The sequence below is a fragment of the Porphyrobacter sp. AAP82 genome, assembly GCF_000331285.1.
Lineage (GTDB): Bacteria > Pseudomonadota > Alphaproteobacteria > Sphingomonadales > Sphingomonadaceae > Erythrobacter.
In genome coordinates this window covers 1-55,241 of record NZ_ANFX01000029.1, presented here as the reverse complement: position 1 = coordinate 55,241, position 55,241 = coordinate 1, and the positions used below count along the sequence as shown (strand labels likewise).

Sequence of the window (55,241 nt, the reverse complement as noted above, 5' to 3'; positions counted from 1 at the left end):
CGCCATTCCTCGGCGATGCGTGCGCGAAAAGTGTAGACGGCGGTGCGCTCGATCCGCACCGCGCCCGCGACGTTCCAGGGGGCGAGCAGGCGATCGACATGGGCGGGCGCGGCGACCGCTTCGGGGCTCTCGCCGGGGAGGATCATGAACTCCCAGCGATGCCGCCCCTCGCCCATCAACACGCAGGTGGTGGGGCGGGCGGGGTCGCAGATCTGGAGGTTGGCGGTGGGGAGGCGCGAGGGGTCATCGACCAGCACGTCGACCACCAGCCAGGGCTCCTCGAAGCCCAGGTCCTCGAAGGTGATGCCGCAGGCCTTCCTGACCGGGCTGCGCGCGCCATCGGCACCGACGAGGTAGCGCGCGCGCAGGGTCTGCTCGCCCCCGGGCGTGGCAAAGCGCGCCGTGACCCCGTCCGCGTCCTCATCGAAGGACAGCATCTCCCACTCGCTGCGCAACGCGCCCGGCGCGCGGCCGGCGAGCGCCGTGCGCAGCGCCGCCTCGACCGAGGGCTGGTGGATCATGTTGGCGACGGGCCAGCCGCCCGGGCCGATCCCGCTCGCGCCGCCGAACGCCATCAGCACCTTGCCGCGCGCATTTCGGAACTCGTAGGCATCGGCGCTGCGGCTGGTCGCCATCACCGCCCCGGCCGCGCCCGCTTCCTGGAGGATGCGCATCCCTTCGTGGTCGATATGCGCCGCGCGCGGGAGGGGGAAGACCGCCGCTTCCTTCTCGGCGACGATCACGCCGACCCCGCGCCGCGCGAGCAGGGCGGCAAGCGTCACCCCGGTCGGTCCGCCGCCGATGACAAGGACGTCGCAGTCGAAGGCGCCCCCCGCGCGCATCTGCCTCAGCCCTCGGCGATCATCGTGCCTTGGATGTGACCGATGGAATCGATTTCGGTCCGCACCACATCGCCGGCCTTCAGGAACTGGCGCGGGTCCATCGCCGCCCCGATCCCGCCGGGCGTGCCGGTGAACAGGCAGTCGCCCGGCTCCAGCGTCATGCCGACCGAGAGGTGTTCGACCTGGTCCCACACATTGTAGACGAGGTGCCGCGTGTTCGAGTTCTGCCGCTCATCGCCGTTGACGTAGCAGCGGATGCCGAGATCGTGCGGATCGCCCAGCTCGTCGGCGGTGACGATCCACGGGCCCATGGGGGCGTGGGTGTCGAAGCTCTTGCCGAGCGACCACTGCGGCACGGCGTGCTGCCACATGCGTTCGGTGACGTCATTGCCCACGGTGTAGCCGAAGATCGCCGCAGGCGCGTCGGCTGCGGCGATGTGCTTGCCGCCCCTGCCGATCACGGCAACCAGCTCCGCCTCGTAATCGGGGGTCATGGTGCCGCGCGCGATCAGGATCGGATCATAGGGCGCGTTCACCGACGTCTGCGCCTTGGTGAACCACACTTGTCGTTCCGGCGTGCCGAGGCCGCTTTCGGCGATATGGTCGGCATAGTTGAGGCCGATCGCGAAGATCTTGCCCGGGCGCGGGACGGGGGCTTCCAGCTTCACCTGCGCCAGCGGGATGCCTGTCCCCGTCGCCGCCTTGGCTTCGAGGCCGGGCTTCAATGCCTCCCAGTCGCGGATCAGGTCGATCATCGTGCCGGGCACGCCGGTCTCGACCACATACTCGCCGGCGACGATGCCGGTGCGGGTCTTGCCGTCATGGGTGAAGGTGCACAGCTTCATGGGCTCAGGCTTCCTTGGGAGTGCGGGAGAGCAGGCGGCGGATGCGGATTTGCAGCGCGGTGATCCAGGCGACGAGGCCCGGGGGCGGGGCGATCTTCCCCGCGAACATCGGGTGCGGTGCCCCCCATTGCACGGCGAGCAGCGCCTGCATGGTCTGCCGGGCGGGCGGATCGGCGGCGGTGAACAGGTCGCCGTCGGTCCAGTGCTCCAGTTCGTTGCCGAAGGGGTCCTTCCAGTAATCGAAGATCTGGCTGCCCATGATGTGGCGCCCCACGCCCCATGCGGCCTGCCGTTCGCGCGCCTTGAGCCATTCATGGCCGAGCATCAGGTCATCGAGGCTCTCGACCTCGAAGGCGGCGTGGAGCAGTCCGAGCGGGCCCGGCAACTGGGCCAGGAAGATGGTGTGGTGATCGGCCGGCACATCCCCCCGGTCGCAGCGCATGAAGGCGCCCAGCGCCACGTTCGGCGCGGCCTCGATCTCGTCGGAGGTGAGGAGGCCGAAGCGCTCCTTCCACCAGCGTTCCGAGGCGCGGAAGTCGCTGACCTTGAGCACCGCATGGCCGATCCGGCGCACATGGGCGGGGGCGGGCGCGAGGCGGATCGCGCTGCGTTGGCGCGGCTTGGCATCGGCCGAGTTGAACAGCGGCGTCTGGCAGGCAAGCGGCGCAGCGCAGTCCTGTCCGGCGATGACTTCGACCACATAGCCATCGGGATCGGTGAGGCGCACCACCATCCCGCCGCCCGGCGCGTTCAGGGGTTCGACCACCACGCCTTCATGCGCGGCAAGGGCTTCGAGATCGGCGACGCTTGCCGCGCGCAGGCCGACCGCGAGGAACTTCGCTTCACCCGGTTCGCTCACATGAACGAAGGGCCGCCCGTCGCTGCCCTTGCCGTAGAGCCTGCCGCCATCTTCGAAACAGGCGAGGCCGAAGTCCTCGAGGAAGCCGCGCATTGCGGACAGATCGGGACACGCGAAGCGCACATGGGCGATGTCTTCGACCTTGATGACGGCCATGATCCCTCCGGTGACTCTTCGCTCTTGCGGCGATTCGTTTTTGACTATTTGGTCAGATAGCTTGAATTTGACCATCTGGTCAAGTATGCTTTTCGTATGAGCTCCCCCGCCGCCACACCTTCCGCGCGCTTGCAACGCACCCGCGCCGCCCTGATCGCTGCCGGGCTCGATCTGCTGGTCGAGCGCCCGATCGACGCAATCCCGATCGACGATCTCGTCGCTCACGCCGGCGTCGCCAAGGGCAGTTTCTTCAATCACTTTGCCGACAAGCACGCCTTCGCCGCGGCGGTCAGTGCCGAGGTGCGTGCCGACGTCGAAGCCGAGGTGGCGCGCTTCAACGCCGGGGTTGCCGATCCGGTCGAGCGGGTTGCGGGGGGCATGGCGGTCGCCGCGCGCTTCGCGCAGGCCGAACCGCGGCGCACGATGGTGCTGATGCGCAGCCTCGGCCCGGCGACACGCTGGACGCACCCGCTCAACCGCGGGCTCAAGGAGGATCTCGACGCCGCCCTGGCGACCGGCGCGGTGCGGCCCGAGGCGCGCGAGACCGGACTGATCTACTGGCTCGGCCTGTGCCAGGTGCTGATGGTGCACGTCCTCGAAACAGTGCCGAGCCGCGATGGCGCGGCCGAGCGGCTGGCGGCGATGCTGGCGATGGGGTTGGCCGGACTGGGCGTGAGCGAAGCGCGGGCGCAGGTCGCGATCGGGAGGGTGCTGCTGCGCACCGACGCCTAGGCTTAGCCGCCTGCCGCGATCAGCCCGCGCCCGCTCGCCTCGGGGGCCTCGCGCGATACGGTGAGGCTGGCCGATGCCTGCCCTGCCGCCTCGGCGCGGTAGGTGCCGAAGGCGAGGCCCTCGAACAGCACGAAACCGTCAAAATCGCTGCGCGCCCGCGCCGTCTCGCGGCGCTCGGCATCGCGCAGGATGACCGGCCCGCCGCTGCGCGCGGTGCGCTCGTCCCTCGCCACCAGCAGCACCTGCACCGCGATGCTGGCCGTAGGGCGCAGGGGCAGGGCCACGTGGCGCGCTGGCCGCGATCGCTGCTGCTGCGCCGCCCTATGACCTGGTGGTGCTCGATTGCGGGGTGCCGGGGATGGATGGCCATGCGGGCCTCGACAAGGCGTTTGCGGCGAGCTTCGGGCGGCCGGTCGCGCTGATGAGCGGGCTGGCTCCGCCGGGCGTGGCGGAGCGTGTGGTCGCCTCGGGCGCGGCCGGATACCTCATCAAGACCGTCCCTGCGCGCTCGCTGGTCAACGCGATCCGCTTCATGGCGACGTGCGAGGTCTACATGCCGATCCATCTCCACCGCCCCACCCCGGCGCAGCCGGCTGCGACCGGCAGGCTTTCCGCGCGCGAGCAGCAGGTGCTGGCGGGGCTGTGCGCGGGGCAGGCGAACAAGGAAATCGCGCGCGATCTCGACCTGCGCGAGCCGACCATCAAGCTCCACGTCAAGCTAATCTGCCGCAAGCTGGGCGCAAGGAACCGCACCCACGCGGCGATGATCGCGCGCGAGCGGGCGCTCTGCTAAAGCACTCGCCCCGCGCCATCGCCGCCCGCCGTGCCGCCGCGCGCGTGCTCGACATCGGGGGCGGCATGGATCCTGCGCCTCAACCGTCCCCGCGCCGCGCCGCGTCGATCGCGGCGACATCGATACGGCCCATCTCCATCATTGCGGTGAAGGCGCGCGCCGCCTCCTCGCCGCCCGCCGCCAGCGCCTCGGCGAGCGTACGCGGGGTGATCTGCCAGTTGAGACCCCAGCGGTCCTTGCACCAGCCGCAGGCGCTCTCCTGCCCGCCATTGCCGGTGATCGCATCCCAGTAGCGGTCGGTCTCGGCCTGGTCCTCGGTCATCACCTGGAAGCTGAACGCCTCGTTGTGCGGGAAGATCGGCCCGCCATTGAGGCCGACGCACGGGATGCCGAGCACGGTGAACTGCACCGTCAGCACATCGCCCGCCTTGCCGCCGGGGAAATCGGCCGGCGCGCGGTGGACGGCATCGAGGCTGCTGTCGGGGAAGGTTTCGGCGTAGAAGCGCGCAGCCTCCTCCGCCGTGCCATCATACCACAGGCAGATGGTGTTCTTGGCCGTCATGTCTCGTCTCCCATGTCGACCACCGGGACAAAGCCGCCGAAGATCATGCGCTTGCCATCGAAGGGCATGGCGTTGGTGGCCTGATCGATGCGCGGGTCCTTGAAATCCTCGCTCATCATCGTGGCGAAGGCCGCATCGCGGGTCGGTTTGTCGGGCCATTCGATCCAGCTGAAGCACACGCTTTCCTCAGCCGCCGCATCGACCGCGCGGCGGAAGTCGGTGACCTTGCCTTCGGGGACATCATCGCCCCAGCATTCCACCACCCGCAAGGCGCCCAGTTCCATGAACAGGCTGTCGGCAGTGGTGGCATGATCGATAAAGGCCTGGCGGTTTTGCGCCGGCACGGGAATGACGAAACCGTCGATATACATGATCCTCTCCTCCTCCATGGCGGGGTGTGACGCCTGGCGCGCCCTTGCGCCACCCCTTTCGCGCCGGACCCGCCCTGCCTGCCTTTCCACGCCCGGACTGTTGCATCCTCCACAACATAAGTGAGGGCGCATCCCTTCCACCCTGTCAGGCAGGGACCCGTCGAAGCCAAGCGGCGCGCGGCCGGAAAGCGGGCGCGGGCGGGCAAGGCCTTTGTCGGCAAGGAGACACCAAATGAACCTGATCCTGATCATCATCGTCGGAGGCATCCTTGGCTGGCTTGCCAGCATGGTGATGCGCACCGATGCCCAGCAGGGCATCTTCCTCAACATCGTCGTCGGCGTGGTCGGCGCGCTCGTCGCCGGCTTCCTCATCAATCCGCTGATCGGCGGGGGCAACATCACTGCGGGCGATTTCTCGATCAGCGCGCTGATCGTCTCGTTCCTCGGCGCGGTGGTGCTGCTGGCGATCGTCAACCTGCTGCGCCGGGGTTCGGTGCGATGAAAGGAGTACGCAACAGCATGAAAAAGCTCAACACCCTCGTCGCCGTGGTCGCTCTGGCCGGGGCCAGCCTTGCGGGCTGCGACAGCCCTGCCGAAGAACAGGCCGAAGAAACCGCCGATGCCATCGAGGCGCAGGGCGAAGCCACCGCCGATGCGATGGAAGAGCAGGCCGACGCGCTCGACCAGACCACCGACGGCGTCGACAGCACTGCCGAACAGAACCTCGAGAACAAGGCCGATGCGGTGCGCGACAACGCCGATGCCAAGGCCGAGCAGATCGAGGAGCAGGCCGAAACGCCTCCGCAATAGTCTTGTGCCAATAGGGGCCGGCGCGGGGTCCGAGGCACACCGTCCCGCGCCACCTCCATGCGGGCCCGTTCCCATCCGGGAGCGGGCCCGCAGCTTGTTCAGGCTCCGGGCATTCAGGCTTCGGGCAGGGCCTCGCCGCTGGCGATGATCGCGCGCATCGCCGCGCGGCCGCGATTGATCCGGCTCTTGACCGTGCCGAGCTTGCAATCGGCGACCTCGGCGGCCTCCTCGTAGCTCAGCCCGGCACCCGCGATCAGCATCAGCATTTCGCGCTGGCGCTGCGGCAATTGTGCCAGGGCCCCTTCCAGATCGGCAACGTGGATGCGCTCCTCCTGATCGGGGGCCTGCACCAGCAGCCGCTCGGCCGCTTCGGGCTCCCAGGCAACCTGCCGGCCCTGCTTTCGCACCGCGTTGTAGAACTGGTTGCGCAGGATCGTGAACAGCCACGGACGGAACTTGCTGCCGGGCAGGAAGGTATGGCGCGAGACCCATGCGCGCACCATTGTCTCCTGCACCAGATCATCGGCCATCGCCATGTCGCGCTGGCGGCACAGCGAGCGCGCGAAACTGCGCAGCGCCGGGAGCGATGCGGTCATCTCGGTGGTGAAGCATTGCGGCTGCTGCTGCGGCGGCGGGCCGTAGGCGGTCTTGCAGGCTGGTCTGGGCATTGGCACCTTGTCCTTGTGTCCCTCCCCCCCCAGCCTTGTCGGCGAGCTTGGCGGCAGGTTCCCTAAACTCGGCAAGGATTTGCGCCGGGCAGCCCGCCGCCCGAGGCCCGGCTAAAGCGGGTCACTGGCCTATGTGAATTCGCCTCCCGCTGCCCCGGCCTATCACCCGGCCCGAACCCGGCGCCGACAACGTTGTTGCGCTCGGCCGCTTCCTCGTGACGACCCCGCGCCGCCGGTTCGGCCCGGACGAGGGGGACCAGCCCGGGGCAGGATCGCGGCTCGAGGTGCGCCTGCGCATCGCCGGGCTGCCGCATTTCGATTACGCCGAGGACGGCGAGGCGCTGGTGGTGCCGACCCGGCAGATTGCCAGCCTCGCGCAGTGGCTGAGGCAAGCGGACAGAAGCGCCGCCCAAAGCGAGAACTGCGAGGATCGGGATTGCCCCGGGGATGTGCCGGCCTTCGCCGCGATCCACCTCGAAATGCCGCTCGGTGCGGGCGCCATGTCGCCGGCTGCGGCGCAGCGCCGTGCCGATTGGCTGGCAATGGTCGCGCGCGAGGTGCGCCGTGTCTATGGCGGCCCGGTGCCGATCGTGGCGGTGCAATGCCCCGCGCCCTGGACCCCGCTGGCAGCGGCCGGGAGCGATTATGCCCCCGATGCCGACCGCGTCACCATCGCGGTCCGCCCATCCGGCCTGCGCGATCTGCTCGACACCTGTCCGGCCGAAGACGGGCAGGAAGACTGATCGGGGCAACCCGCGGCTGCGCTTTTCGGGGCCTGCTTGTCAGAAGGTGAAGGTGGTGTTGAGCGAGATATACTTTGTCCAGGCACCCGGCGGGGCATTGGGTGCCTCGCGCAGAAAACGGCCCTTGGCGAGCAGCACGACATCGGCCTCCAGCCGGATCTTGGAGGTCAGGCTGTAGCGCAGCCGCGCATCGAGCTGGTGCCCGGCGAAGCGGCCTGACCGTCCGGTCGCATCGCGCACCCCGGTCGACGAGAACGCATCCTCGCGCGCGGCCAGCCAGAACGGGCGGTAGCTGACCATCAGATCGGTCTTCTTGCCCGGCACCGCCTCCAGTCTGACGCCCGGGCTGATGAGATTGGAGCGCAGGATCGCGTTGTAGAGCGCGCCGGGGGCAAGGTCTGCGCGGCGCATGCCGAGGATGGGGTCGAAGCGGCCATAGCTGCCGCCGCGGCCATCGCCGCTCGCATGGTCATATTCGAGCGCGACGCGCGGTCTCCATCCGCCTGCGAAGGTGTAGCCCAGATCGCCATGGACGAACCACGCGCGCACATCCTGCGCCGACGCACTGGCGGCAAGGCTGGTCGATACGGTTCCGCGCTGGACGATGCCCTCGACCTCGAAATCCCATGCGGCGGGCTTCGGGTCTCGGATCAGCCGGGCAAAGACCGTGTCGAGCGAACGGTCACGGGTCGGGCGGCCGGGTGCATCGCGCTCGCCGAAATGGATGAAGCCGACCTCGGCCATCGCCCCCGCGAGCGTGTTGGTGCGGGTCACCAGTCCGCCCCACAGCACAGCATCGAAGCTCTCGCGGTCCAGTGCGACGTCGTTGTCGAGCAGGCTCGCGCGGTCATCGGGCAGGCGCTGCTGGGGCAGAATGTAGACCAGCGTCGCCTTCCACCCGCCCGGCGCGGCAATGTCGGCCCTGATGCCGGTCGAGCTGTTGGTGGTGTTGCGATACTCGTCCGCCGCCACCAGCCGCCGCGAGCCGAGCGCGAGGAGGAAACGGCCCGCTTGCAGGTCGACCTTGGTGCCCGTGCCCAGCGCTCCGGGCAGCGCGACGCCGAGATAGGCCTGCGCAGGTTCGAGTGTATTCACCTCGCCGGTGGAGACGGGCGTGCCTCTATTGCCGCCATAGGCGCGGCTGTCCCACAGCTCGGCGACGACATGGACCTCGGGGGTTATGTGGTAGTCGGCGGTGAGAATTGTGCGGAAGCTCGCCAGCTCGTCGGCGGAGTTGAACCCGGCGCGCGCCTGTCCGTCGATTGCCTCGAAACGCGCGCGCACCGAGGCGCCGAGTTCGAGTGGCTGCTGCTTGGGCGGGCGCGGCGGCGGGTCTTCCGCGCGTACCGGCGCGGGCATGGATAGGGCAGCGGCAAGCGCCAGCGCGGCGCTGCGCGAAAGGCGGGAATTGCTGAAGATCACGTCCGGTCTACCTCGCACAAGCTCTGGCCGCGGCAAGCACGGCCCGACGAGGCAACACTTGAGCACGCGGGCGCGCTTGGACGGGAGGTTGCGTGACCCCATTGCGCCGGAATAGCGCGCCGCGCGCCGGGGTCAAGCACGCCGCAAGCCTTGGCGGGCGGCGTAAGCGGGCCATACGCCCGCAAGCGCTGCGGCCGGGATCACGCCGTAGTTGGCCCCTCGACAGATACGAGATTTCCCCGGGGTTCAGGCGGGAGGTGGCGGTGGAAGGGAGATGGTGACGCCGCGCCGGGAGATGGCGGCATGAGCGTCGCGCCCACCACCATCAGGGTCATTATCCCGCTGGCCATCCGCAAGCGTAACGGCCGACCCAAGATCATGCCGCCGTCAAATCCGGTGGAGGCCAATGAGGCCGCTGTGGAGGCCCATGTGCTGCGCGCCGTCGCCAAGGCATGGAGCTGGCGGCGCAAGCTGGAGGCCGGAAAGGCCAGCACCAATTTCGACCTGGCCCACGCCGAAGATGTCTCCGACCGCTACATCGGCCGGATGATCAAGCTGGCCTATCTGGCCCCGGCTGTTCTCGAGAAACTGCTGCTACAGCGATGCCCACTGGCGGTGTCGCTCAAGGACCTGACGGTCATTGCCGACCTGCCGTGGGCAGAGCAGGTTGCTGCCGCCTTCGGCTCTTCAGAAGCCTAAATACCGCCTTGCAGGCTGGCGTTTGCCGTCCATGCGGACAGGCCAGGTGCGCCCAGAATTGCGCGCCAACACCTCCACCTCGGGTTCTCTAACTGCACATTCGAAGGAGTTTCTCCGACGAACTGCCGAGCCAGCTTATTGGCCAAATGCCTGTAAAACATATCTATTTGAAATCCGAACGACCGGCGGTGAGGTTCGGGTGATCAGAGACAAATTGCGTTCAGAGACAGCTTTGACCGCGTCCGCCAGTCTCCGGGGTTCGGACGGCATCGGAAAAACGGCGCGACTACTGGGGGCTTTGCGCCCCTGCGGTCGCCCGATTGCGGGTTCGCGACAGGGGAGTGGCGGAGACGGAGGGATTCGAACCCTCGGTACCCTGATAGAGTACGGTTCCTTAGCAGGGAACTGGTTTCAGCCACTCACCCACGTCTCCGGGCATCAGCTTGGGCTGCGAGGGCGGGGCTATAGTCGGGCATTGGGCAAGCGGCAAGGTGCTTGGACAAAAATCCTTGCCCCCGCTTGCCCCGATGCCCCCGCAAGGGGACCGGCGCGCGGTTCGGGAGAGGTTCAGCCTTGCGCCGCTAGCCACCGGAGCGGTTCGTCGCAAATCGGATTCGCCTCGGCGACGGATGGTTGCGGCCCGCAGCAGAAGCGAATCTCCTGTGATGCGCAGAAAACCGGGGCTGACACTGACATGCGAAAGGTCGCAAATATGAGCATGATGACCGCCCGTTTCCCCGAAGCCCCGCTTGCCGGATGGGCCCGCCGCGCGGCGGGCTATGCCCTGGGTGCGCTCGCGGCGCTGAGCCTTGCGGTTCCCGCACTCGCGCAGTCGCAGGATCTCGAGACGGTCGATCCCGATGCGGCCTGGAGCGAGCAGAGCGGCGCGATCGACGCCGATCTGGCTGCGCCCCAGGCGCCGCCGGCGGGCACCGCCCAGCAAACCCCGCCGCCTGCCGATCCGGCCACCGACCCGGGTGTCGATGCGACCTTCGGCGATTACGCCGCCCCGCCGGCTGCGCAGGACACGGCTCCCCCCGCCACCCAGACATCGCCGGTCGCCACCGCCCAGACCTATGGCGAGGATGATCTGATCGGCGCGGCCGAAGGGGTGTTCGGCAAGGGCGCGGAAGGCCTTGCCAAGATGATCGAGGACCTGCTCAGGAAGCAGGGCGAACCTAACGGCTACATCGTCGGGCGCGAGGCGGGCGGGGCGTTCATCCTCGGCGCACGCTATGGATCGGGCACGCTCCACCACAAGATCGAGGGCGAGCAGAAAGTCTACTGGACGGGCCCCTCGATCGGCTTCGATGCCGGGGCCAATGCCGCCAACACCTTCGTCCTCGTCTACAACCTGTTCGACACCGAGGACCTCTTCAAGCGCTTTCCGGCAGGCGAGGGGCAGGCCTATTTCGTCGGCGGGCTCCACGCGAGCTATCTGCGCCGCGACGATGTGGTGCTGATCCCGATCCGGGTCGGCGCGGGGCTGCGGATCGGGGTCAATGCGGGCTACATGAAGTTCTCCAAGGAGCAGAAGTGGCTGCCCTTCTGAGGGCGCATTTCCCCGCCTGAATACGAAAAGCCGGTTGCGATCTGCGCGCCCGCGCGCCATGCGCCCGCGCATGCTTGACCGACTCAGCCCCCAGGCGCCCGACGCGCTGCTCGCCCTGATCCGCCTTCACGCCGCCGATCCGCGCAGCGACAAGATCGACCTCGGCGTCGGCGTCTACCGCACCGAGGATGGCGCGACCCCGGTGTTCGCCGCGATCAAGGCGGCCGAACAGGTGCTGCTCGATACCCAGGAGAGCAAGTCCTACCTCGGCCCGGAAGGCGACATGGGCTTCGTCGCCGCGTTGATGCCCCATGTGTTCGGCGCGGGCGGCCCGGCGATGGGCGGCCGCATTCAGGGCATGCAGACCCCGGGCGGCACGGGTGCGGTGCGGCTTGCGCTGGGTCTTGCGCAGAAGGCCGGGGTGAAGCGTGTCCACATGGGCGTGCCGTCATGGCCCAACCACGCGCAGATCCTTGCCGATCTCGGCATGGAGCTTGCGCCCTTCGAACACGCCAATGCCGACGGCACCGCCAACCTCGACGCCGTGCTCGCGGCGATCAACGGCGCTGCGGCCGACGAGGCGGTGCTGCTCCACGCCTGCTGCCACAACCCGACCGGCATCGATTACACCGAGGGCCAGTGGGCCGCGATTGCCGATGCCTTTGCGACCTCCGGCACCTTCCCGATCATCGACGCCGCCTATCAGGGCCTCGGCCACGGGATGGAGGAAGACGCCGCCGGGATGCGCGGCGTTCTCGCCAGGGTGCCCGAAGCCTTCATCGCCTATTCCTGCGACAAGAATTTCGGCCAGTATCGTGACCGCGTGGGCGCGTTCTACGTGCTGGCGAAGGACGCAGGCGCGCTGGGCACCGCCTTTTCCAACGCCAATGCGCTGGCGCGCGCGGGCTGGTCGATGCCGCCCGATCACGGCGGCGCGGCGGTGCGGATTATCCTCGGCGATCCCGGCATGACCGCGCAGTGGCTCGCCGAGCTTGACACAATGCGCGCACGGATGCGGCAGGTGCGCGATGCGCTCGCCAGCGCGGGCAGTGCGGGACGGATCGACCTCACGCCGCTCGGCCACCAGAACGGGCTGTTCTCGATGCTGCCGGTCACCAAGGAAGAGGTCGCGAGCCTGCGCGAGGAGCACGGCATCTACATGGCCGCCTCGGGCCGCATCAACATTGCCGGCCTCACGCCGGGGAACCTCCCCAAGTTCATCGCCGCGCTGGCGGCGGTCGCGGGGTAGGGCCGATGCTCGACCGCCAGCCGGTGCTGGAGGGCGAGCATGTCCGCCTGCGTCCGCTGGAGCCGGGGGACTGGGAGGCGCTCTTCGCGGTCGCCTCGGACCCGCTGGTCTGGGAGCAGCACCCCGCGCATGACCGCTGGCAGGAGCCGGTGTTCCGCGCCTTTTTCGCCGACGCGCTCGCCAACAGGGGCGCGCTGGTGACGATTGACCGCGCGACCGATGCGATCATCGGCTCCTCGCGCTTTCAGGGGCTGGAGGAAGCAGGCGGCGGCTCGGTCGAGATCGGCTGGACCTTCCTCGCGCGCTCGCATTGGGGCGGGCGCTGGAACCACGAGATGAAGCGCCTGATGCTCGCCCACGCCCTCGCCAGTGTCGCCGAGGTGCGCTTCCTTGTCGGCGAGGCCAACACCCGCTCGCGCACCGCGCTAGAGCGCATTGGCGCAAGCCTCACCGACCGGTGCGAGGAGCGGGTGATGGCGGGCGGCACGGTCGTCCCGCACCTCACCTATGCGATCACGCGGGAGGGGTTCGCGGAAGGGCCGCTGGCGCTCCGCTAGATCTCTACCGGGTGAACACTGCACCGTGCGGCTTGGCTGCGCCGGTGAATCCATGCGGCCATGCGCGCGCGTCGAAGCTGAAGCCGGGCTTGCCGTCGGCATCGCAAAAGGCGGTGTCGATCGCCAGCGCGCCGGTCTGTTGGTCGAGGGTCAAGAGGTAAGTGCGGTCGCCGTCCTGCCCGGAGGTCACCACTAGCCGCTGCGCCTTGGCGTCCCAGCCGGTCCAGTGCGACCTGTATCGCCCGTCGATCACCAGCCGCGAAACCTCGCGCACATTCTCGCCGTCGGCGATGTCGAGAACGACGAAACCGTGGATCGCGGGAACGGACTGGACAAGGTAATGGCCCACGATGGTCGGTACCCCGCAGCGGTCGCCCTCGAACTTGTGGACCATTCGCGCAGCTGGCCGGTGGGTGTCGACCCCGGTCACCCGCTGCATCCCGCAGGACAGGGTCTGGATATAGACTGATCCGTCTGCCGCGACGCGCGGCTCCTCGGGCGCGACATGGCCGTTGAGCGTGGGGCCAGGATCGAGCCGGTGGGTGCCCAGCAGCGCGAGGTCCGACAGGCGGAAGATCTGGTAGGTGTTGCTCGTCAGCATGTGCTCGTTACCCATCGGCGAATTGGTGACGAGAACGCGGTCGATCGTGGGCAGCACGGCAAGGCTGTAGGGCAGCAGGCCTTCCTCGCCAAAGGCCGGATCGGCATTGCTGGCCGACCGCACCGCGCGGCCGGTCTCGTCGATCTCGACGATCCCGCCACTGGTGCCGCTCATCGCCATCATGTCGTGACCGCTATGGCCGGTGTACTCTCCGGGCGCGGCGAGCTGGAAGCTCGAGAGGACATTTCCATTCGGCAGGCGCAGGAAGGAATGGGGCATGGCAAAGCCTGCCAGATTGCCGAACACCGCGATCTGGCGGATGTCCAGCGGATTGGTGACGTCGAGGATGACGGTGCGCCCTGCGTCGTGATCATTGGCGAACAGCTTGCCGCTTTCCGGCATGGTGTATTCAGTGTGATGGGGGTTGTTGCTGGTCTGGTCGGTCGCGGCGCTGGTGACGAGCCGGCCATAAGTGGGCGAGGCCGGATCGGCATCGATCACCGCGACGAAATCCTTGTCGGCTTTTGCACGGTCGCCCGCCCAAACGATCAGGTGATGGCCTGCGGGCGTGGTGTCCTGCGCCAATGCCGCGCCGGGCACCATCGCGCTGGCTGCAAGGGCTGCGGCCAATGTTCTGATTGTCATGCGATCCCCCTACCAACCTTGTGTACGGGCAGGAGATAACGTGCCGCTAGTAGCAAGACCAGCAGCGTCTGTCGCCCGCCCTCACCGCGCCGCAGCGAGGCTCTGCATGCGCTTCAAGTAGCGCGCGAGCACGTCGATCTCGAGATTGACCGCGTCCCCCTCCTTGAGCGCCCCCAGCGTCGTCACCGCGGCGGTGTGGGGGATGATGTTGAGCAGGAAGTCGCAGGTGCCGTCGGGCCGGTCGCGCACGTCGTTGACGGTCAGCGACACGCCGTTGACGGTGATCGAGCCTTTCTCGGCGATGAAGGGGCTCATCTCGGCCCGCGCGCGGATCGCGATGTGCCAGCTGTCGCCGGACTGCGCCACCATCACCACCGCGCCGACCGAATCGACGTGGCCGGTGACGATGTGCCCGCCCAGTTCGTCGCCGAGCCTCAATGAGGGTTCGATGTTGAGCCGCGCGCCTGCGTTCCACATGCCCGGCACGGTGCGGCTGACGGTCTCGCCCGAGAGGTCGACATCGAACCATGCATCGCCTCGCCCGCCGCCGCGCTCGACCACGGTAAGGCACACGCCCGAACACGCGATCGAGGCGCCGATGTCGATCCGCGCCGGATCGAGCGGGGCGGTGATGCGCAGCCGCAGGTCGCCGCGCTGTTCGGCGGCGGCGATGGTGCCGATGGCGGTGACGATGCCAGTGAACATGGGGGCGGGTTCCTTGCGAGAGCTATCGGGTGCGCAGATAGGCGGCGAAGGCGTCGCTGCCAAGCTGGCGGCGTTCGGCGATGTGCCAGCGCCCGTGCGCCTCGCCCAAGGACGCGAGGCCCAGCGGGCCGAGCGCCCTCAGACCATCACCGATCACGATCGGGGCGGTATAGAGGTGGAGTTCGTCGACAAGGTCGGCGGCAAGGAAGGCGGCGGCGGCTGCGGCCCCGCCTTCGACATAGAGATATTGCACGCCTTCGAGGCTGGCGATGGCATCGGGCGCGGGGAGGGCGGCGGCACCCTCGGGCGCCGCTCGCCGGGTCAGCACCACCCGCTGCGGCGAGCGCGCCTCCAGCCCGGGCAGGCGCACGTCGAGGCGGGGGGAATCGGCGCGCCATGTCCCGCCGCCCACGAGGATCGCGTCATGGCGCGCGCGCTGGGCATGGACATGGGCGCGCGCCGCTTCGCCGGTGATCCACTGGCTGGTGCCATCGGCCAGCGCGATGCAGCCGTCGAGCGAGGTCGCGAGCTTCAATGTCACCCACGGCCGCCCCGCGCGCTGGCGGGTGAGGAAGCCCGCAAGGCTCGCGGCCGAGGCGTCATCGCCGAGCAGCGTCACAGCGATCCCCGCCGCCTCGAGCCGCGCCATGCCCTGTCCGGCAGTGCGCGGGTCGGGGTCCAGCTGGCCGATCACCACGCGCGCGGGCCTCGCGGTGCAGATCAGGTCGGCGCAGGCGGGCCCGCGCTCCGAGAGGTGCGCGCAGGGCTCGAGCGTCACGTAGAGCGCCGCGCGGCCCAGCACCTCAGGCGCGAGTCCGGCGAGCGCCGCCGCCTCGGCATGCGGGCGCCCGCCGGCCCGGGTCCACCCGCGCGCGATCACCCGGCCGCCTGCCACCACCAGCGCCCCGACCCCCGGATTGGGACGGCTTGAGGGGCGCGCACGGGCCGCGAGCCGCGCGGCGGCGGCCATCCAGTCGTGATCGGAAGGTGCGCGTGCGGCGGCTATTGTCCGGCGCTTTCGGCTTGCTTCGCCTTGGCGGCAGCCGCGATTTCGGCGCGGCGCTTGTCGGCGGCGGCCTTCTCGGCCGCGCGCTCGGCCTCGGCCTTGCGCTCGATTTCCTCGACATCCATGCCGGATGCCCGCCCGATTTCCTTGTAGATCCGGCGCTTTTCCTCGGCGATGCGCGCTTCCTCGGCCGCGCGCAGGTCCTTGATTTCCTGGTTGGCGCGGTTCTCGGCCATGATCTCGGCCTCGGAGCGGGCGGGATCGAGCGTGGTGATGTATTCGATCGTCGGGCGCTCGGGCTCGCCATACTGGGTGCTGCTCGCGCCCCACCAGATCATGAGCGCCGCCGGCAGGATCGAGACGATCAGGATCGGCCAGCGATGGGGGTGGGGCCGCCGGATCTCTTTCCAGAAATCGGCAAACCCGCCGACCGGATTGAAGCGGGAGGGGAGAATGCGCATCGTGACAGTATAGGCGCGGGGGCGCCGAGGGGGAAGGGGGTGAGGGAGCCTCGCTGCGATGGGGCGTGTGCTGCGGGCCGCTGACAGGCCCACCCCTAACCCCTCTCGCAAGCGGGAGGGTGACGATTGGCGTCGACCCACCCTCCCGCTTGCGCGAGGGGAGCGAGACTTGGTCGCGAAGCGGCCTAGTCGCAGCGGGGCGGGCCTGCGAGCGGCCCGCAGCACACGCCCGAGCGCAGCGAGGCTCCCTCGGCCCGGCTCCTACCCGAAGCTTGCGTAAAGCCCGCGGCCGTGATCCCTGAGCCAGCGGTCGGCCGCGGCGATCTCGCCTTCGAAGATCCGCGCGAGCAGCGCATGGAACGCGGGCGAGTGGTCGAAGTGGACGAGATGCGCGACCTCGTGCGCCACCACCGAGCGGCGCACCCAGTCGGGCGCCTGCACCAGCCGCCAGTTGATGCGGATGCGCTGCCGGTCCGAGCAGGAACCCCAGCGCCGCTGCGCACGGGTCAGCCCGATCGCGACCGGTGCAAGGCCGGCGGCGGCGCAATAGTCGTGCATGTCGGCCTCCGCGAGGCGCAGCGCCTCGGCCTCGAGCCAGCGCCTGAGGCGCGTCTCGAGCCCTGCTTGCGGTCCGCCGATCCTGAGGCCGTCACCCTCCACCGCCGGCCGGCGCGGAGCACGCGGCTCCCACACGAGGCGCAGCGCCTGCCCGCGGTAAAGCACCTCGCCGCCGGGTTCGGGCGCGGCGCGCTTGGGCAGGCGCGCCATCTGCTCGGCGAGCCACTGGCTGCGGGCATGTGCAAAGGCGATCGCCTCGCGTCCCTCGGCCCAGGCGGGAAGCGTTATGCGCACCTCGCTGCCATCGGGCGCGAGCCGCAATGTCAGCCGCCGCGCGGTCTTCATGCGTTTGAGGACAATCGGCACCTGCCGCCCGCCGAGGTCGATTTCCGGATCGAGCGCATGGCGCGCCGAGGCACCGCGCAGCCAGTCGATCATGCGCCCGCCCCCTCGTCCCAGTCGCGGCGCGGTGCCGGCCATTCGGTGATATGGTGTTCCATCGGCCCGGCATCGACCTCGCTCACCACCCGCCCGACGATCGAGACGCCCGCGCGCCGCACCGCATCGCGGTCACCCGAGACGAGGTAGTGCCAGCCGGGCAAAGCGCGGCCATCGGCGCGCAGGCGGTAGGCGCAGGTGGCGGGCAGCCAGCGCACCTGCTCGACAATCCGCAAGGTCAGCCGCAGGCAATCGGGCACGAAGGCCTTGCGGTTGCGATAGTCGGAGCACTGCGCGGTCTTGGTGTCGAGCAGGCGGCAGGCGATGTTGGTATCGACCACCTCGCCGGTGTCCTCGTCTTCGAGCTTGTGGAGGCAGCAGCGGCCACAGCCGTCGCACAGCGCTTCCCATTCGGCGCGGGTCAGCTCGCCCAGCGGCAGCTCCCAGAAGCGGTCCCTCAGTTCACCCATCGCGCCAGTTCCGCCGCGACCGCATCGCCGCCTTGGTCCGTGGGCAGCGTCGCGATCGGCGCGCCGTCGGGGCCGAACAGGTAGACGACCTGCGTGTGATCGACCAGATAGCCGCCGCCCGGCCGTGCCTCGCCCTTGGCGTGGTAAACCTTGAACGCCTTGGCCGCCGCGTCGATCTGCGCCGGCGTGCCGGTGAGGCCGATCATGTCGGGCGAGAAGGCGGCGGCGAATTCCCCGACGACCGCCGGCGTATCGCGCTGCGGATCGACGGTGATGAAGATCGGCACGATCTTGCCCGCCGAGTCCGGATCGCTCGCCTTCAGTTCCTTCAGCCCCTGCGCGACGCGTTGCATGTCGGTGGGGCAGACATCGGGGCAAAAGGTGTAGCCGAAATAGACGATGCGGTATTTGCCCGCAAAATCGCCCCAGCGCACGGGGGCGCCCTTGCTGTTCGTCAGCGTGAATTCGCCCCCGATGGGCGCACCCGCGAGCGGCGGCTCCACCGCTGGCGCAGCCGCCCCGCAGCCGGCCAGCGCAAGCGACAGCGCTATTGTCAGGCAAGCGAAGGCGGAAGGCTTGTTGATGCGGTTCATGCTCTGCTAACTGGCTCTTCGAGAAAGGCGCTGCGGCCAGAACCCCGCGCGCGCCGTTCCACACGGCTCAGGTGTGGCAGGTAATGCGAAAGGATCAAACCGTGGCTGATGGTGTTTTGCGCAAGTTAGGGCTTCGGGCCGCGATTGCCAGTGCCCTCCTGCCTGCGCTCGCCCTGTCGCTGCCTGCCGCAGCGCAGTTCCAGTCGGAAGGCTACCAGTTTCTCGAGGCGGTCAAGGAGAGCGACGGCGACAAGGCGACCGAGATGCTCTCCAAGCCCGGCACCCAGATCGTCAACACCCGCGACATCACCAGCGGCGACACTGGCCTCCACATCGCGGTCGCGCGTGCGGACCTGCTCTGGGTGCGCTTCCTGCTCCAGCGCGGGGCCGATGCCAATATCCGCAACAAGAAGGGTGCGACCCCGATCCAGCTGGCGACCGCGCTGGGCTTCACCGATGGCGTCGCGGCGCTGATCAAGGGCGGGGCGAGCATCGACATCGCCGACCAGACCGGCGAGACCCCGCTGATCACCGCGGTCCATGCGCGCAATGCCGCGCTGGTGCGGCTGATGCTCGAAAAGGGCGCGGACCCGGACCGCAACGACAATTCGGGCCGCTCGGCGCGCAACTACATGGAGCTCCAGGCGGGCAACGATATCCTGCGCCAGATCTTCGCCGATGCCGATGCCAAGCGTGCCGCGGCGGGAACCAAGAAAGACTACGGGCCTTCCTTCTGACATGACCGATTATAGCGACATGACCCTTGATGAGCTGCGCATCGCGCTCGCCCCCGACATCGCCGCCTCGGCCATTTTCGATGGCTGGAACGAGGCCGCGCTCAGCGCCGCCGCCGAAATGGCGGAGGCCGATCTTGATGTGGCAAAACTCGCCTTCCCGGGGGCCAGGCCCATGGACATGATCGCGGCGTGGATCGCGAGCGTGGATCAGGCGATGGAAGCCGAATGGCCCGCCGAACGCCTCGCCACCCTCAAGATCCGTGAACGCATCCGCACGCTGGCCGCCTTCCGCTTGGAAGCGGTCGCGCATATCGACGAAGCCGTGCGCCGCGCGCTCGCGGTGATGGCGCAGCCGCAGAATGCGCGGGCCGCTCTGAAGCTCGGCTGGCATTCGGCCGACCTCATGTGGCGGCTCGCGGGCGATACCGCGACGGATTACAACCACTACACCAAGCGCGCGATCCTTGCGGGCATCTATTCGGCGACGCTCGCGGTGTTCGTGAACGACGACAGCGAGGGCAAGGCCGACACCTATGCCTTCCTGGACCGGCGCATCGACGGGGTGATGCGGTTCGAGAAGGTCAAGGCGCAGTTTCTGGGCAAGGACCGCGAATTGCCGAGCCTGACGCGGTTTCTCGGGCGGCTGCGTTATCCGGCGCGGTAATGGCTGGTATCGTCATCCCGGCAAAAGCTGGGACCTAGCGCGGCAAGCGCAGCACGTTGAGGCGCTGGAATGACGAGTAACGCCTGAGTCGGTGAAAAGCCACTTTGCGCTGATGCACCTCGCCCCAAGCTTCCCTATTGCCTGTGACAGATTCGCGGCGCATCCTGCGGGGCCGGGGTCAAGACATTGACGGGAAGGACATTTCGATGGCGGGTTCGCTCAACAAGGTCATGCTGATCGGCAATCTGGGGGCAGACCCGGAAATCCGCACCTTCGGCAATGGCGGCAAGGTCGCCAACCTGCGCATCGCGACCTCGGAACAATGGAAGGACCGCCAGACCGGCGAGCGCAAGGAAAAGACCGAGTGGCACACCGTCGCGATCTTCTCCGAAGGCCTCGTCAGCGTGGTGGAGCGCTACCTCAAGAAGGGCAGCAAGGTCTTCGTCGAGGGCAAGCTCCAGACCCGCAAGTGGCAGGACCAGAACGGGCAGGACCGCTATTCGACCGAGATCGTGATCCAGGGCCTCGGCGGCACGCTGACCATGCTTGACGGCGCGCAGGGCGGCGGCGGCATGGGTGGCGGCGGCGGTGGCGGGCGCTCCGGCGGTGGCGGCGGCTGGGATCAGGGCGCCGGTTCGTCGGGCGGCGGTGGCGGCTTCGGCGGCGGCGGCGCCCCGGCTGGCGGCGGCTACGACGATCTCGACGACGACATTCCGTTCTGATCGCGCCCGTTCTGCGGGCCCACCCCCAGCCCCTCCCGCAAGCGGGAGGGGAGCAAGACTTGGCGGCTTTGCCGCCTGGTCGCAGCGGGGTGGGCACCGCGCGACGTCGAGGCCCCAGCTCAAGCGGGCATCACCCCTTCTTCAACCCCGCCAGCAGATCGGCGAGCGGCCCCAATTGCTCGCCCTCCTGCACGATCCCCGCCGCCTTTCGCGCGGCGTCGGCGTCCGGGCCTTCGGCATAGGGGTCGATCGCAAGGCCGAGGGTCTGCGCCACCGCTTCGCCCAGATCGAACATCTCGCCCGAGAACGCGATCTCGTCGCAATCGTCGGCTTCGAGTTCGATTTCCTCGGCCTCGCCGGCCGGGCGCGGGCCTTCCTCGACGAACCTGAGATCCACCGCCTCGTCGATGGCGACGGGAAAATCCTCGCCGCTGATCGCGCAGGGCTGCTGGATCGCGGCGGTGAGGCGTCCGGTCGCGCGGATCGCGCGGGGGCGCTGTTCGAGCGACACCTCGGCGCGCAGGGCTTCCACCGCTCCGAGCCCGAAGCGCAGCGCGAGCGCGGCGCGCTCGTCCGCCGTGGCCTCGATCACCACCGGCCCGCCGGGCAGCGGGCGCGCCTTGATCATGCGCGAGAGTTCGGACGGGGGCGGCGCGCCGCTCACCAGATCGCGCTCGCTTTGAGCATTTCGTCGTCCGAGAAGCGTGCCAGCCGTTCGAACAGTTTTATCAGCCGCTCGGCGACGGCGCGCGCGGCTGCCGCCTCGTCGGCGTCGGCTGCGAAGGTCACGTTGCGCGCGATCGCGGCGGTGAGCTTGTCGAGATCGCCGGCATTGAACGCGCTGCGATAGGTGCCCAGCCTGCCGCCGAGCACGCTCATCAGCTTGCCGATGCGCTTGCCCACGACGACGTCATTGACTCCGAATTCGCGCAGCTGCCCGTCCATGTCCTCGACGAAAAGTTCGGCCAGAAGCGCGCTTTCGGAGCGCAGGTCCGATGCCTCGATCCGCACCATCACGGCGCTGAGGACCGCGCAGATCATGTCGAAGCGGCCCGCGATCGAATCCGCCACGCGGCAATCGGTGTAGTAGACGCTGTCGCGCGCCAGCTCGATCACGCGGTGCCACAAGGGGCGCACGCTCTCGCGCGGGTCCGGGGCGGTGCCGAGCAGGCGGGAGAGGAAGGACATTTTCTGGCAGCCTTTCAACGGTGGCAGGGGCGGCGCGCGCCGGACGCGGGCCCCACTCGCTTACGCTAACGCACGAGCGGCGGATGCGTTCAACGCCGCCTGTTCAACAGGGGTTCAACCGCCCCCGCCCACGGCTTTTGCCGATATGGTGCGTTGCATGCGCCGCGCTAGCCCCTTAAAGCACCTCGCGCAGGCGGCAAGTGCGTGGGTGGGCGCGTCGCAACACAGGACGACAGGGTTTGACCCAGATGATGAAGGCAGGCGCGATGAACAAGGTGTGGACCGGAGCTGCAGTGCTGTTGGCGGCGGCAAGCCTGCCGGGCTGCGCCTCGATCCGCGAATCGCGCGGCTATATCGAGGACCCCACGCTCACCTCGCTGATCCAGCCCAGGATCGACAACCGCCAGTCGGTCGAAGGCACGCTCGGCCGCCCGACCTTCACCAGCCAGTTCGGCACGCCGACCTGGTACTACGTGTCCTCGATCACCGGCCAGCGCCCCTTCAACCGCCCGCGCATCCGCAACCATTCGGTGCTGGCGGTGACCTTCGATGCCAATGGCCGGGTCAGCGAAGTGAAGCGCAGCGGGGTGGAGCAGGTGGTCTATCTCGATCCCAACGGCGACAAGACCCCGACGCTCGGGCGCGAACGCGGCTTCCTTGAAGACCTGTTCGGCAATATCGGCCAGGTCGGATCCTCCGCGCTGCCGGGCGGCGGTGCGGGCGGCGGGCCGAACGGGCAGTAACCCCCGGCTTGAACGCATCGCCCCGCGCGCCATATTGGCGGGCATGAGCAGCACTTCCAGCGCACACGGCCTCGCGGCCTGGCACGGCACCACCATCATCGGCGTCCGCAGGGGCGGCACCACTGTCATCGCCGGTGACGGGCAGGTGTCGATGGGCAACACCGTGATGAAGCCCAACGCGCGCAAGGTCCGCCGCATCGGCAACGGCAGCGTGATCGCGGGCTTCGCGGGCGCGACTGCCGATGCCTTCACCTTGTTCGAGCGGCTGGAAAAGAAGCTCGAGCAATATTCCGGCCAGCTGATGCGCGCGAGCGTTGAGCTCGCCAAGGACTGGCGGACCGGCAAATACCTGCGCAATCTCGAGGCGCTGATGATCGTTGCCGACAAGGACACGCTGCTGGTGCTGACCGGCAATGGCGACGTGCTCGAGCCCATCGGCGATATCGCCGCGATCGGATCGGGCGGCAATTTCGCGCTCGCCGCGGACCGCGCGCTCGCCGATTACGAAGAGGACGCGGACACCATCGCCAGGAAGGCCATGGCGGTCGCCGCCGAGATCTGCGTCTTCACCAACGGCAATTTGACGGTCGAGACGGTTTAGCCCTATCCCGACCCGGCAGACGGGCGAGGGGGCGAGGATCGACACGGCGACAGGCACGGCACCGGGCGGCAAGCTCGCCGTCATCCAGCTGCTGCGCGCCGCTGCCGCGCTGGTGGTGGCCGCGGCGCATGTCGCCTTCGCCTTTGCCGATCACCTCGGCGCGGGGCTTGCCCCCGGCCTTGCCTGGCGCGGCGAGCGCGAGGCGCAGATCGCGGTGCTCTTGTTCTTCATCGTCTCGGGCTACGTCATGGTCGAGGCGCAGCGCGGGCGGTTCGGCACGCAGGGCGCGCGGAGCACGTTCTGGCGGCGGCGCCTGATCCGCATCCTGCCCCCCTACTGGCTGGCAAGTGCGCTGATGGCGGGGGTGCTGATCGTGCTGTTCGGCCAGAGCGTCGATCCTTTCGGCTTCGCCCGGTCGCTCGCGCTCGTCCCGGCATGGCCTGATACGGGCGAGCCGCGCCCGATGGTGTTCCTGTGGGTCGGCTGGACGCTCACCTACGAGATGGCCTTCTACCTCGTCTTCGGTCTGTTCCTGGGCCTGCCGCAGCGCCGGGCGATCCTCGCGGTGACGCTGGTGCTGGCGGGGGCCATCGCGGCGGGCACGTGGACGGTGCCGGGCGATCCGCTGCTCTTCGCGCTCACCCGCCCGCTTTCGGCGATGTTCGCAGCCGGCATGTGGCTGGCGTTGTGGCGGGGGAGCGGCGGGGTGCTTCCCGCGCCCTGGCGCTGGCTGGCGCTGGCGGCGCTGGTCCCGGCGCTGCTGCTGCTGCCCGAGCCGCCGCAGCCGGCGGCGAGCGGATGGGACTATCTCGCCTGGGCGGGCCTGCCGGCGCTGCTTGTGGCGCTTGCGGCATTGGGCGGCCCGCTCGCGCTGCCGCGGGCCGACTGGATCAACCGCGCCGGCGAGGCGAGCTATGCGCTCTACCTCCTGCACCTGCCGGTCGCGTGGTTCTGGCTGTGGTTGTGGGGCCGCCTGCCGGGCTTCGATGCGGGCCCGTGGGACTATCTGCTCACCGCCCTTGCAGCGAGCATTGCGGCAAGCTGGCTGTTCGCCCGTCTCGTCGAAGGCCCGCTGACGCTGGCCTTGAACCGCCGGTTCGCGCCGCCACATAGGGCGGACGGTTGACACAGAAAGACCCCATGACCACCACCTCCCCCGCTGCCCAGTCCCTTACCCCCAAAGCCATCGTCGCCGCATTGGACGAACACATCATCGGCCAGGCCGACGCCAAGCGCGCGGTGGCCGTGGCGCTGCGCAACCGCTGGCGGCGGCAACGCCTCGGCAGTGACCTGCGCGACGAGGTGACGCCCAAGAACATCCTGATGATCGGCCCCACCGGCTGCGGCAAGACCGAGATCAGCCGGCGGCTCGCCAAGCTGGCCGGGGCGCCCTTCATCAAGGTCGAGGCGACCAAGTTCACCGAGGTCGGCTATGTCGGCCGCGATGTCGAACAGATCGCCCGCGACCTTGTGGAAGAGGCGATCCGGCTCGAAAAGGAACGTCGCCGCGAGAAGGTGCGCGAGGCGGCGAGCCAGGCGGCGATGGACCGGCTGCTCAACGCGCTGGTCGGCGAGAACGCCTCGGAAGCCACCCGCGAGAGCTTTCGCCAGCGCATCATCCAGAACGCGATGAACGATGTCGAGGTCGAGATCGAGGTGCGCGATGCCCCTGCCGCCCCCTTCGGAATGGGTGATCTTGGGGGGGCGATGGGCGGCCAGATCGGGATGATCGACCTCTCCGACATGATGGGCAAGGCCCTGGGCCGGAAGAACACCCGCCGCCAGAAGCTGCGCGTGCCCGATGCGTGGGACAAGCTGGTCGATGAAGAAGCCGACAAGCGCCTCGATCAGGACGATGTCGTCCGCGCGGCGCTTCTGAACGCCGAGACCAACGGGATCGTGTTCCTCGACGAGATCGACAAGATCGCGGTCAGCGATGTGCGCGGCGGCAGCGTCAGCCGCGAGGGCGTGCAGCGCGACCTCCTGCCGCTCATCGAGGGAACGACCGTTGCCACCAAATACGGCCCGATGAAGACCGACCACGTGCTGTTCATCGCGTCCGGCGCCTTCCATGTCGCCAAGCCTTCGGACATGCTCCCCGAATTGCAGGGCCGCCTGCCGATCCGCGTCGAGCTCACCGCCCTGACCGAGGCGGATTTCGTGCGCATCCTCTCCGAAACCCGCGCCAATCTCGTCGCGCAATACAAGGCTCTGCTCGGGACCGAGCAGGTGACGCTCGATTTCGCCGATGATGCGATCCCCGCCATCGCCCGCATCGCCGCGCAGGTGAACGCCGCCGTCGAGAACATCGGCGCGCGGCGCTTGCAGACGGTGATGGAGCGGCTGCTGGAAGACATCAGCTTCGAGGCCGAGGAGCACGTGGGCGAGACGATCACCATCGATGCCGCTTACGTCGAGGCGCGGCTCGCCGGGCTCGCCGGGAACACCGACCTGTCGAAGTATATCCTGTGACCGGCGGCGGCCCGGTTGGCGACCTTGCCGGGATGCTGGCGGGGATGGCCCCGCTGCTGGACGCGCAGGCCTGGGCCTTTGCTCTGGTGGAGGGCGCGCCGCCCGAGGAAGCCTTCGCGATCATCCGCGAGGATGAAGGCACGACCGCGATCCTCGCCGATCCTTCCGGCGATTTCGCCCGCATCACCCTGACGGTCCACTCCGCATTGGACGGCGTGGGCCTGACCGCGGCGGTGGCGGGGGTGCTGGCGGAGCGGGGGATCGCCTGCAATGTCGTCGCAGGCTTCCACCACGATCACCTGTTCGTGCCGCGGGCGCGGGCCGAAGAGGCGATGGCGGCACTCGCCGCCTTGAGCCACAGCGCCGCCGCTGGCGGGGGCATGCGCCCCTCCGGCCTGTAGGAACAGGCCGAAAAACAAACGCTTTCCTACATGCCCCGCGCCTGACACCATCACCCCCATGCGCCCGATTCCCGCCCTCGCCGTGCCTTTAGCCGATGCCAGCGGGGCGGGGCGTTTTTCGGCTCTGGACAGTGTCTCATGTGTCTCCAACACGGGGGCCGGGGACGCGGTCACTCGCCCAGCAGGTAGCGCTTCCAGAACACCAGCTGCGCGAGGAAGGCGTAATCGGCATTGGCCTTCTTGCGGAAGCCGTGGCCCTCGTCGGCGGCGACGAGGTGCCAGGCCTTGCCGCCGTTGGCGCGGATTGCGGCGACCATCTGGTCGGCCTCGGACTTGGGCACGCGCGGGTCGTTGGCGCCGGTGATGACGAACATCGGCTTGGTGATCTCGCCCACGCGGGTGAGCGGGCTGATTGCGGTCAGCTGGGCGCGCTGCCTGGGATCGCGCTCGTCACCGTACTCAACCCGGCGCAGGTCCTGGCGGTAGGGGTTGGTGTTCTCGAGGAAGGAGACGAAGTTGCTGATCGCGACGATGCAGACGGTGCCGGCGAGCCTGGCCTTGAGTTGCACCGCGGCGGCATAGCACATGTAGCCGCCGTATGAGCCGCCGGTGAGGCCGATCCGGGCGGGGTCGACCGCCGGGTCGGCGGCGGCGGCGTCGATGAGGGCAGCCATGTCCCTGACCGATCCCTCGCGGCGGAAGGGCCCGTTGTCGAGGCTCACGAAGCGCTTGCCGTAGCCGGTCGAGCCGCGCACGTTGGGCAGGAAGATGCCGACGCCCAGTTCGTTGAGGAAGTAGTTGTCCGCGCCCATGAAGCCCGCGGGGCTCTGGCCCTCGGGCCCGCCGTGGACGTCGACGATGAGGGGGCGCTTGCCCGGGAAGCGGGCGGGGTCGGGGAGGTAGAGCAGGCCTGAGACCTCAAGCCCGTCGAAGCTCCTGGTGGTGAGGATGCGCGGTTCGACATTGACTTGCGCGTCGAGCCCGCCGGTCTCGCTCCGGGTCCAGCGGGTGAGTTGCAGGGTCTTGGGGTCGAGGCTCCACACGTCGGATGCGCTCTTGGCGCTGGAGAAGGAGAAGCCGATCTCGCCCCACGGCGCGAAGGCGAGGCCGCCGATCTGGCCGGCGGGAAGGGCGTCGAGCCGGGTGACCTTGCCGGTGGCGACATCGAGGATGCGCATGCGGTCCGAACCCGCCTCGTTGACCTCGTAGACGATGGTCTTGCCGTCGTCGGAGATGTCGAAGCCGTCGACGTCCCACGCCTCGCGGGTCACCGGGGTGAAGGCACCGGTGACAGGATCGAGCATGCCGAGGCGCTGGAAGTCGGCATCGCGGTCGGTGGTGACCCACAAGGTGCCGTCGGGGGCGACCTCGAGGCCCGAGTAGCTGACCTTGGCGCGGGGATCACCGATCGGGGTCATCGCGCCGGTGGCCAGCTCGAGGCGGTAGATGTCGACGTCCTCGACCGAACGGTAGTCGGCGACATAGGCGGACGCGTTGTCGCCCGAGAAAGCCGCGATCGCCCAGCCGCCGCCCTTGCTCTCCCACACCATGCGGGCCGAGCCCGGGTCGCGCGGGTCCATGACATAGAGGTCGGCGTCGACCCCGTTGCGGCGGGTGGAGCTGAAGCCGATCAGGCTGCCATCATGGCTCCAGGCGTTGATCTCATTGCGGCTCTTGCCGTCGGTGAGCAGGGTGAGGCGGCCGTCCTTGAGGGTGTGGAGCTGGAAGTACTCGTCGCCGCCGCGGTCCTTGCTGACGACGATGACGTCGCCCTTCATGGGCGCGTAGGAGCCGCGCACGGTCTCGGCCTCGAAGCTCAGCTGGGTGCGCGCGCCCATCGGCATGGCGACGCGGTGGAGCTGGCTCACATTGGCGAAGCGGGTGCTGATGAGAACCGCGCGGGTGTTCGGGTCCCATCCGGCAAAGCCCGCGCCGCGCGATTCGAGATAGGGCCGCACATCATCGACCAGCGCGAGCGGGACGGGCGGCATCTCCTCGGCGGTGAGCGCGGCGGGGATCGGGACGGCGGGAACCGGGGCGGGCGTCGGGGCGGGCGCGGCAGGGGCCTCCTGCGCGGCGAGCGGCATGGCGGTGGCGGTGGCCAGCAGCAGGGCAAGCAGACGAAGGTGACGCATGGGAATGCTACTTTCTATCGCGGCTGAAAGTGCCCCCGAACGGAGGCTGGGAGATGGAGACCTATCGTCTGCCGTCGTGGCAGGCAATCGGATAGGCCTACTCCGCCGCCTCGGCCGCCAGATCGTCCTCGCGCCGCTCGCTCGCCTGGCGGTTCCACATCTCGGCATAAAGCCCGCCGCGCGCGATCAGCCCGGGATGGTCGCCGCTTTCGACCAGCCGGCCATGGTCGAGCACGAGGATGTTGTCGGCATCGGCAATGGTCGAGAGCCGGTGGGCGATGGCGATGGTGGTGCGGCCCCTGGCGATGCGCCTGAGGGTCGCAAGGATTTCCTGCTCGGTGCGGGTGTCGAGTGCGCTGGTCGCCTCGTCGAGCAGCAGGATCGGCGGGTTCTTGACCAGTGTGCGGGCGATGGCGACGCGCTGCTTCTCGCCGCCCGACAGCTTCAGCCCGCGCTCGCCCACCATGGTGGCAAAGCGATCGGGCAGGCGGTCGATCAGCGGCGTGAGCGCGGCATCGCGCGCGGCCTGCTCCACCATCGCCTGGTCCGCGCCTTCGGCCCCGTAGGCGATGTTGTAGGCGAGGTCCTCGTTGAACAGCACCGAATCCTGCGGGACGATGCCGATCGCGGCGCGCACGCTCTCCTGCGTCACCTGCGCGATGTCCTCGCCCCCCACCAGCACCCGGCCCGCGAGCGGATCGTAGAAGCGGAACAGCAGGCGCCCGATTGTGCTCTTGCCCGCGCCCGAGGGGCCGACGATGGCGGTGGTGCTGCCGGCCGGCACCTCGAAGCTGAGACCGTTCAGGATCGTGCGGCCCGGATCATAGCCGAATGTGACGTCCTCGAAGACCACGGTGGGCTTGCGGATGATCAGCGCGGGCGCGCCCGGCCTGTCCTTCACCTCGATATCGGTGTCGATCAGGCGGAACATCTCGGCCATGTCGATGAGGCCCTGGCGGATGGTGCGGTAGACCCAGCCGAGCACGTCCAGCGGGCGGAACAGCTGGATCAGGTAGGTGTTGACCAGCACCAGATCGCCGACCGTGAGCGCGCCCGTGCTCCAGCCCCACACGGTGTAGGCCATCGCGCCCGCGACCAGCGCATTGGTGATCGCGCCTTGCGCCATGTTGAGCAGGCCCACCGAATTCTCGGACTTGATCGCGGCCTTGGCATAGGCGCGCGCGGCCTGCGAGTAGCGCGCTTCCTCGCGGTGCTCGGCGCCGAAATACTTCACCGTCTCGTAATTCAGCAGCGAATCCACCGCGCGGTGCAGCGCGCGGCCATCAAGATCGTTCATCTCGCGCCGCAACTTGGTGCGCCATTCGGTGATCGCGCGGGTGACATAGACATAGGCGACCACCGTCAGCGCGGTCGCCGCGACCAGCTCGATCCCGAAATTGAGGTAGAAGATCACCCCCACCGCGACGAGCTCGATGATCGTCGGCGCGATATTGAACAGCAGGAAATAGAGCATCTGGTCGATGCTCTTGGTCCCGCGTTCGATGATCTTGGTAACCTCGCCGGTGCGCCGCGCGAGGTGGAACCTGAGGCTGAGGCGGTGGAGGCGGCGGAACACGTCCTCGGCCAGATGCAGCGTCGCGATCTGGCCGACGCGCTCGAAGGCGATGTTGCGCAAGTTGTCGAAGGCGACCGAGGTGAAGCGCCCCAGTGCATAGGCAGCGACCAGCGCGAGCGCGACCGTCACGCCCTCGCGCGCGGTGCTCGCTCCCGAAGCAGACATCGCATCGACCGCACCCTTGTAGGCAAAGGGCAGCGCCAGTGTCACCGCCTTGGCCGCCAGCACCAGCGCCATCGCGATGACGATGCGGGTGCGAAGGCCCGGATTGTCCTTCGGCCAGAGATAGGGAAGGAAGCGGCGGAGCGTCGCCCAGCCTTCCACGTCGCGCGCGCGAGTCTTCTTGCGGGGATCGGCGGCGGGGGCGGGGGCTTCGGGTGGCATGGGGCGGGATGTGGGCCTCGCACGGCCCCGGCGCAAGGCGCGCTGGCTAGAACCGCGTGCGATAGGAGGTGCCGCGCTGCGCCTCGCGGATCGCGCGGGCGATGTCGGCGGGCACATCGAAGGCGATCCGCTTGCGCCCGAAATCGATCGCCACCCGGTCGAACAGCGCAAGGTGCTGCATCCCGATGGAGAGCACCGGCTCGTCATTGAGCCCGAGTGCGGCAAAAGCCGGGGCATCGGCGAAGGTCAGCGGCACATCGGTGAGCGCGAGCCCTTCGATGCTGAGGCTGCGCACCACGGCAAGCTCGCCGACGATGCCGACCCCGTTGACGTCGGTGGTGATGACCTCCTGCGCGCGGCGGGCGCGGATCCTCTCGCGAAGGGCAAGGTTCCCGAGGCTTGCCTGCGCGCCGGTATCGATGATGACCGCGGTGCGCACACCTTCGACCAGCGCATCGGTGATCAGCAGCTGGCCGAGCCGGCTGCGCGCGCGCACGATGATCTCGAATCCCTCCCGGCCCTCCTTGCCGCTGGCATCCTCGACGCTGATGGTCGCCTTGCGGAAATCGAGGAGGACGCGGAAATCCTGGAGCGCGTCGAGGCCGATGATCCCGTCCGCGCCGACATGCTCGCGCTCGAGCACGGGGGCCGCGAAGTTGGTGTAGCTGTTGGTGCCGAAGGTGATGCGGCCGACCTCGGCGAGCTCGACCTGGCGGCTGCTGGCCATGCCGACCAGCGTTGCCGTGCCCGCCGGGGCGAGCTGTGCCGCATCGCGAATCTCGCGGGTGATCGCGGTCGCCTGGCTGCCGGTGTCGATCAGGAAGGCAAAGGGGCCGCTGCCCTCGACCAGCACGGGCAGCGTGAGGCGGCGGTAGCGTTCCTCTTCGAGGGTGAGGGTCTCGGCCGCCGGATCGACGATGCCGTGGGTCGCAAGGGGCGGGGCAGGGACAGCGGGGACAGGCGCGGGCTCGGCGCCGGCCGGAATGCTGGCCGCAGCAAGGGCGGCGGCAAGCCAGATGCGCGCGGTCATGGCATGTCTCCCGTGCGGCCCGTGCTGAGATCCGGTCCGCTTTTCGGCATCCTATCATCAAGGCGGGGCGTGCCCAAGCACAGGGACCAACCCATCGGGAGGGAGATTCGCTGCCTGCCGGCATGAATCGCGTGGCAATGGCGGATGGCGGGCGATCGATGCGGGAAAAGAGCGCAGGACAGGGTGATTCACGCCCCGATTCACCCGGATTTTGGGCTCCGCATGGGGTATTCTCCCTATGTCGAGGGGTGCAAAATGGGCCGGAAACCGCCAAAAAATGGCGGAATTCTGGGGTTCTTGCGCGCCTCTGAAATAAAATTGCAAAAAGCCGTTGACCGAATCAGGAAGCGCTCATAGATGGGCTCCACCGACGCGGCGCTGACGGCTTCCACCGCCACCGCAACAACGCTTCGGTCGCCAACAAATTCGGATAGCCGGTCCCCCGGTGTAAATCGGGGAACCAAGCGCTGTCCGCTATTACTGTCTGGCGGCTCTTTGACATCGTTGGTTTTTGATGAAGGGACATGTGGGCGACGGCGCCCGGTCCGGGGACCTCAAGGCTCCGGTAACCGGTTAACTCAAGCCGATCGCCACATCCGATCGCAGGCTCCACGCCTGCCCGGATGGCAAGCATGTTCATTCGTATCCATTACGTTTGACAGTGCAGGTATCGGCTCCTTGCAGCTCATGCCAGTCTGGCGGATGGGGTTTTCCCCATGCCTGATTGGTGTGTGACACAACTTGAGAGTTTGATCCTGGCTCAGAACGAACGCTGGCGGCATGCCTAACACATGCAAGTCGAACGAGACCTTCGGGTCTAGTGGCGCACGGGTGCGTAACGCGTGGGAACCTGCCCTTAGGTTCGGAATAACTCAGAGAAATTTGAGCTAATACCGGATAATGTCTTCGGACCAAAGATTTATCGCCTTTGGATGGGCCCGCGTTGGATTAGCTAGTTGGTGGGGTAAAGGCCTACCAAGGCGACGATCCATAGCTGGTCTGAGAGGATGATCAGCCACACTGGGACTGAGACACGGCCCAGACTCCTACGGGAGGCAGCAGTGGGGAATATTGGACAATGGGCGAAAGCCTGATCCAGCAATGCCGCGTGAGTGATGAAGGCCTTAGGGTTGTAAAGCTCTTTTACCCGAGATGATAATGACAGTATCGGGAGAATAAGCTCCGGCTAACTCCGTGCCAGCAGCCGCGGTAATACGGAGGGAGCTAGCGTTGTTCGGAATTACTGGGCGTAAAGCGCACGTAGGCGGCTTTTTAAGTCAGGGGTGAAATCCCGGGGCTCAACCCCGGAACTGCCCTTGAAACTGGGAAGCTAGAATCTTGGAGAGGCGAGTGGAATTCCGAGTGTAGAGGTGAAATTCGTAGATATTCGGAAGAACACCAGTGGCGAAGGCGACTCGCTGGACAAGTATTGACGCTGAGGTGCGAAAGCGTGGGGAGCAAACAGGATTAGATACCCTGGTAGTCCACGCCGTAAACGATGATAACTAGCTGTCCGGGTTCATGGAACTTGGGTGGCGCAGCTAACGCATTAAGTTATCCGCCTGGGGAGTACGGTCGCAAGATTAAAACTCAAAGGAATTGACGGGGGCCTGCACAAGCGGTGGAGCATGTGGTTTAATTCGAAGCAACGCGCAGAACCTTACCAGCCTTTGACATCCTAGGACGGCTTCTGGAGACAGATTCCTTCCCTTCGGGGACCTAGTGACAGGTGCTGCATGGCTGTCGTCAGCTCGTGTCGTGAGATGTTGGGTTAAGTCCCGCAACGAGCGCAACCCTCGTCCTTAGTTGCCATCATTAAGTTGGGCACTTTAAGGAAACTGCCGGTGATAAGCCGGAGGAAGGTGGGGATGACGTCAAGTCCTCATGGCCCTTACAGGCTGGGCTACACACGTGCTACAATGGCATCTACAGTGGGCAGCTATTCCGCAAGGATGCGCTAATCTCCAAAAGATGTCTCAGTTCGGATTGTCCTCTGCAACTCGAGGGCATGAAGGCGGAATCGCTAGTAATCGCGGATCAGCATGCCGCGGTGAATACGTTCCCAGGCCTTGTACACACCGCCCGTCACACCATGGGAGTTGGATTCACCCGAAGGCAGTGCGCTAACCGCAAGGAGGCAGCTGACCACGGTGGGTTCAGCGACTGGGGTGAAGTCGTAACAAGGTAGCCGTAGGGGAACCTGCGGCTGGATCACCTCCTTTCTAAGGATACTTGCGAAAGCGCCCGAGCTAGCCTCGGGAAGAGCTTCGCGGTCTTCCAAAGAACATTGCCGTCGTCCTCATGTCCTTTCATCAATCGGAATACAGCCTGCCCAGGTTCGCTTGGCGTCGGGTTGTGTGCCTAAGCCGGCTCACGCCCTCGCGGTAGCCGTTCATAGTCGGAATGGTGGCCGGTCGCAGTGGAGTGGGCCTGTAGCTCAGTTGGTTAGAGCGCACCCCTGATAAGGGTGAGGTCAGAGGTTCAAATCCTCTCAGGCCCACCATTGTCCTTATGGGGCCTTAGCTCAGCTGGGAGAGCGGTTGCTTTGCAAGCATCAGGTCATCGGTTCGATCCCGATAGGCTCCACCAGGCACCGGCGCGCTGCGATGTTTCGCGGGCGCGCCGAACACGAATTTCCGATTGTTGAAACGAAACCGGATCCTGCTTCGGCAGGTCAGGCGATCGTGCTGATTAGTCAGCGTCGCCGATCTTTGACATTGTGAATGGGTTTTTAAATCGATGCCGTGGCGCATGGATTGTAACGGACAGGGTTTGCCCTGTGCCGGCGATCGTGCATCACAAATCAATCAAATTGATTATCTGGCTGAGATAATTCTCCCACCATCTTCAAGCGCACAGGCTTTTATGCAGGCCTGACGTTGATGGTGTGGATTCTCAAGCGTGAGGTAAGAGCATTTGGTGGATGCCTTGGCATGTACAGGCGATGAAGGACGTGGCACGCTGCGATAAGCGTCGGGGAGTTGTGAGCAAACTTTGATCCGGCGATTTCCGAATGGGGAAACCCACCTTCACCATTTCTTCCAGTCGGCTTTCGGGCCGGCCGGGCGAGGTGGATAAGGTATCACCGAGCTGAATATATAGGCTTGGTGAAGCGAACCCGGGGAACTGAAACATCTCAGTACCCGGAGGAAAAGACATCAACAGAGATTCCCGTAGTAGTGGCGAGCGAACCGGGACCAGGCCAGTGCCTTCATTTCAACTAGCAGAACACTCTGGAAAGTGTGACCATAGCGGGTGACAGTCCCGTATGCGAAAGTGATGATGAAGGACTTGAGTAGGGCGGGACACGTGAAATCCTGTCTGAACGTAGGGGGACCACCCTCTAAGCCTAAATACTCGTACATGACCGATAGCGAACACAGTACCGTGAGGGAAAGGTGAAAAGCACCCCGATTAGGGGAGTGAAACAGTACCTGAAACCGGATGCTTACAAGCAGTTGGAGCTCCATAGGGAGTGACAGCGTACCTCTTGCATAATGGGTCAGTGACTTAATCTAGCATGCGAGCTTAAGCCGTTAGGTGTAGGCGAAGCGAAAGCGAGTCTGAATAGGGCGACTGAGTATGTTGGATTAGACCCGAAACCCGGCGATCTAGGCATGAGCAGATTGAAGGTGCGGTAACACGCACTGGAGGATCGAACCGTTGCATGTTGAAAAATGCTCGGATGACTTGTGTTTAGGGGTGAAAGGCCAATCAAGCCGGGAAATAGCTGGTTCTCCGCGAAATCTATTGAGGTAGAGCGTCAGATGTATGCCGATGGGGGTAGAGCACTGGATGGGCTAGGGCTGCGCGAGCGGTACCAAACCTAACCAAACTCCGAATACCATCGAGTCTTGTCTGGCAGACAGACGGCGGGTGCTAAGGTCCGTCGTCAAAAGGGAAACAGCCCTAACCTACAGCTAAGGTCCCCAAGTCATATCTAAGTGGGAAAGCATGTGGGAATCCCAAAACAACCAGGAGGTTGGCTTAGAAGCAGCCATCCTTTAAAGAAAGCGTAACAGCTCACTGGTCTAAATAAGGGTTCCTGCGGCGAAGATGTAACGGGGCTAAAGATATGCACTGAAGCTTAGGGTGTGCGTAAGCACGCGGTAGCGGAGCGTTCCGTAGGCGAGTGAAGGAGAAGGGTAACCGACTCTGGACGTATCGGAAGTGCGAATGCTGACATGAGTAGCGACTAACAGGGTGAGATACCCTGTCGCCGAAAGACCAAGGGTTCCTACGCAATGCTAATCAGCGTAGGGTGAGCCGGCCCCTAAGACGAGCCCGAAGGGGGTAGTCGATGGGAACCACGTTAATATTCGTGGGCCTGGTGGTGTGTGACGGATCTCGTAAATTGTTCGACCTTATTGGATTGGTCGGGCAGTGAAGAGGTTCCAGGAAATAGCCCCACCGTATAGACCGTACCCGAAACCGACACAGGTGGTCAGGTAGAGTATACCAAGGCGCTTGAGAGAAGTATCCTGAAGGAACTCGGCAAATTGCCTCCGTACCTTCGGAAGAAGGAGGCCCCGTCTTAAGGCAACTTTTGGCGGGGGGCACAGGCCAGGGGGTAGCGACTGTTTATCAAAAACACAGGACTCTGCTAAGTCGGCTTCAAGACGACGTATAGGGTCTGACGCCTGCCCGGTGCTGGAAGGTTAAGAGGAGGAGTGCAAGCTCCGAATTGAAGCCCCAGTAAACGGCGGCCGTAACTATAACGGTCCTAAGGTAGCGAAATTCCTTGTCGGGTAAGTTCCGACCTGCACGAATGGCGTAACGACTTCCCCACTGTCTCCAGGATATGCTCAGCGAAATTGAATTCTCCGTGAAGATGCGGAGTACCCGCGGTTAGACGGAAAGACCCCGTGCACCTTTACTGCAGCTTCAGAGTGGTATTAGGAAAGAGTTGTGTAGCATAGGTGGGAGGCTTTGAAGCGACGGCGCCAGCTGTCGTGGAGCCATAGGTGAAATACCACCCTGCTGTTTTCTGATATCTAACCACGCACCGTTATCCGGTGTTGGGACCCTCTGTGGCGGGTAGTTTGACTGGGGCGGTCGCCTCCTAAAGAGTAACGGAGGCGCGCGATGGTAGGCTCAGGACGGTTGGAAACCGTCTGTTAGAGTGCAATGGCATAAGCCTGCCTGACTGCGAGACTGACGAGTCGAGCAGAGACGAAAGTCGGTCATAGTGATCCGGTGGTCCCTCGTGGAAGGGCCATCGCTCAACGGATAAAAGGTACGCCGGGGATAACAGGCTGATGATTCCCAAGAGCTCATATCGACGGAATCGTTTGGCACCTCGATGTCGGCTCATCACATCCTGGGGCTGGAGCAGGTCCCAAGGGTTTGGCTGTTCGCCAATTAAAGTGGTACGTGAGCTGGGTTCAGAACGTCGCGAGACAGTTTGGTCCCTATCTGCCGTGGGCGTCGATACTTGAAAGGAGTTGCCCCTAGTACGAGAGGACCGGGGTGAACGTACCTCTGGTGTACCTGTCATCCTGCCAAGGGTGCCGCAGGGTAGCTATGTACGGACGGGATAACCGCTGAAAGCATCTAAGCGGGAAGCCTCCCTTGAGATTAGGTATCTTTGAACCGTGATAGACCATCACGTTGATAGGCCGGGTGTGGAAGTGCAGTAATGTATGGAGCTAACCGGTCCTAATAGTTCATATCGCGCTTGAGAGTTCGCACTGTCAACGTCAGCCCTGCCCTGTGCAGAGCGCGTTGGTGGAGAATGTCTCCAGCCAGATACGCCTTAAAACCACTCAAACCTTGAGTGTGCATCGATTTGAAACCCGCATCCACTGGTCCCATTGCTTGGTGGCCATAGCGTCTGTGACCCACCCGATCCCATCTCGAACTCGGCCGTGAAACCAGACAGCGCCGATGGTACTAACGCTCAAGCGTTGGAAGAGTAGGTCGTCGCCAGGCATTGCGACCAGTGGAAGCGGGGTTGACCCATTCACAAGTCAACAGGGCTGACCCGCAAGGGCGGCCCTTTTGGCGTCTAAGGTGCCTTTGGACGCCTGAGACGCGCTCCCGAAGCTTATTCGGCTTGAGGAGCAGGCCAAACGGTCGCACAGCGACCGCAAGGCCGACCGGCCGCCCGCAGCGACGCGACCTTCAGGTCGCATGAGCAAGGAACGCCAAACAAAGGCCCCGGCTCCGCAGGAGCCGCAAGGCCGAACGGCCGCCCGCAGCGCTTGCGCGAGGAACGCCAAAAACGGTATCGCGGGATGGAGCAGCCCGGTAGCTCGTCAGGCTCATAACCTGAAGGTCGTTGGTTCAAATCCAACTCCCGCAACCACCGTTTGAAACCCACCACAGATCAACGCAAACGACGCCCGCAGCCCCGCTGCCGGGCGCAAGTGGCGTTCGGTCTGGCAACAGGAGGATCACGATGCCCGATACCCCCTTCCTCACCGAGCGCTTCGACGATGCGCTCGCCTATGCCAGCCGCCTTCACCGCACCCAGATCCGCAAAGGCTCGGGCATCCCCTACGTGTCCCACCTGCTCGCCGTCGCCGCGATTGCGCTCGAGAACGGGGCGGACGAGGATCAGGCGATTGCCGCGCTGCTGCACGATGTGGTCGAGGATCAGGGTGGCCTCGCTCAGCTTGATGCGATCCGCGCGTGCTACGGCGAGGGCGTTGCGCAGATTGTCGCCGATTGCACCGACAGCCACGAGGAACCCAAGCCCGCCTGGCACCCGCGCAAGGAGGCCTATATCGCCAGCCTCGCCCACAAGCCGCCGCGCAGCCTCGCGGTGAGCCTCGCCGACAAGACCCACAACGCCGCCGCGATCAATGCCGATCATGCCGCCGCGTTCGGCGGCGGTGACGAGGCCGGTGGCGACCGCCTTGGCCGCAATGCGTTCCTCGTCCAATCCGCGCCCGTCATCGGCGAGCACGATCGAGATGGTGTTGCCCGATTGCCGCGCGGCGATGGCGAGCAGGCCGATCTCGCGCTTGCCCCCGACAAGGCGCGCCGAGGGGGCTTCGATCCCGTGGTCGATGGCATTGCGGATGATGTGGGTGAGCGGATCGCGGATCGTCTCGATCATCTCGCGGTCCAGCTCCACATCGCCGCCGTCGAGATCGACCATCACCTGCTTGCCGAGTTCGGCGGAAAGATCGCGCACCAGGCGCGGGAGGGCGCCGAACAGCGTCTCGATGCGCTGCATCCGCATCCGCGTGATCGCGTCGCGCACGTCGGAGAGGATGGTGGTGAGCCGCTCGAAGGGGCCGTCGATGGTCGGCTGGTTGCCCGCCTGGCGCAGCCGGTGGGCAAGATCGTTGCGGGCGAGCACCATGTCGGACACGCCGCTCATCACCCGGTCGAGCAGCTCCACGGGCAGGCGGATGGTGCGCTGGTCGGAGCGGCGGAAGGAGGCGGTCTGTTCCTCGCCCGCGCCCGCGCCCGATTGCGCGCCGAGCTGGGCTGCGGCGGGGGCATGGAGCGGGGCTTCGGCAGGCTCGGCCGGGGCTCCGGATGCGCCGTCGAGCGCGGAGATCAGCGCCTCGTCACCGCCTTCGGGGAACACCTCGCCTGCCTCGATCGCATCGATCATCGCCGCGATCCGGTCGATGATCGCGAGCACCGCGGTCACCAGCGGGGCATCGGCCTCGCGCCGGCCTGCGCGGCAATCGGCGAGCGCATCCTCGGCGGCATGGCTGAGGCTGGCGAGGCGGGGAAAGTCGAAGAAGCCGCAATTGCCCTTGACCGTGTGGACGAAGCGGAAGATCGCATCGAGACGCGCGCGGTCGGCCGGATCGGCTTCCCAGGCGACGAGTTCGCCGCCGGTGGCCTCCAGCATCTCGCGGGTCTCGGCGATGAATTCCGCCAGCAGGTCGTCCATCGGTCAGCGCGCCCTCACAGCTGTGTCGTGGGCCCGCTATGCGGCAGAGTTGGTTAACAAGCCCCTAGCGCGGCACGGCGCGCAGCCGGGCGTGGCGGGCCAGGACATGGCGCACCAGCACCAGCGCCGAGACCGCGCCGAACAGGTTGGCGGCCAGTTCCGCGGTGTAGATCGCCGCCGAGCCCATCCCCGGCTGGAGCACCAGCGCGACCGGCAGCATCACCAGGAACACCCGCGCCACCGATTGCCCGAGCGCGTAGCTCGCCCGGTCGACCGCATTCATGATCCCGTTGCCGACGATCAGCAGGCCGAAACCGGCATAGCCCCAGGCGGCGATCTTCAGATAGAGATCGAATTCGGCGACCACCGCGGGGTCATCGGTGAACACCCGCCCGAGGCTCGCGCCGGCGGCCATCATCGTGCCGGCAACCAGCAGTCCCCACAGGATGCAGAAACCGAAGGCATGGCGCACCGCCTCGGCAGCGCGGTCGTCGCGCCCCGCGCCCCAGTTCTGGCCGACGATCGCGCCGATCGCGCCCGACAGGCCGAGCAGCGGCACCAGCACGAGGCTCTGCAAGCGCCCCGCCGCGCCGAACCCCGCAACCGCTGCCTCGCCTTCGAGGGCGACCAGCGCGGTCAGCACGGCGAGCCCCAAGGGGTTGATCGCATTGGAGAACGCCGCAGGCAGCCCGACGCGGATGATCGCGCGCGCCGGATCGAGCAGGTCGCAATCGCGCAGCAGGCCAAGGTTCAGCGGCAGCGGCGTGCCCTTGAGCAGCCACAGCGCGGCCCCAACCCCCAGCGCCCAGCCGATGCCGGTCGCATAGGCCGAGCCGGCGATGCCGAAGCCTTCGAAGCCGAAGGCGCCGGTTATCAGGATCGGATTGAGCACCCAGTTGGCCGCGGCAAACACGATGCTGACCGTGCTGGTGCGCCGCGCCTCGCCCTGGCCGCGCAGCACGCCGTTGAAGCCCATGATCGCAAGGCTCAAGGGGAAGACCAGCGCATAGGGGCCCATATAGGCGCGGATCAGCGGCATGAGGTGGGCGGGCGCGTTCATCGCGGCGAAGATCACGTCCGCAAGCAGCCACAGCGCGGCGCCCATCACCAGCCCGCATGCCACCGCAAAGACGATGCCGAAATTGGCGCGGCGCGCGGCCGTTTCGTGGTCGCCTTCGCCAAGCGCGCGGGCGACCACCGAATTGATCCCCACCATCACCCCCACTCCCAGCGAGGTGCAGGCGACCGAGACCGGAAAGATGAAGCTGATCGCGGCCAAGGGCAGGGGCCCCAGGTGGCCGACGAAATAGGCATCGATGATCCCGACCGACATGATCGCCGCCACGCCGATCACGGCGGGCAGCGTCTGGCTGACCAGATGGCTCGGGATGCTGCCGGTGACCAGTTTGGCAGGGGCGGAAGGGGCAGGCGATGTCATGCTTGCAGCTGGCCTAGCGGGCGCCAGCGCAGCTTGCAAAGCATTCCCTCGGCGTGCGATAACGCGCGCCAATCACAGACGGAAGAGGACCCGCGCCATGGCAACCCAGCTCAAGCCCCAGATCGAATGCAGCCCCGAGGAATGGCAGGCACGGCTCGACCTGGCGGCATGCTACCGCATCTTCGATCACCTCGGCTGGTCGGAATCGATCTACAATCACATTTCGGTGAAGGTGCCCGGCGAGAGCGACACCTTCCTCATCAACCCCTTCGGGCTGCTCTACAGCGAAGTCACCGCCAGCAATCTCGTCAAGATCGATGTCGAGGGCAACAATGTCGGCGGATCGCCCTACATGGTGAACAAGGCGGGCTTCACCCAGCATGCCTATTTCCACAAGCATCTGGGCGGACGTGCGGACGCGATCTGCCACGTTCACACCACCGCGACGATGGCCGTGGCGAGCCACAGGGACGGCTTGCTTCCGACCAATTTCTACGCCTGCAATTTCCAGGGCCAGATCGGCTATCACGACTTCGAGGGCGTGACCGTGCGCGCGGAAGAGGGCGAGCGGCTGGTGCAGAACCTCGGCAACCACACCATCCTGATGTTGCGCAACCACGGCCCGGTGGTGATGGACCGCACCATCCAGGGCATGTTCGTCAAGATGTGGGCCTTGCAGCGCGCCTGCGAGATCCAGGTGGCGACGCTTTCCATGGGCGATCCGGTGCTGGTCCCGCAGAGCGTGGTCGATGTCCACCAGCGCGACCTCGCCGTGATGAGCGGGCAGGGCGGCGCCGGGATGTTCGATTTCGAGGCGTGGAAGCGCCGGATCGACAAGATCGACGACAGCTGGCGCAACTGACCTGCGCAAGGGGAGGCGCTTGGAGCAACTGCCTGTTTCCTACACGCGGTGAAGCTGGCATGGTCTGCGCCATGATCCGTTTCGGCTCCCTTTTGCGCGCCTGTGAGACCTCTGGCGCGGGGAGCGGTTTTCCTCCTCAGGACAGTGTCTCATGTGTCTCCTACAGGCTGGCGGGAGGCCTGCGCCGATGAGCCGCATGACGATCAACGAGCGGCCCGTGGAGTTCGACCTCGATCCGCGCATGCCGCTGCTCTACGCGCTGCGCGAGGCGATGAACCTCACCGGCACCAAGGCCTGCGGCGGCGGGCCGGAGTGTTCGGGTGCGTGCATGGTGCTGGTCGACGGGGTGGCATTGCGGTCCTGCGCGATCACGCTGGCCGAGGCCGAGGGGCGGCTGATCACCACGATCGAAGGGCTGAGCCGCGACCGTTCGCACCCGGTGCAGCAGGCGATGGTGGCGCAAGCCGCGGTGCAATGCGGCTACTGCACGCCGGGCATGGTGATCGCGCTCGCCGCACTGCTCCAGCGGAACGTGGCGCCGACCCGGGCCGACATCGAGGCGGGGGTGCCCAACCTGTGCCGCTGCGGGGTGTACCCGCGGATCGTCAAGGTGATCGAGCAGGCGGGCCGCGTGGCCGCGCGGCAGGAGCGGGTCAGCGCCGCGCCCGCGCCCGGCATCGCGCCCGAGGATGCCGCCAAGGCGGTGCCTGCGCTGCGCGTGGCGGGGGAGGGGGAGTGAGCATGGCGAAGCTGAAGAAGCTTGCGATGTGCGTGCCTGCCTCCGCCGGCACGTCCGCGGTGCTGTTCCCTTCGCTTCGCTGCGCTCCGTTCCGGGCACCTGCGGGCGGCCGTTCGGCCTTGCGGTCCGTCCGTTGGCGGACCGAGACACCGCCAAACCGCGCGTGTCGCGCCGGTTCGGCCCGAAGGGCCGCGAGCGCACGGCGCGAGCCGCAGGTGCCCCGGAGCGAAGCGGAGGAACCCGCCCTCAAGCAGCGAAGCGGTAGGGCAACACGGACTCACCGAGGACGGGAGCGCGGAGGCGCTCCGGCACTCAGGAACGCGTGAGATCCCGGTCGGACTGCAATCGCAGCCACCCATGCACCAGCACCACGGCGCACAGGGCGACGATCAGCCCGAAGCCGAGCCAGTCGGAGTGGCCGTAGAGCCACACGCCCAAAGCGGGCGCGTAGATGTAGGAGGCTCCGGCAAGGCTCGCGACGATGCCGCTCGCCTGCCCCTGCTCGGCGCGGGTCACGGCCAGCGAGGTGCCGGCGGTGGTGCCGGGGCGGAACAGGCCGAAGCCCAGTGAGGCGATGGCATAGCCCAGCGCGATGAGGTGGAGATCGCCCGCCACGGCGAGGATCATGGTGCCGATCGCGGCGGCGGCGATGCCCCACAGGGTCGCGGCGCGCGGGCCCAAGTCGAAGCGCGGGATCAGGCCCCATTGCGCAAGCAGGGTCGCGATCGCCCCGCTCATCAGGACAAGGCCGATGGGGCCGGCGCCCGCATCGGGGGTGTCGCGCAAGGACAGGCGGTCGAGCACGAGGAAGCCGGCGATGCCCTGCACCATCGCCTGCGCGTGCCCGCCGACCAGCCCGGCGAAGACCCACGGCCTGAGGCGCGGGTCGCGCCAGGTGAGGCGGGGGGGCTCGGTGTCGGCGGCACAGGGGGGCGGCTCGTCGGTCTCGCCCGGGTCGGCGCCCGGGTCAGGGGGCGCGCCCGAGGCGCTGGCATAGGGGGCCGCCTCGCCGCGCGCGGCGAAGCGCGGCTCGTCGTCGGGCAGGCGCAGGCGCAGCAGGGCGAGCGCGATCGCGCCGATCGCGGCGAAGGCGAGGAAGGGTCCGGTCAGCCCCAGCCCGAGGAACGGCACCACCATCAGCGGGGCCAATGCCGGGCCGATGACCGTGCCGAGCCCGAAGCTCGAGGCGATCAGCGAGAGCGCCTGGGTGCGCTGCGCCCGCGGCGTGCGCGAGGCGACATAGGCCTGCACCGCGGGCGGCGCGGCGCTCCCGAAGCCGCCGTAGAGGCTGCGCGCGGCGGCGAACAGCACGAGCGTCCAGAAGGCGGTGAGCCAGCCCGACAGCCCCGCCCACAGGGCCGCGCCGCACAGCACGAAGCTGGCGATGAAGCCGCACAGGCCAAGCGCCATCATCGCCTTGCGCCCCCGCTGGTCCGAGCGCCGCGCCCAGAACGGGGCGCACACCACCCACAAGAGCGCCGACCAGCTGTAGGCGAGGCTGATCCACACATCGGCCACCTTCAGCGCGGTGCCGATCGAGGGCATCACCGATTGCATCGCGGTGTTGCCCGCCGCCGTCACCAGCATCACCATGAACAGCAAGGCCATGCGCGAAGGCGGGATCGCCGGATCGTCGGCCGGCAGCGGCAGCGGCAGCGGCAGCGGCAGGGGGGCTTGCGCGGCAGGGCGGGTCAGGTCGGGATCGGTCTGTGCCATGGGATGCTCGTTCGCCTGCCTGCCTGCCCGCCTGTCAGCCTGCCGCCGCGCGGCGGCTAGTCGAAGACCTCGGCTTCGCTCTCGGGCGACGCACCGGCAAGCTGCCGGTAGATGGCCACCGTGACCACCAGGAACACCGTCGTGAACAGGGCATTGACCGCAGCATCGACCACGCCGCTCCCGATCAGCGCAACCGTCCCGCCGATCGCCGAGAAGACCAGGCCGAGCAGTCCTGCCACGATCAGGGCGATCACGCCGAGCACCAGCGCCAGCAGCACGATGAAGGCGAAGATGACCAGCGAATTGCCCTTGGTCAGCTGCCACGAACGGGCCAGCGCGGCGAGCGGATTGCGCTGGCCTTCGATGGCGATCACCGGCGCGGTCAGCGACAGCTTGACCATCACGTAGACGATCAGCACCGCCGCAATCAGCAGCGCCAGCACCGCCACGCCCGCTCCGCCGAAGGCCGACAGCACCCCGATGGGGATGCCGATCGCCAGCGATCCGCCCAGCACAGTGACGAGCTGCGCGGCAAGATAGCTCGGCAGGCTGCGCGCGCCGGTGCGCAGCGCCTCACCCACGGTCGGGTTGCCGCGATCGGTGAGCAGCGCGAACAGGCTCATCGAGCCGACGAACTGCACCACCGCCAGCGTCAGGATCAGCGGCCAGTTGGCGGCATAGGTGGCGGCGATCTGGTCGGCCATCACCCGCAGCGCGGCTTCGGGATCGGCACCGGGCGCGGGCTGGGGCGGGTTGGCAAGCCCGGGCAGCAGCAGCGCGCTCGCCAGTGCGGGCAGGAAGAAGAACAGCCCGGCAATCGCGCCGATCGTGTCGCGGTTGCTGCCCATCAGGCCGGTCGCCTGGGTCCAGGCCCGGCCCATGTCGAGCTTGTTGTGTTGCATCCGGGATCCCTTCCGTCGCGGGAGGCGCGGGCCGCGCGCATTTCGCCTCTTGATCTCGCCGCTCAATGCCCCCACCGCTGCGCGATGGCAAGCATTGCTCCGGCCCCTGACGGTTCATTTCCCATCGAGTGGCGGCGTGAGGTTGCCGGGGTGCCCTATGCGCAGGCGCTCGCCGAGATGGAGGCGAGGAACGCCGCGGTCTTCGAAGGGCGGGCGGCGGAGCTGGTGTGGCTGCTCGAGCACCCGCCGGTCTACACCGCCGGCACGAGCGCGGACCCTGCCGAGCTGGTCGATCCGCGCTTCGAAGTGGTCGAGGCCGGGCGCGGCGGGCGCTACACCTATCACGGGCCGGGCCAGCGGATCGGCTATCTGGTGCTCAACCTCGCGGAGCGCGGCAAGGACGTGCGCTGCTTCGTCCACGCGATCGAGGGTTGGGTGATCGCGACGCTGGGGACGTTCGGCGTCGAAAGCTGGCGCGCCGAGGGCCGCGTCGGCATCTGGACCCGCGACATCGACGGCACCGAGGCCAAGATCGGCGCGATCGGCGTGCGGGTGCGGCGCTGGGTGACGATGCACGGCTTTTCGGTGAACCTCGACCCCGACCTCAGCCACTTCGGCGGCATCGTGCCCTGCGGCATCGCCGAGTATGGCGTCACCAGTCTGGCGCGGCTGGGGCTCAGCGTCTCGGCGGAAGAATGGGACGCCGCGCTGATGGCGTCCAGCGACGATTTCCTTGACGCATTGGACGCCGCCGCCAAAAGAGCGTGCCGATGAAACGCGCTCTTGTCCTCGCCCTGCCTCTGGTGCTTGCCGCCTGCGAGCAGCAGGCCGCCGCGCCTGCCGCGCAGGGCGGCGCGCCCTCGGGCGAGGTGCTGGCAGGCTCGATCTCGGACGCGATGATCCCGCTCGAACAGCTCGATTCGCAGGCCCCGCTTGCCCCGCGCCAGGTGCGCACCGTGGGTGACGATATCGACGCCGAGCAGCCCGAAGTGACCCCGGCGGATGGGATCGAGGGCGCGCCAGCAGGCGAAGGGGCCGCAGCAGCGCCAGCAGCTCCGGCTCCCGATCAGCCGCAGGAATAGCGCGCCGCATCCTTTGCCAGCGCGGCAAAGGGTGGCGCGACATAGCCGCCTTTAGTGGCAGGACATCTTGGGTTGAATGACCGCTGGGCAGAAAGAACAGGCACACTTCGTAAGCGGTCTGGGTAATGCTACCCTTGCGTCGCAGATTGAAGCGGAGCGAAAAATGATTCCGAAAGGCCTTACGGCAGCTCTCCTGATCACCGCCGGCGCGTTGTTCGCGGCAGAGGCGCGCGCCGCCGAAATCCGGCTATGCGAAGACGAAATTCGCACAGCCCCGTTCAACGATGAGCGCGCTGTGCAATCCGCGCTGATTCAAAGCCTGGCGGTGGTCAACCGCAGCGACCATCCGGTCACGCTCACCGGCGTATCGTTCCACCTGAAGAGCCGACAGCAGGTCCGTGATACTCGCTGGCTGGCGCCTGCCGACATCGCCAATGCCGTAAAGCAGGCGCCGCAGATCGCGATGTTGGACCAGATATTCCCTGCGCAATTCTGCAACGGCCAGCTGCTTGCGGATGCCAAACTTGCGTCCTCCGATACGCTGGCACCGGGTGAGGCTCTGGTCTTCCTGTACCAGCCGTTTGTCTGGAGGGGCGAGCGCGACGAGATCGAAATTGCGATCGAAACGAGCCTCGATACGGCTCTGAAGACTGATCGGATCGCACGCCCGATTGTGGCGCGAACATCGCAGACCAAAGCCCTGTTTCCCATTCCGGGCCGATCGTTTGTCGCCGTTGCGGCCAGCTTCCACACCCCTCACCGCTGGGCCGGGATCGAGGAGTTCGCCTATGATATCGTGGCCTTGACCGGCAACGGCTCAACACACCGCGGGAATGGTGCAAGGCTGGAGGATTACGCCATTTTCGGCAAGCCGGTGCGGGCTATCGCCGATGGCAAGGTGGTGGCCGTGTCGAACGATCAGGCTGACAATGCGGCCATGCTCAAGCGCCAGGGCGAGGCCGATGACGCTTACCTTGCGCGGCTCCTGGAAGGGCAGGCGGCTCTTCTCATGAAGGGAATGGGAAGCGTGCTGGGCAATCATGTCGTGATCGACCATGGCAATGGCGAATTCTCGATCTACGCCCACCTGAAGCAGGGCAGTGCGCGCGCCGCTCTTGGAGCCTCGGTTGCGGCAGGCGAGACAATCGGAGACGTGGGCAGTTCGGGCAACTCCACCGAGCCGCACCTCCATTTCCAGATTTGCGACAGCCCGGACATTGCAACCTGTCGGCCGATCCCTGCCAGCTTTACGGACTATCGCCTTCCGCTCGAACTGGGACCCCGCACCATTCAGTCGGGTGATCTCGTCGAGGCCGTCAAATAGCGCATCGTCGCGCAGCTTTGGCGAGAACCTGATTGCGATCCCGGCAGCGCCCATGGCGGACGCTGCCGGTGGATCATGTCACTCCGCCGCTTCGGCCTGTTCTTCTTCCAGCGTCGGGTAGTCGACGTAGCCCTGCGGGATCGGGAAGTACCAGCTCTTGGGCACGTCCTTGTTGGGGTTCCAGTGCGCGCCCGCCGCGATGCGCTTTTCGAGATCGGGGTTGGAGATATAGGGGCGGCCGAAGCTCACCGCGTCGCACTTGCCGCTTTCCACGTCCGCGACCGCTTCCTCGGCGGTGTAGTCCGAATTGAGGATCAGCATGCCGGTGTAGATCTGGCGGATCAGCGGGCTCTGCTTGGGCACGTCGGTCTGGCCGAAGGTGCCGTCCGGCCCGGGCTCGCGCAGTTCGACGAAGGCGAGGCCGAGGTCTTCGCACACCTTCGCTGCCGCGCCGAAGGTCGCGGGCGGGTTGCTGTCGTCCGTCCCTTGCGAATCGCCGTTGGGCGAGAGGCGGATGCCCACGCGGTCCGCGCCCCACACGTCGACCAGCGCCTCGAGCACTTCGCGCATGAAGCGGGTGCGGTTTTCGGGCGAGCCGCCGTAGCTGTCGGTCCTGAGGTTGGTCTTGTCGCGCAGGAACTGGTCGACAAGGTAGCCATTGGCGCCGTGGAGCTGCACCCCGTCGAACCCGGCCTTCTCGGCGTTCTCGGCCGCGCGGCGGTAGTCGGCGATGGTGCGCTTGATGTCCTCGGTCGTCATTTCGCGCGCCTGCGCATAGGGCGACTTGCCGGTCGGCGTGTGCGCCTCGCCCGGAGCCGTGGTCGCCGAAGCGGAGAACGGCGGCTCGCCATCGAGGAAGTAGGGGTGGACGATGCGGCCCATGTGCCACAGCTGCATGACGATGAGGCCGCCTTCCTCGTGCACCGCCGTGGTGGTGGCCTTCCACGCCTCGGTCTGCTCGTCCGACCAGATGCCGGGCGCGGAGGGCCAGCCGAGGCCTTCGGTGCTGATGCCGGTCGCTTCGGTCAGGATCATCCCCGCGCCGGCGCGCTGGCGGTAGTAGGTCGCCATCAGATCGTTGGGGACGAACATCGGCTCGGCCGCGCGGCCGCGGGTGAGCGGGGCCATGTGGATGCGGTTCTTGGCATGGAGCGCGCCCATCTTGAGCGGCTGGAACAGGACGTCGTGCATATCTGAAGATATCCTCTCGAACAGGTTTCGATTGGCTATCCACTTGGGGCGAGCGGGTCTAGGGCGCAAGCATGGAAAGTGCTGGGACGACCCAAGAAGAAGTTGTTGCTGCCGCACCGCCGGAGGGCGCGCGCCCGCCCGCATGGCTGCTGCTGTTCGCGCTGTTCGGGGGCAATGTCGCGCTTGCGATCGGGCCGTGGTTCGTGCGGGTGGCGGACACCGGGCCGGTTGCGGCGGGGTTCTGGCGGCTGTTCCTGGCGTTCCCCTTCATGGTGCTGCTGGCGCGGGCGAATGGCCAGCGGCTGACGGGCATGGGAGCGACAACGCTGGCGCTGGTGGCGCTGGGCGCGGTGACCTTCGCCCTCGACCTTGCGAGTTGGCACATCGGCATCGGCATGACGCGGCTCGGCAATGCGACCCTGTTTGGCAATGCCGGCTCGATCGTGCTGCTGTTCTGGGGTTTTGTCGTGCACCGGGTGCTGCCCGGGCGGCTCGAGTGGCTGGCGATCGTCTTTGCGCTGGGGGGAGCAGCGATCCTGATGGGGCGCTCGTTGGAGATCAGCCACGAGACATTGGTGGGCGATCTGTTCTCGGTCGCGGCGGGGCTGCTCTATGCGGTCTACCTGCTGACGCTCCAGAACGCGCGCGGGGCCTTCGGGTCGTGGAGCCTGCTGGTGTGGGTGAGCCTGTTCGGCGCGCCGGTGCTGCTGGTGATCGCAGTGCTGCTGGGCGAGCCGGTGTGGCCGCAGGCGTGGGGGCCGATTATCGGGCTGTTCGTGCTGAGCCAGCTGGTGGGCCAAGGGCTGATGGTGTTCTCGCTCAAATATTTCCCGCCGCTGGTGGTGGGCCTCGCCCTGCTGACCCAGCCTGCGGTCGCCTCGATCTATGGTTGGCTGGCGTTCGGCGAGGTTTTGTCGGGGCTGGATATTGCCGGGATGGTGCTGGTCGGCGCGGCGCTGGCGGTGAGCCGGGCGAAGGCTTAACCAACTCCGTCACCCCAGCGAAAGCTGGAGCCTAGGGCGTCAATCGAAAAAGTCTTCGTCAAAGTCCTTCACGTGCAAGGTGTATTTGTCTCGACACCCGACATTGTATCGGACCATCAGTCGGCCAAGTTGCTTTCCGTCGATGAGGACGATCCGCCCGCCAAGCTGCGCAGCAGTTTCGCGCGCACTTTTGGAGAAGCTGGAGGTCGTGACAAAGATCCCTTTCTGGGCCTTCTTCAAACTCAGTGCGCCACAGAAATCTCTGAGTGCTGAGGCACCGACGATGTTTTCGGCCCCATAACGCTTTGCTTGAAGGTAGATTTGATCCACCCCCAACGGGTCTTGGTCAATAACCCCGTCAACGCCATTGTCGCCGGACTGGCCGATGGCACGCCCTGCGTCTTTCGAACTGCCGCCGTAGCCCATCGCAAGTAGCAGTTCGACGATAGCCTTTTCGAAAAATGCAGGTGTGCCCACAAGAAGGCGGTCAATAAGCTCGGCAATGAAGGCTTCTTCGATCTGCTGGTGAACTGCTGTCAAAACATCTTCGGGCGAAGAATCTGGTGACACCTCGGCAACTTCAACGACAATGGACGTGTCGTTATCGTCGGCTTTCTTGCCACGATCCCTGAACGCGCGGAACTCAGGAAATTGTTCAAGGAATGGGATGTCGATGCGCACTGGAGGGCTTTTGAGGACTTGAAGCCCTCGCTCGCTGATCTGGAAATGCGCTCGCTTTGTAGGTTGCAGCAGCCCAGCCTGCTTCAGATACGTCTTCGCCCATTGTGCGCGATTATAGAGAACGCTCTGGCCGCTGCTGGGCAAGGTTTGATCGCGTTCATCTTGCGTGAGGCCAAAGTCGTCGGCCAGTTGAGGGACGAGTTCCGAAATGCGGATTTCACCGTTTGCTGCGTGTTTGAGAACAGGCAGCATCAGTGACTGAAAGTCTGGAATCACTTACTCAATCCCCGCTGAAATGCACCTTCCCCAGATCGCCCATGCCCACAGTCCCGCTCGCCATTTCGAGCATCCGGTCGAGGCTGCGCTTGGCCTTCAGGCGGATGCCTTCCTCGATCTCGATCTGGGGCGTCAGGTCGCGCAGGGCCACGTAGAGTTTCTCCATCGTGTTGAGCGCCATGTAGGGGCAGATGTTGCACGAGCAGTTCCCGTCCGCCCCCGGCGCGCCGATGAAGGTCTTGCCGGGCAGGGCCTTTTCCATCTGGTGGATGATGTGCGGCTCGGTGGCGACGATCAGGGTGTCGCCCGGGAAGGTCTTGGCGAAGGCGAGGATGCCGCTGGTCGAGCCCACGTAATCCGCGTGGTCGATGATCGTCGGCGGGCATTCGGGGTGCGCGGCGATGGGCGCGCCGGGGTACTGCTCCTTGAGCTTGAGGAGCTCGGTCTCGGAGAAGGCCTCGTGGACGATGCACACCCCGGGCCACAGCAGCATCTCGCGGTTGAACTTGCGGCTGAGATAGCCGCCCAAATGCCGGTCGGGGCCGAAGATGATTTTCTGTTCGGGGGGGATTTGCGCGAGGATCGTCTCGGCGCTGGAGGAGGTGACGATCACGTCGCTCAATGCCTTCACCTCGGTCGAGCAGTTGATGTAGGTGAGCGCGATGTGATCGGGGTGAGCTTCGCGGAAGGCCCGGAATTTCTCAGGGGGACAGCTGTCTTCAAGGCTGCAACCGGCGTCCATGTCGGGCAGGATCACGGTCTTCTGAGGGCTGAGGATCTTCGCCGTGTCGGCCATGAACTTGACCCCGCAAAAGGCGATCACGTCGGCATCGGTCGCCGCCGCCTTGCGCGAGAGTTCGAGGCTGTCGCCCACGAAGTCGGCAATGTCCTGGATATCGGGGGTCTGGTAATAATGCGCGAGGATCACCGCGTTGCGTGTCCGGCGCAAGGCATCGATCTCGGCGAGCAGGTCGGCGCCGGTGGGGCTCTTGGTCAGCAGGCTCATCGTCGGGTTCCCCGTTCACTCAGGAGCCGCCGATATAGGCGCGTTGCCCGGATTTTCGAGTGAAAACCGCTAGCCGCCGAAGCCCGGCGGCAGGAACGGGCCCATCGGCCGCTCGGCGCCCGGGGTGCCGGCGACCAGCCATTGGGTGAAGCCCACCCCGAGCGGCGAATAGGCAATCCCCATCGAGACCGCAAAGACCCCGATATAGACGCCGAGCCCCCATACATAGGCCGGGTGCACGCGGCCATCGCGGCGCAGGTCGGCGGCGATCCCGATCAGCGGGAAGATCCAGGTGAGCGCGATCGAGATCGGCCAGGCATAGGGGATCAGCAGCGGCGCCGGGATCAGCCGCCCGAGCCCGGGTCCGGTCAGCACGCTCATCGCCACCAGCATCAGCCGCCGGTGCCAGCCCTGATGGCGCCGCACCCTCAGCGCCCACAGCGCGAGCCCGCCGAAGGTGAACACCATCAGCCCGTTGCTGATCACGAATTCGTTCATCGCGAAGAAGAACGGCCCGCCGCGGCTCTGCGCCGAATGGACCATCACCGCCATCCCGGCGAGGACCATCACCGGGATCAGCAGATAGGCCGCCTGCCCGAGCCGCCGGTGAAGCGCGACATTGCCGCCCGCAATCGCGATCGCCTGCGCGCTGTAGAGCACGGTCCAGGCCATGAAGATGATGCCGTGGGCGTGGACCACCAGCGGCGCATCGAAGCTCGACCGGCCCATCATGAGGTGGAAGCTGAAGCCGCCGAAAACGACACCGGCCATGACCAGCGCCATGATCAGATAGAAGCGCGTGCCTTCTGCCGGCGCGGCGCGTGATGGTGCTGCTGCTGTGGCCAAGACCGATCCCCCCAAGGCATGCCCGTGCCGGTTGGACAACGGATTGCCGCTGCGATCAAGCCCATTTGGCGCGCGCGGGTGGGCTATGGCCGGCGCGCGTCAGCCCTCGCCTTCGAAGCGCACCTGTATTGCGGCCTGCGGGTGACCGGCGGCGCGCAAGGCAGCGGCGAGGTTATCGCGCACCGCCTCGCGCGCGGCGGCGCGGGCGATGCCGAGAATCTCGCGGTTCTTGGCAAATTCCACCGCCTTGCGCTCGGCGATCTCGGAGTTCTTGCGCGCGAGGCTTTCGGCATCCCCGCGCGACACCCACACGCCGTCCACGAAGACCCGCGCGCGCGCCTCGTCGAGGTTCGGCTTGGAGATGCGCAAGGGCGGCAGGGTGACCCGCAGGGTCTGGGCCGCGGCATCCCACTGCATGCGGGACTTCGTGATCTTCGAAAGCTCGATCCGGTAATCGATCCGGGCAGGGATGATCGCCAGCCGCCTTCGTTCGAGCAGGCCGATGCCCGCCGGACCCTTGATGACGGATTCCGACACCACCTCCATCCGGTAGGTGAGCACGATCAGGTCGTTGCGCCGCTCGAAGGTGCCGGCTGCGGTGGCGACGGGATCGCCTTCCTCGGTGTAGACATAGGCGCGCCAGCCGAAGAAGGCCGCCGCCGCCAGCGACACGGCGGCCAGCAGCGCCAGCAGCGTCTCGCCGCGCGCGCCGAGGCGGCCCGGGCGCGGGCTTGCGGCAGGCAGGTTCAGACGATCATCCACAGCCCGTCGCTCCCGCGCCGCGCCATCCCGCGCTTTTCGAGGTCGAGAAGGTGCGCCGTCACGCTCATTTCCGCCGCCGGGATCAGGCGTTCGTCCAGCCCCTTGTACATCTCGGGGATAAAGCCGCCGACGGGGCGCGCCTGCTCGCCCAGCAGGCGCAGGATCTGCGCCTCGCGCTGGCGGCGGTGGCCGATCATGCCGCGCACCAGCTGGCGAGGCTTGTCGATCGCGGCGCCATGGGCCGAGTGGTAGCGCACATCATCGCGCGCCATCAGCTTGTCGAGGCTCGCCATGTAATCGCCCATGTCGCCATCGGGCGGGATGACCACGCTGGTCGACCAGCCCATCACGTGATCGCCGGTGAACAGCGCCCCGCTTTCCTCCAGCGCGAAGCACAGGTGGTTCGAGGTGTGCCCCGGCGTCGCCACGGCGGTGAGCGTCCAGCCGGTGCCGCGCATCCCCTCGCCATCGCGCAGAACGCGGTCGGGGGCGTAGGTCGGATCGAAGGCCTCGTCCGAACGGGGGCCTGCGACTTGCAGCATCAAGGGCGCGCAGCCGACGATCGGCGCGCCGGTCTGCGCGGCGAGGGGTGCTGCGGCGGGGGAGTGGTCGCGATGGGTGTGGGTGCACATGATCGCGAGAATCTTGCGGCTGCCCACGGCGGCGAGGATCGCGGCGATGTGATCGGCCTCGTCCGGGCCGGGATCGATCACCGCGCAGTCCGGCCCGTCCGCCATCCCCACCACATAGGTCTGGGTGCCGGTGAAGGTATAGGGCGAGGGATTGGGAGCGAGCACGCGGCGGACCAGCGGCTCGACGTCCTCGGCAAGGCCGGTGGGCCAGGGTTTTTCGGGGATGGTGACCATGATGGGACACATGGCCTTGCGGTGTGCGGAGAGCAAGGGACTTGCCCACCCCTAGCCCCTCCCGCAGGCGGGAGGGGGACTGGTTGGCGCCGATACTCCCGTCCCGCTTGCGGGAGGGGTCGGGGGTGGGCCTGCGCGACATCTCGACTTTGCGATAGGCAGGCGGCTAGGAGATAGGAAAAGAGAGAGGGTTCCCCATGTCCGACTACATCCTCGTGCTCGACGAAGGCACGACCTCCACTCGCGCGATGCTGTTTGCCGCCGATGGCGTGCTGGTCGCCTCCGCGCAGGAGCCGCTGACCCAGCATTACCCCCAGGCCGGCTGGGTCGAGCACGATCCGCGCGAGATCTGGGACAAGACGCTGGCCTGTGCGCAGGCGATCATGCCCAAGGCGGGCGGGGCGGCGATGATCGCCTGCATCGGCATCACCAACCAGCGCGAGACCGTGGTGGCGTGGGACAAGGCGACCGGCGCGCCGCTGACCCATGCCATCGTCTGGCAGGACCGCCGCACCGAGCCGTTCTGCGCGCAGCTTCGCGCCGCCGGCCACGAGGCCGGGGTGCAGGAGCGCACCGGACTGCTGCTTGACCCCTATTTCTCGGGCACCAAGATGCGCTGGATGCTCGACAATGTGCCGGAAGTGCGCGCGGCGGCGGACAAGGGCACGCTGGCCTTCGGGACGGTCGAGAGCTGGCTCGTCTACAAGCTCACGGGGGGCGCGGCGCACATCACCGATGCCAGCAACGCCAGCCGCACGCTGCTGATGGGGCTGGAGGACGCGCAGTTCGACGAGGGGCTGTGCGATCTGCTGGGCGTGCCGCGCGCGGCATTGCCGGGGGTGGTCGACACCTCCGGCCCGCTCGCCATGACGGCGCCCGGTCTGTTCGGCCGGGCCATCCCGATCACCGGCCTTGCGGGCGACCAGCAGGCCGCGACCGTGGGGCAGGGGTGTCTCGCGCCCGGCCAGACCAAGGCGACCTATGGCACCGGCGCCTTCGTGCTGACCTGCCAGGGCAGCCGCATCCCGCGCTCGGCCAACCGCCTGCTCGGCACGGTGCTGACCCAGCTCGACGGCGCGCGGACCTATGCCATCGAAGGCTCGGTGTTCGTCGCGGGGAGCCTCGTGCAGTGGCTCAGGGATTCGCTCGGCATCGTCGAGGTGGCCTCCGAGACCGAGGCGCTGGCGCGTTCGATCCCCGACAGCGCGGGCGTGGTGATCGTGCCTGCGCTCGCTGGCCTCGGCGCGCCGCACTGGCGGGCGGAGGCGCGCGGCGTGATCGCGGGGCTGAGTTTCGCGAGCGGCAAGGCCCAGCTCGCGCGCGCCGCACTGGAAGCGATGGCGCACCAGACCCATGACCTCGCCGCCGCCTTCGCCGCCGATGGCGCGCCGTGGCAGACGCTGAGGATCGACGGCGGGATGTCGGCCAATGACTGGATGGCGCAGGACCTTGCCGATGTGCTGGGGGTCACGGTCGAGCGGCCCGGCTTTGTGGAGACCACGGCCCTGGGCGCGGCGATGCTGGCGGCGGCGGGGGCGGGGCTCTATCCCGACCTTGCCAGCGCCTGCCAGACCATGCGCGGGCGGCTGGCGACGTTCGATCCGGCGATGGCCGATGATGTGAGGGACGCGCGGCTGGCGGCGTGGAAGAAGGCGCTGGGGGCTTCTTGATTTTGCGGTCGCGCTGACGCGCGACGCAGACCTCCCGCCCCGCCTCCCC

At 67.0% G+C, this 55,241-nt stretch carries 53 protein-coding genes, 4 tRNA genes, 3 rRNA genes and 2 pseudogenes (1 of these 62 running past the window's edge); 31 read left to right on the top strand and 31 right to left on the bottom strand.

All coding sequences use genetic code 11. The features are described 5' to 3' along the window. The 3 genes in view from D620_RS0108965 to D620_RS0108955 are tightly spaced (at most 5 nt apart) and all read right to left on the bottom strand, a layout consistent with a single transcriptional unit that may run on beyond the window. Positions 1-842 carry the 5' portion of a bifunctional 3-(3-hydroxy-phenyl)propionate/3-hydroxycinnamic acid hydroxylase gene (locus tag D620_RS0108965; RefSeq protein ID WP_017665460.1) on the bottom strand. The gene continues 616 nt to the left of window position 1, outside the view, so 842 of the gene's 1,458 nt are visible here — the first part of the coding sequence; the start codon lies at positions 840-842; its stop codon lies beyond the left edge, outside the window. A gap of 5 nt (positions 843-847) precedes the next feature. Beyond that, the gene (locus D620_RS0108960; RefSeq protein ID WP_017665459.1) at positions 848-1,687 is read right to left on the bottom strand and encodes a fumarylacetoacetate hydrolase family protein; all 840 of its coding nucleotides are present in this window, start codon (positions 1,685-1,687) and stop codon (positions 848-850) included. A 4-nt stretch (positions 1,688-1,691) separates the two neighbouring features. Continuing rightward, the gene (locus D620_RS0108955; protein WP_017665458.1) at positions 1,692-2,702 is read right to left on the bottom strand and encodes a VOC family protein; all 1,011 of its coding nucleotides are present in this window, start codon (positions 2,700-2,702) and stop codon (positions 1,692-1,694) included. 96 nt (positions 2,703-2,798) lie between these two features. On the opposite strand from D620_RS0108955, the gene D620_RS15790 reads away from it, so the two are divergent. Then, positions 2,799-3,434, top strand: coding sequence for a TetR/AcrR family transcriptional regulator (locus D620_RS15790; RefSeq protein WP_051020581.1), 636 nt, complete (start codon positions 2,799-2,801; stop codon positions 3,432-3,434). Positions 3,435-3,436: 2 nt separating this feature from the next. Here the strand turns inward: D620_RS15790 and D620_RS0108940 are convergent, their stop codons facing one another. Then, on the bottom strand, positions 3,437-3,718 hold the full coding sequence (locus D620_RS0108940) for a hypothetical protein (RefSeq protein WP_017665456.1): 282 nt from the start codon (positions 3,716-3,718) through the stop codon (positions 3,437-3,439). Between the two features lie 8 nt (positions 3,719-3,726). Between D620_RS0108940 and D620_RS15020 the strand changes: the two genes are divergently transcribed. Beyond that, the gene (locus D620_RS15020; RefSeq protein WP_324603065.1) at positions 3,727-4,227 is read left to right on the top strand and encodes a response regulator transcription factor; all 501 of its coding nucleotides are present in this window, start codon (positions 3,727-3,729) and stop codon (positions 4,225-4,227) included. A 79-nt stretch (positions 4,228-4,306) separates the two neighbouring features. Here the strand turns inward: D620_RS15020 and D620_RS0108930 are convergent, their stop codons facing one another. Together D620_RS0108930 and D620_RS0108925 are read right to left on the bottom strand one after the other, a co-directional pair. Next, entirely contained in the window at positions 4,307-4,789 is a 483-nt protein-coding gene (locus D620_RS0108930; protein WP_017665454.1) for a VOC family protein, read from the bottom strand. Further along, complete coding sequence (locus tag D620_RS0108925; RefSeq protein ID WP_420705278.1) at positions 4,786-5,160, bottom strand: DUF1428 domain-containing protein; 375 nt, start codon at positions 5,158-5,160, stop codon at positions 4,786-4,788. Before D620_RS0108925 ends, D620_RS0108930 begins: the two co-directional genes overlap by 4 nt. A 232-nt stretch (positions 5,161-5,392) precedes the next feature. Between D620_RS0108925 and D620_RS0108920 the strand changes: the two genes are divergently transcribed. Continuing rightward, positions 5,393-5,662, top strand: coding sequence for a GlsB/YeaQ/YmgE family stress response membrane protein (locus D620_RS0108920; protein WP_017665452.1), 270 nt, complete (start codon positions 5,393-5,395; stop codon positions 5,660-5,662). 17 nt (positions 5,663-5,679) lie between these two features. Next, entirely contained in the window at positions 5,680-5,970 is a 291-nt protein-coding gene (locus tag D620_RS0108915) for a hypothetical protein (protein WP_017665451.1), read from the top strand. A gap of 113 nt (positions 5,971-6,083) precedes the next feature. Here D620_RS0108915 and D620_RS0108910 read toward each other — a convergent pair whose 3' ends face one another. Further along, on the bottom strand, positions 6,084-6,638 hold the full coding sequence (locus D620_RS0108910; RefSeq protein WP_017665450.1) for a sigma-70 family RNA polymerase sigma factor: 555 nt from the start codon (positions 6,636-6,638) through the stop codon (positions 6,084-6,086). Between the two features lie 215 nt (positions 6,639-6,853). Here D620_RS0108910 and D620_RS0108905 point away from each other — a divergent pair, with 215 nt between their 5' ends. Beyond that, a complete protein-coding gene (locus tag D620_RS0108905) occupies positions 6,854-7,381 on the top strand; it encodes a hypothetical protein (protein ID WP_017665449.1) in 528 nt (175 codons plus the stop codon). A 39-nt stretch (positions 7,382-7,420) separates the two neighbouring features. Here the strand turns inward: D620_RS0108905 and D620_RS0108900 are convergent, their stop codons facing one another. Beyond that, positions 7,421-8,803, bottom strand: coding sequence for an alginate export family protein (locus D620_RS0108900; RefSeq protein ID WP_017665448.1), 1,383 nt, complete (start codon positions 8,801-8,803; stop codon positions 7,421-7,423). A gap of 303 nt (positions 8,804-9,106) precedes the next feature. Here D620_RS0108900 and D620_RS0108895 point away from each other — a divergent pair, with 303 nt between their 5' ends. Then, positions 9,107-9,502, top strand: a complete 396-nt coding sequence (locus D620_RS0108895) for a hypothetical protein (RefSeq protein WP_026092068.1) — start codon at positions 9,107-9,109, stop codon at positions 9,500-9,502. Between the two features lie 342 nt (positions 9,503-9,844). Here the strand turns inward: D620_RS0108895 and D620_RS0108890 are convergent. Then, a tRNA-Ser gene (locus D620_RS0108890) sits at positions 9,845-9,935 on the bottom strand. 279 nt (positions 9,936-10,214) lie between these two features. On the opposite strand from D620_RS0108890, the gene D620_RS0108885 reads away from it, so the two are divergent. The 3 genes from D620_RS0108885 (at position 10,215) to D620_RS0108875 (ending at position 12,860) form a co-directional block, all read left to right on the top strand. Further along, entirely contained in the window at positions 10,215-11,054 is an 840-nt protein-coding gene (locus D620_RS0108885; protein WP_017665446.1) for a DUF1134 domain-containing protein, read from the top strand. Between the two features lie 70 nt (positions 11,055-11,124). Then, on the top strand, positions 11,125-12,303 hold the full coding sequence (locus D620_RS0108880; protein ID WP_026092066.1) for an aromatic amino acid transaminase: 1,179 nt from the start codon (positions 11,125-11,127) through the stop codon (positions 12,301-12,303). Between the two features lie 5 nt (positions 12,304-12,308). Continuing rightward, positions 12,309-12,860, top strand: coding sequence for a GNAT family N-acetyltransferase (locus tag D620_RS0108875; RefSeq protein WP_017665444.1), 552 nt, complete (start codon positions 12,309-12,311; stop codon positions 12,858-12,860). 4 nt (positions 12,861-12,864) lie between these two features. On the opposite strand, the gene D620_RS0108870 is transcribed toward D620_RS0108875, so the two are convergent. The 7 genes from D620_RS0108870 to D620_RS0108840 form a co-directional block, all read right to left on the bottom strand. Continuing rightward, entirely contained in the window at positions 12,865-14,106 is a 1,242-nt protein-coding gene (locus tag D620_RS0108870; protein WP_155800088.1) for a hypothetical protein, read from the bottom strand. A gap of 81 nt (positions 14,107-14,187) precedes the next feature. Beyond that, a complete protein-coding gene (locus tag D620_RS0108865; protein WP_017665442.1) occupies positions 14,188-14,811 on the bottom strand; it encodes a riboflavin synthase in 624 nt (207 codons plus the stop codon). 22 nt (positions 14,812-14,833) lie between these two features. Beyond that, positions 14,834-15,781, bottom strand: coding sequence for a bifunctional diaminohydroxyphosphoribosylaminopyrimidine deaminase/5-amino-6-(5-phosphoribosylamino)uracil reductase RibD (gene ribD / locus D620_RS0108860; protein ID WP_017665441.1), 948 nt, complete (start codon positions 15,779-15,781; stop codon positions 14,834-14,836). A 32-nt stretch (positions 15,782-15,813) separates the two neighbouring features. Further along, positions 15,814-16,278: a hypothetical protein gene (locus tag D620_RS0108855; protein ID WP_017665440.1), complete on the bottom strand. Its 465-nt coding sequence runs from the start codon at positions 16,276-16,278 to the stop codon at positions 15,814-15,816. Between the two features lie 261 nt (positions 16,279-16,539). Then, positions 16,540-17,274: a M48 family metallopeptidase gene (locus D620_RS0108850; protein ID WP_026092065.1), complete on the bottom strand. Its 735-nt coding sequence runs from the start codon at positions 17,272-17,274 to the stop codon at positions 16,540-16,542. Then, the gene (locus tag D620_RS0108845; RefSeq protein WP_017665438.1) at positions 17,271-17,744 is read right to left on the bottom strand and encodes a YcgN family cysteine cluster protein; all 474 of its coding nucleotides are present in this window, start codon (positions 17,742-17,744) and stop codon (positions 17,271-17,273) included. Before D620_RS0108845 ends, D620_RS0108850 begins: the two co-directional genes overlap by 4 nt. After that, entirely contained in the window at positions 17,732-18,337 is a 606-nt protein-coding gene (locus tag D620_RS0108840) for an SCO family protein (protein ID WP_017665437.1), read from the bottom strand. Before D620_RS0108840 ends, D620_RS0108845 begins: the two co-directional genes overlap by 13 nt. 101 nt (positions 18,338-18,438) lie before the next feature. On the opposite strand from D620_RS0108840, the gene D620_RS0108835 reads away from it, so the two are divergent. From D620_RS0108835 to ssb, 3 genes are all read left to right on the top strand, one after another. Next, entirely contained in the window at positions 18,439-19,074 is a 636-nt protein-coding gene (locus D620_RS0108835) for an ankyrin repeat domain-containing protein (RefSeq protein WP_233992039.1), read from the top strand. Between the two features lie 19 nt (positions 19,075-19,093). Then, positions 19,094-19,738, top strand: coding sequence for a COQ9 family protein (locus D620_RS0108830; RefSeq protein WP_233992038.1), 645 nt, complete (start codon positions 19,094-19,096; stop codon positions 19,736-19,738). 206 nt (positions 19,739-19,944) lie between these two features. Beyond that, the gene (gene ssb, locus D620_RS0108825) at positions 19,945-20,460 is read left to right on the top strand and encodes a single-stranded DNA-binding protein (protein ID WP_017665434.1); all 516 of its coding nucleotides are present in this window, start codon (positions 19,945-19,947) and stop codon (positions 20,458-20,460) included. A gap of 130 nt (positions 20,461-20,590) precedes the next feature. Here ssb and D620_RS0108820 read toward each other — a convergent pair whose 3' ends face one another. Both D620_RS0108820 and D620_RS0108815 read right to left on the bottom strand, forming a co-directional pair. After that, on the bottom strand, positions 20,591-21,124 hold the full coding sequence (locus D620_RS0108820) for a YceD family protein (RefSeq protein ID WP_017665433.1): 534 nt from the start codon (positions 21,122-21,124) through the stop codon (positions 20,591-20,593). Next, positions 21,121-21,648 carry a ubiquinol-cytochrome C chaperone family protein gene (locus tag D620_RS0108815; RefSeq protein WP_017665432.1) on the bottom strand — a complete coding sequence of 176 codons (528 nt, stop codon included), beginning with the start codon at positions 21,646-21,648 and terminating at the stop codon, positions 21,121-21,123. The genes D620_RS0108820 and D620_RS0108815 overlap by 4 nt, the downstream gene beginning before the upstream one ends. Positions 21,649-21,896: 248 nt before the next feature. On the opposite strand from D620_RS0108815, the gene D620_RS0108810 reads away from it, so the two are divergent. From D620_RS0108810 to D620_RS0108790, 5 genes are read left to right on the top strand one after another with little or no spacing between them, the layout of a single operon-like run. Beyond that, a complete protein-coding gene (locus tag D620_RS0108810) occupies positions 21,897-22,391 on the top strand; it encodes an outer membrane protein assembly factor BamE (protein ID WP_017665431.1) in 495 nt (164 codons plus the stop codon). 43 nt (positions 22,392-22,434) lie between these two features. Further along, the gene (hslV, locus tag D620_RS0108805) at positions 22,435-22,992 is read left to right on the top strand and encodes an ATP-dependent protease subunit HslV (RefSeq protein ID WP_017665430.1); all 558 of its coding nucleotides are present in this window, start codon (positions 22,435-22,437) and stop codon (positions 22,990-22,992) included. 4 nt (positions 22,993-22,996) lie between these two features. Further along, entirely contained in the window at positions 22,997-24,118 is a 1,122-nt protein-coding gene (locus D620_RS0108800) for an acyltransferase family protein (protein WP_081596561.1), read from the top strand. A gap of 14 nt (positions 24,119-24,132) precedes the next feature. Continuing rightward, the gene (gene hslU, locus D620_RS0108795) at positions 24,133-25,464 is read left to right on the top strand and encodes an ATP-dependent protease ATPase subunit HslU (protein ID WP_033376528.1); all 1,332 of its coding nucleotides are present in this window, start codon (positions 24,133-24,135) and stop codon (positions 25,462-25,464) included. Next, positions 25,461-25,865: an ACT domain-containing protein gene (locus tag D620_RS0108790; protein WP_017665427.1), complete on the top strand. Its 405-nt coding sequence runs from the start codon at positions 25,461-25,463 to the stop codon at positions 25,863-25,865. Before hslU ends, D620_RS0108790 begins: the two co-directional genes overlap by 4 nt. Positions 25,866-26,035: 170 nt before the next feature. On the opposite strand, the gene D620_RS0108785 is transcribed toward D620_RS0108790, so the two are convergent. The 3 genes from D620_RS0108785 to D620_RS15015 form a co-directional block, all read right to left on the bottom strand. Beyond that, positions 26,036-28,000 (bottom strand): prolyl oligopeptidase family serine peptidase, encoded by a 1,965-nt coding sequence (locus D620_RS0108785; RefSeq protein WP_017665426.1) that lies wholly within the window; start codon positions 27,998-28,000, stop codon positions 26,036-26,038. A gap of 97 nt (positions 28,001-28,097) precedes the next feature. Continuing rightward, on the bottom strand, positions 28,098-29,960 hold the full coding sequence (locus D620_RS0108780; protein ID WP_017665425.1) for an ABCB family ABC transporter ATP-binding protein/permease: 1,863 nt from the start codon (positions 29,958-29,960) through the stop codon (positions 28,098-28,100). 46 nt (positions 29,961-30,006) lie between these two features. Then, on the bottom strand, positions 30,007-30,990 hold the full coding sequence (locus tag D620_RS15015; protein ID WP_017665424.1) for a retroviral-like aspartic protease family protein: 984 nt from the start codon (positions 30,988-30,990) through the stop codon (positions 30,007-30,009). A gap of 737 nt (positions 30,991-31,727) precedes the next feature. Between D620_RS15015 and D620_RS0108770 the strand changes: the two genes are divergently transcribed. From D620_RS0108770 to D620_RS16605, 7 genes and pseudogenes are all read left to right on the top strand, one after another. Next, positions 31,728-33,212, top strand: a 16S ribosomal RNA gene (locus D620_RS0108770). Between the two features lie 204 nt (positions 33,213-33,416). Then, positions 33,417-33,493, top strand: a tRNA-Ile gene (locus D620_RS0108765). 10 nt (positions 33,494-33,503) lie between these two features. Then, positions 33,504-33,579, top strand: a tRNA-Ala gene (locus D620_RS0108760). A 307-nt stretch (positions 33,580-33,886) separates the two neighbouring features. Then, positions 33,887-36,672: ribosomal RNA gene (locus D620_RS0108755) — 23S ribosomal RNA — on the top strand. A gap of 134 nt (positions 36,673-36,806) precedes the next feature. Beyond that, positions 36,807-36,921: ribosomal RNA gene (gene rrf / locus D620_RS0108750) — 5S ribosomal RNA — on the top strand. The 16S, 23S and 5S rRNA genes sit together here with 3 tRNA genes alongside, the layout of an rRNA operon. Positions 36,922-37,220: 299 nt before the next feature. Further along, a tRNA-Met gene (locus tag D620_RS0108745) sits at positions 37,221-37,297 on the top strand. 93 nt (positions 37,298-37,390) lie between these two features. Then, a pseudogene (locus tag D620_RS16605) lies at positions 37,391-37,741 on the top strand (HD domain-containing protein); the annotation flags it as partial. A 72-nt stretch (positions 37,742-37,813) separates the two neighbouring features. Here the strand turns inward: D620_RS16605 and D620_RS16600 are convergent. Both D620_RS16600 and D620_RS0108735 read right to left on the bottom strand, forming a co-directional pair. Beyond that, positions 37,814-38,848 (bottom strand): annotated as a pseudogene (locus D620_RS16600) (chemotaxis protein CheA); the annotation flags it as partial. A 64-nt stretch (positions 38,849-38,912) separates the two neighbouring features. Further along, positions 38,913-40,286 carry an MATE family efflux transporter gene (locus D620_RS0108735; protein ID WP_017665422.1) on the bottom strand — a complete coding sequence of 458 codons (1,374 nt, stop codon included), beginning with the start codon at positions 40,284-40,286 and terminating at the stop codon, positions 38,913-38,915. Between the two features lie 97 nt (positions 40,287-40,383). Here D620_RS0108735 and D620_RS0108730 point away from each other — a divergent pair, with 97 nt between their 5' ends. Then, positions 40,384-41,148 carry a class II aldolase/adducin family protein gene (locus D620_RS0108730; RefSeq protein ID WP_017665421.1) on the top strand — a complete coding sequence of 255 codons (765 nt, stop codon included), beginning with the start codon at positions 40,384-40,386 and terminating at the stop codon, positions 41,146-41,148. A 187-nt stretch (positions 41,149-41,335) separates the two neighbouring features. Further along, positions 41,336-41,887, top strand: coding sequence for a (2Fe-2S)-binding protein (locus tag D620_RS0108725; RefSeq protein WP_017665420.1), 552 nt, complete (start codon positions 41,336-41,338; stop codon positions 41,885-41,887). 312 nt (positions 41,888-42,199) lie between these two features. Here the strand turns inward: D620_RS0108725 and D620_RS0108720 are convergent, their stop codons facing one another. Continuing rightward, a complete protein-coding gene (locus D620_RS0108720) occupies positions 42,200-43,603 on the bottom strand; it encodes an MFS transporter (RefSeq protein WP_017665419.1) in 1,404 nt (467 codons plus the stop codon). A 56-nt stretch (positions 43,604-43,659) separates the two neighbouring features. Then, a complete protein-coding gene (locus tag D620_RS0108715; RefSeq protein WP_017665418.1) occupies positions 43,660-44,505 on the bottom strand; it encodes a glycerophosphoryl diester phosphodiesterase membrane domain-containing protein in 846 nt (281 codons plus the stop codon). Between the two features lie 84 nt (positions 44,506-44,589). On the opposite strand from D620_RS0108715, the gene lipB reads away from it, so the two are divergent. From lipB to D620_RS15785, 3 genes are all read left to right on the top strand, one after another. Next, positions 44,590-45,279: a lipoyl(octanoyl) transferase LipB gene (gene lipB / locus D620_RS0108710; protein WP_033376527.1), complete on the top strand. Its 690-nt coding sequence runs from the start codon at positions 44,590-44,592 to the stop codon at positions 45,277-45,279. Next, positions 45,276-45,587 carry a hypothetical protein gene (locus D620_RS15005; RefSeq protein ID WP_033376526.1) on the top strand — a complete coding sequence of 104 codons (312 nt, stop codon included), beginning with the start codon at positions 45,276-45,278 and terminating at the stop codon, positions 45,585-45,587. The genes lipB and D620_RS15005 overlap by 4 nt, the downstream gene beginning before the upstream one ends. A 76-nt stretch (positions 45,588-45,663) precedes the next feature. After that, positions 45,664-46,911 (top strand): M23 family metallopeptidase, encoded by a 1,248-nt coding sequence (locus D620_RS15785; RefSeq protein ID WP_081596559.1) that lies wholly within the window; start codon positions 45,664-45,666, stop codon positions 46,909-46,911. Positions 46,912-46,989: 78 nt separating this feature from the next. Here the strand turns inward: D620_RS15785 and D620_RS0108695 are convergent, their stop codons facing one another. Then, positions 46,990-48,102, bottom strand: coding sequence for an alkene reductase (locus tag D620_RS0108695; RefSeq protein WP_017665414.1), 1,113 nt, complete (start codon positions 48,100-48,102; stop codon positions 46,990-46,992). A 71-nt stretch (positions 48,103-48,173) separates the two neighbouring features. Between D620_RS0108695 and D620_RS0108690 the strand changes: the two genes are divergently transcribed. Continuing rightward, a complete protein-coding gene (locus tag D620_RS0108690; protein WP_017665413.1) occupies positions 48,174-49,085 on the top strand; it encodes a DMT family transporter in 912 nt (303 codons plus the stop codon). Between the two features lie 39 nt (positions 49,086-49,124). Here D620_RS0108690 and D620_RS0108685 read toward each other — a convergent pair whose 3' ends face one another. The 5 genes from D620_RS0108685 to D620_RS0108665 form a co-directional block, all read right to left on the bottom strand. Further along, positions 49,125-50,018, bottom strand: coding sequence for a restriction endonuclease (locus tag D620_RS0108685; RefSeq protein ID WP_081596558.1), 894 nt, complete (start codon positions 50,016-50,018; stop codon positions 49,125-49,127). 28 nt (positions 50,019-50,046) lie between these two features. Continuing rightward, complete coding sequence (gene nadA, locus D620_RS0108680) at positions 50,047-51,048, bottom strand: quinolinate synthase NadA (RefSeq protein ID WP_017665410.1); 1,002 nt, start codon at positions 51,046-51,048, stop codon at positions 50,047-50,049. 69 nt (positions 51,049-51,117) lie between these two features. Then, on the bottom strand, positions 51,118-51,894 hold the full coding sequence (locus D620_RS0108675; RefSeq protein WP_051020580.1) for a hypothetical protein: 777 nt from the start codon (positions 51,892-51,894) through the stop codon (positions 51,118-51,120). A gap of 99 nt (positions 51,895-51,993) precedes the next feature. Further along, positions 51,994-52,656, bottom strand: coding sequence for a DUF4230 domain-containing protein (locus tag D620_RS0108670; protein WP_017665408.1), 663 nt, complete (start codon positions 52,654-52,656; stop codon positions 51,994-51,996). Continuing rightward, a complete protein-coding gene (locus tag D620_RS0108665; protein WP_017665407.1) occupies positions 52,641-53,522 on the bottom strand; it encodes an MBL fold metallo-hydrolase in 882 nt (293 codons plus the stop codon). The genes D620_RS0108670 and D620_RS0108665 overlap by 16 nt, the downstream gene beginning before the upstream one ends. Before the next feature lie 197 nt (positions 53,523-53,719). Here D620_RS0108665 and glpK point away from each other — a divergent pair, with 197 nt between their 5' ends. Then, the gene (gene glpK, locus D620_RS0108660; protein ID WP_017665406.1) at positions 53,720-55,192 is read left to right on the top strand and encodes a glycerol kinase GlpK; all 1,473 of its coding nucleotides are present in this window, start codon (positions 53,720-53,722) and stop codon (positions 55,190-55,192) included. Positions 55,193-55,241: the final 49 nt, after the last annotated feature.

Bases quoted from the DNA above. Each gene is read 5' to 3' on its own strand.
- D620_RS0108960 (WP_017665459.1), bottom strand. From the start codon at position 1,687: ATGAAGCTGTGCACCTTCACCCATGACGGCAAGACCCGCACCGGCATC.
- D620_RS0108955 (WP_017665458.1), bottom strand. From the start codon at position 2,702: ATGGCCGTCATCAAGGTCGAAGACATCGCCCATGTGCGCTTCGCGTGT.
- D620_RS15790 (WP_051020581.1), top strand. From the start codon at position 2,799: ATGAGCTCCCCCGCCGCCACACCTTCCGCGCGCTTGCAACGCACCCGC.
- D620_RS0108930 (WP_017665454.1), bottom strand. From the start codon at position 4,789: ATGACGGCCAAGAACACCATCTGCCTGTGGTATGATGGCACGGCGGAG.
- D620_RS0108925 (WP_420705278.1), bottom strand. From the start codon at position 5,160: ATGTATATCGACGGTTTCGTCATTCCCGTGCCGGCGCAAAACCGCCAG.
- D620_RS0108920 (WP_017665452.1), top strand. From the start codon at position 5,393: ATGAACCTGATCCTGATCATCATCGTCGGAGGCATCCTTGGCTGGCTT.
- D620_RS0108915 (WP_017665451.1), top strand. From the start codon at position 5,680: ATGAAAAAGCTCAACACCCTCGTCGCCGTGGTCGCTCTGGCCGGGGCC.
- D620_RS0108910 (WP_017665450.1), bottom strand. From the start codon at position 6,638: ATGCCCAGACCAGCCTGCAAGACCGCCTACGGCCCGCCGCCGCAGCAG.
- D620_RS0108895 (WP_026092068.1), top strand. From the start codon at position 9,107: ATGAGCGTCGCGCCCACCACCATCAGGGTCATTATCCCGCTGGCCATC.
- D620_RS0108885 (WP_017665446.1), top strand. From the start codon at position 10,215: ATGAGCATGATGACCGCCCGTTTCCCCGAAGCCCCGCTTGCCGGATGG.
- D620_RS0108880 (WP_026092066.1), top strand. From the start codon at position 11,125: ATGCTTGACCGACTCAGCCCCCAGGCGCCCGACGCGCTGCTCGCCCTG.
- D620_RS0108875 (WP_017665444.1), top strand. From the start codon at position 12,309: ATGCTCGACCGCCAGCCGGTGCTGGAGGGCGAGCATGTCCGCCTGCGT.
- D620_RS0108870 (WP_155800088.1), bottom strand. From the start codon at position 14,106: ATGACAATCAGAACATTGGCCGCAGCCCTTGCAGCCAGCGCGATGGTG.
- D620_RS0108865 (WP_017665442.1), bottom strand. From the start codon at position 14,811: ATGTTCACTGGCATCGTCACCGCCATCGGCACCATCGCCGCCGCCGAA.
- ribD (WP_017665441.1), bottom strand. From the start codon at position 15,781: ATGGCCGCCGCCGCGCGGCTCGCGGCCCGTGCGCGCCCCTCAAGCCGT.
- D620_RS0108855 (WP_017665440.1), bottom strand. From the start codon at position 16,278: ATGCGCATTCTCCCCTCCCGCTTCAATCCGGTCGGCGGGTTTGCCGAT.
- D620_RS0108850 (WP_026092065.1), bottom strand. From the start codon at position 17,274: ATGATCGACTGGCTGCGCGGTGCCTCGGCGCGCCATGCGCTCGATCCG.
- D620_RS0108845 (WP_017665438.1), bottom strand. From the start codon at position 17,744: ATGGGTGAACTGAGGGACCGCTTCTGGGAGCTGCCGCTGGGCGAGCTG.
- D620_RS0108840 (WP_017665437.1), bottom strand. From the start codon at position 18,337: ATGAACCGCATCAACAAGCCTTCCGCCTTCGCTTGCCTGACAATAGCG.
- D620_RS0108830 (WP_233992038.1), top strand. From the start codon at position 19,094: ATGACCCTTGATGAGCTGCGCATCGCGCTCGCCCCCGACATCGCCGCC.
- ssb (WP_017665434.1), top strand. From the start codon at position 19,945: ATGGCGGGTTCGCTCAACAAGGTCATGCTGATCGGCAATCTGGGGGCA.
- D620_RS0108815 (WP_017665432.1), bottom strand. From the start codon at position 21,648: ATGTCCTTCCTCTCCCGCCTGCTCGGCACCGCCCCGGACCCGCGCGAG.
- D620_RS0108810 (WP_017665431.1), top strand. From the start codon at position 21,897: ATGATGAAGGCAGGCGCGATGAACAAGGTGTGGACCGGAGCTGCAGTG.
- hslV (WP_017665430.1), top strand. From the start codon at position 22,435: ATGAGCAGCACTTCCAGCGCACACGGCCTCGCGGCCTGGCACGGCACC.
- hslU (WP_033376528.1), top strand. From the start codon at position 24,133: ATGACCACCACCTCCCCCGCTGCCCAGTCCCTTACCCCCAAAGCCATC.
- D620_RS0108785 (WP_017665426.1), bottom strand. From the start codon at position 28,000: ATGCGTCACCTTCGTCTGCTTGCCCTGCTGCTGGCCACCGCCACCGCC.
- D620_RS0108780 (WP_017665425.1), bottom strand. From the start codon at position 29,960: ATGCCACCCGAAGCCCCCGCCCCCGCCGCCGATCCCCGCAAGAAGACT.
- D620_RS15015 (WP_017665424.1), bottom strand. From the start codon at position 30,990: ATGACCGCGCGCATCTGGCTTGCCGCCGCCCTTGCTGCGGCCAGCATT.
- D620_RS0108735 (WP_017665422.1), bottom strand. From the start codon at position 40,286: ATGACATCGCCTGCCCCTTCCGCCCCTGCCAAACTGGTCACCGGCAGC.
- D620_RS0108730 (WP_017665421.1), top strand. From the start codon at position 40,384: ATGGCAACCCAGCTCAAGCCCCAGATCGAATGCAGCCCCGAGGAATGG.
- D620_RS0108725 (WP_017665420.1), top strand. From the start codon at position 41,336: ATGAGCCGCATGACGATCAACGAGCGGCCCGTGGAGTTCGACCTCGAT.
- D620_RS0108720 (WP_017665419.1), bottom strand. From the start codon at position 43,603: ATGGCACAGACCGATCCCGACCTGACCCGCCCTGCCGCGCAAGCCCCC.
- D620_RS0108715 (WP_017665418.1), bottom strand. From the start codon at position 44,505: ATGCAACACAACAAGCTCGACATGGGCCGGGCCTGGACCCAGGCGACC.
- lipB (WP_033376527.1), top strand. From the start codon at position 44,590: ATGGCAAGCATTGCTCCGGCCCCTGACGGTTCATTTCCCATCGAGTGG.
- D620_RS15005 (WP_033376526.1), top strand. From the start codon at position 45,276: ATGAAACGCGCTCTTGTCCTCGCCCTGCCTCTGGTGCTTGCCGCCTGC.
- D620_RS15785 (WP_081596559.1), top strand. From the start codon at position 45,664: ATGACCGCTGGGCAGAAAGAACAGGCACACTTCGTAAGCGGTCTGGGT.
- D620_RS0108695 (WP_017665414.1), bottom strand. From the start codon at position 48,102: ATGCACGACGTCCTGTTCCAGCCGCTCAAGATGGGCGCGCTCCATGCC.
- D620_RS0108690 (WP_017665413.1), top strand. From the start codon at position 48,174: ATGGAAAGTGCTGGGACGACCCAAGAAGAAGTTGTTGCTGCCGCACCG.
- D620_RS0108685 (WP_081596558.1), bottom strand. From the start codon at position 50,018: ATGCTGCCTGTTCTCAAACACGCAGCAAACGGTGAAATCCGCATTTCG.
- nadA (WP_017665410.1), bottom strand. From the start codon at position 51,048: ATGAGCCTGCTGACCAAGAGCCCCACCGGCGCCGACCTGCTCGCCGAG.
- D620_RS0108665 (WP_017665407.1), bottom strand. From the start codon at position 53,522: ATGGTCACCATCCCCGAAAAACCCTGGCCCACCGGCCTTGCCGAGGAC.
- glpK (WP_017665406.1), top strand. From the start codon at position 53,720: ATGTCCGACTACATCCTCGTGCTCGACGAAGGCACGACCTCCACTCGC.